Source organism: Streptomyces nymphaeiformis (assembly GCF_014203895.1).
In the GTDB taxonomy this organism is placed as follows: Bacteria; Actinomycetota; Actinomycetes; order Streptomycetales; family Streptomycetaceae; genus Streptomyces; species Streptomyces nymphaeiformis.
In genome coordinates this window covers 115344-171955 of the sequence record NZ_JACHJY010000001.1, presented here as the reverse complement: position 1 = coordinate 171955, position 56612 = coordinate 115344, and the positions used below count along the sequence as shown (strand labels likewise).

General features: G+C 70.2%; 50 protein-coding genes, 1 tRNA gene, 1 pseudogene and 1 riboswitch (2 of these 53 cut by a window edge). Of the genes and pseudogenes, 21 read left to right on the top strand and 31 right to left on the bottom strand.

Annotated features, from left to right (window positions below; translation table 11 throughout):
• The 4 genes from GGE06_RS00745 to GGE06_RS00730 all read right to left on the bottom strand — a co-directional run.
• On the bottom strand, positions 1-682 hold the 5' portion of the coding sequence (locus GGE06_RS00745) for a TIGR03364 family FAD-dependent oxidoreductase (RefSeq protein ID WP_116160807.1). The gene continues 440 nt to the left of window position 1, outside the view; 682 of the gene's 1122 nt are visible here — the first part of the coding sequence; the start codon lies at positions 680-682; its stop codon lies off the left edge, out of view.
• A 125-nt stretch (positions 683-807) separates the two neighbouring features.
• Entirely contained in the window at positions 808-1566 is a 759-nt protein-coding gene (locus GGE06_RS00740) for a GntR family transcriptional regulator (RefSeq protein ID WP_116160806.1), read from the bottom strand.
• 110 nt (positions 1567-1676) lie between these two features.
• Positions 1677-2591, bottom strand: a complete 915-nt coding sequence (locus tag GGE06_RS00735; protein WP_184929807.1) for a hypothetical protein — start codon at positions 2589-2591, stop codon at positions 1677-1679.
• A 157-nt stretch (positions 2592-2748) separates the two neighbouring features.
• Positions 2749-3822 (bottom strand): ROK family transcriptional regulator, encoded by a 1074-nt coding sequence (locus tag GGE06_RS00730; RefSeq protein ID WP_312882987.1) that lies wholly within the window; start codon positions 3820-3822, stop codon positions 2749-2751.
• A 71-nt stretch (positions 3823-3893) separates the two neighbouring features.
• Between GGE06_RS00730 and GGE06_RS00725 the strand changes: the two genes are divergently transcribed.
• Positions 3894-5045 (top strand): Gfo/Idh/MocA family oxidoreductase, encoded by a 1152-nt coding sequence (locus GGE06_RS00725; RefSeq protein WP_116160803.1) that lies wholly within the window; start codon positions 3894-3896, stop codon positions 5043-5045.
• On the opposite strand, the gene GGE06_RS00720 is transcribed toward GGE06_RS00725, so the two are convergent.
• From GGE06_RS00720 to GGE06_RS00700, 5 genes are all read right to left on the bottom strand, one after another.
• Positions 5017-6630 (bottom strand): choice-of-anchor A family protein, encoded by a 1614-nt coding sequence (locus GGE06_RS00720; protein WP_184929806.1) that lies wholly within the window; start codon positions 6628-6630, stop codon positions 5017-5019. The two genes, GGE06_RS00725 and GGE06_RS00720, sit on opposite strands and share 29 nt — an antisense overlap.
• Before the next feature lie 94 nt (positions 6631-6724).
• Positions 6725-7582, bottom strand: a complete 858-nt coding sequence (locus GGE06_RS00715; RefSeq protein ID WP_116160801.1) for a fumarylacetoacetate hydrolase family protein — start codon at positions 7580-7582, stop codon at positions 6725-6727.
• A 137-nt stretch (positions 7583-7719) separates the two neighbouring features.
• Positions 7720-8478, bottom strand: a complete 759-nt coding sequence (locus tag GGE06_RS00710; protein WP_116160800.1) for a YidC/Oxa1 family membrane protein insertase — start codon at positions 8476-8478, stop codon at positions 7720-7722.
• 60 nt (positions 8479-8538) lie between these two features.
• On the bottom strand, positions 8539-8835 hold the full coding sequence (locus tag GGE06_RS00705) for a DUF6412 domain-containing protein (protein WP_116160799.1): 297 nt from the start codon (positions 8833-8835) through the stop codon (positions 8539-8541).
• Between the two features lie 90 nt (positions 8836-8925).
• Entirely contained in the window at positions 8926-9456 is a 531-nt protein-coding gene (locus tag GGE06_RS00700) for a winged helix-turn-helix transcriptional regulator (RefSeq protein ID WP_116160798.1), read from the bottom strand.
• 92 nt (positions 9457-9548) lie between these two features.
• Between GGE06_RS00700 and GGE06_RS00695 the strand changes: the two genes are divergently transcribed.
• Complete coding sequence (locus tag GGE06_RS00695) at positions 9549-10913, top strand: MFS transporter (RefSeq protein ID WP_184929805.1); 1365 nt, start codon at positions 9549-9551, stop codon at positions 10911-10913.
• Between the two features lie 103 nt (positions 10914-11016).
• Here the strand turns inward: GGE06_RS00695 and GGE06_RS00690 are convergent, their stop codons facing one another.
• The 3 genes from GGE06_RS00690 to GGE06_RS00680 form a co-directional block, all read right to left on the bottom strand.
• Positions 11017-11742, bottom strand: a complete 726-nt coding sequence (locus tag GGE06_RS00690) for a hypothetical protein (RefSeq protein WP_184929804.1) — start codon at positions 11740-11742, stop codon at positions 11017-11019.
• Between the two features lie 244 nt (positions 11743-11986).
• Positions 11987-12412: a hypothetical protein gene (locus tag GGE06_RS00685; protein WP_116160795.1), complete on the bottom strand. Its 426-nt coding sequence runs from the start codon at positions 12410-12412 to the stop codon at positions 11987-11989.
• Positions 12413-12575: 163 nt separating this feature from the next.
• Positions 12576-13388, bottom strand: coding sequence for a class E sortase (locus tag GGE06_RS00680; protein WP_184929803.1), 813 nt, complete (start codon positions 13386-13388; stop codon positions 12576-12578).
• A 63-nt stretch (positions 13389-13451) separates the two neighbouring features.
• On the opposite strand from GGE06_RS00680, the gene GGE06_RS00675 reads away from it, so the two are divergent.
• From GGE06_RS00675 to GGE06_RS00660, 4 genes are all read left to right on the top strand, one after another.
• Positions 13452-14456, top strand: coding sequence for an SEC-C domain-containing protein (locus GGE06_RS00675; RefSeq protein ID WP_184929802.1), 1005 nt, complete (start codon positions 13452-13454; stop codon positions 14454-14456).
• A 70-nt stretch (positions 14457-14526) separates the two neighbouring features.
• Positions 14527-14928 carry a very short patch repair endonuclease gene (locus tag GGE06_RS00670; RefSeq protein WP_184930155.1) on the top strand — a complete coding sequence of 134 codons (402 nt, stop codon included), beginning with the start codon at positions 14527-14529 and terminating at the stop codon, positions 14926-14928.
• Positions 14925-15896 carry a DNA cytosine methyltransferase gene (locus GGE06_RS00665; protein WP_184929801.1) on the top strand — a complete coding sequence of 324 codons (972 nt, stop codon included), beginning with the start codon at positions 14925-14927 and terminating at the stop codon, positions 15894-15896. The genes GGE06_RS00670 and GGE06_RS00665 overlap by 4 nt, the downstream gene beginning before the upstream one ends.
• Positions 15897-15963: 67 nt before the next feature.
• The gene (locus GGE06_RS00660; protein ID WP_221517621.1) at positions 15964-17190 is read left to right on the top strand and encodes a DNA cytosine methyltransferase; all 1227 of its coding nucleotides are present in this window, start codon (positions 15964-15966) and stop codon (positions 17188-17190) included.
• A gap of 12 nt (positions 17191-17202) precedes the next feature.
• Here GGE06_RS00660 and GGE06_RS00655 read toward each other — a convergent pair whose 3' ends face one another.
• Genes GGE06_RS00655 through GGE06_RS00645 form a run of 3 tightly spaced genes read right to left on the bottom strand, consistent with a single transcriptional unit; the run spans position 17203 to position 21187 of the window.
• Positions 17203-18078, bottom strand: a complete 876-nt coding sequence (locus GGE06_RS00655; RefSeq protein WP_221517620.1) for a DUF6339 family protein — start codon at positions 18076-18078, stop codon at positions 17203-17205.
• Positions 18075-19067, bottom strand: a complete 993-nt coding sequence (locus GGE06_RS00650; RefSeq protein ID WP_184929800.1) for a hypothetical protein — start codon at positions 19065-19067, stop codon at positions 18075-18077. Before GGE06_RS00650 ends, GGE06_RS00655 begins: the two co-directional genes overlap by 4 nt.
• The gene (locus GGE06_RS00645) at positions 19064-21187 is read right to left on the bottom strand and encodes a helix-turn-helix transcriptional regulator (protein ID WP_184930154.1); all 2124 of its coding nucleotides are present in this window, start codon (positions 21185-21187) and stop codon (positions 19064-19066) included. The genes GGE06_RS00650 and GGE06_RS00645 overlap by 4 nt, the downstream gene beginning before the upstream one ends.
• 544 nt (positions 21188-21731) lie before the next feature.
• Here GGE06_RS00645 and GGE06_RS00640 point away from each other — a divergent pair.
• From GGE06_RS00640 to drmB, 4 genes are read left to right on the top strand one after another with little or no spacing between them, the layout of a single operon-like run.
• Complete coding sequence (locus tag GGE06_RS00640; RefSeq protein ID WP_184929799.1) at positions 21732-26492, top strand: DEAD/DEAH box helicase; 4761 nt, start codon at positions 21732-21734, stop codon at positions 26490-26492.
• Entirely contained in the window at positions 26489-28396 is a 1908-nt protein-coding gene (locus GGE06_RS00635) for a UvrD-helicase domain-containing protein (RefSeq protein ID WP_184929798.1), read from the top strand. The genes GGE06_RS00640 and GGE06_RS00635 overlap by 4 nt, the downstream gene beginning before the upstream one ends.
• Complete coding sequence (locus tag GGE06_RS00630; RefSeq protein WP_184929797.1) at positions 28393-31638, top strand: helicase-related protein; 3246 nt, start codon at positions 28393-28395, stop codon at positions 31636-31638. The genes GGE06_RS00635 and GGE06_RS00630 overlap by 4 nt, the downstream gene beginning before the upstream one ends.
• Positions 31635-33500 carry an MrfA Zn-binding domain-containing protein gene (drmB, locus tag GGE06_RS00625; protein WP_184929796.1) on the top strand — a complete coding sequence of 622 codons (1866 nt, stop codon included), beginning with the start codon at positions 31635-31637 and terminating at the stop codon, positions 33498-33500. Before GGE06_RS00630 ends, drmB begins: the two co-directional genes overlap by 4 nt.
• Positions 33501-33793: 293 nt before the next feature.
• On the opposite strand, the gene GGE06_RS00620 is transcribed toward drmB, so the two are convergent.
• Positions 33794-34261, bottom strand: a complete 468-nt coding sequence (locus GGE06_RS00620) for an NUDIX hydrolase (RefSeq protein ID WP_184930153.1) — start codon at positions 34259-34261, stop codon at positions 33794-33796.
• A 230-nt stretch (positions 34262-34491) separates the two neighbouring features.
• Positions 34492-34980: an ATP-binding protein gene (locus GGE06_RS43955; protein WP_376773503.1), complete on the bottom strand. Its 489-nt coding sequence runs from the start codon at positions 34978-34980 to the stop codon at positions 34492-34494.
• Positions 34981-35213: 233 nt separating this feature from the next.
• Between GGE06_RS43955 and GGE06_RS00610 the strand changes: the two genes are divergently transcribed.
• Both GGE06_RS00610 and GGE06_RS00605 read left to right on the top strand, forming a co-directional pair.
• Entirely contained in the window at positions 35214-36602 is a 1389-nt protein-coding gene (locus GGE06_RS00610; protein ID WP_184929795.1) for an NsdA family TPR-like regulatory protein, read from the top strand.
• A 60-nt stretch (positions 36603-36662) separates the two neighbouring features.
• Complete coding sequence (locus tag GGE06_RS00605; protein ID WP_184929794.1) at positions 36663-37148, top strand: TrmO family methyltransferase domain-containing protein; 486 nt, start codon at positions 36663-36665, stop codon at positions 37146-37148.
• A gap of 800 nt (positions 37149-37948) precedes the next feature.
• On the opposite strand, the gene GGE06_RS00600 is transcribed toward GGE06_RS00605, so the two are convergent.
• A complete protein-coding gene (locus tag GGE06_RS00600) occupies positions 37949-38641 on the bottom strand; it encodes an aspartate/glutamate racemase family protein (protein WP_184930151.1) in 693 nt (230 codons plus the stop codon).
• Between the two features lie 467 nt (positions 38642-39108).
• Between GGE06_RS00600 and GGE06_RS00595 the strand changes: the two genes are divergently transcribed.
• Together GGE06_RS00595 and GGE06_RS00590 are read left to right on the top strand one after the other, a co-directional pair.
• Positions 39109-39699, top strand: a complete 591-nt coding sequence (locus GGE06_RS00595; protein ID WP_246532280.1) for a hypothetical protein — start codon at positions 39109-39111, stop codon at positions 39697-39699.
• A gap of 64 nt (positions 39700-39763) precedes the next feature.
• A complete protein-coding gene (locus GGE06_RS00590; RefSeq protein WP_116160788.1) occupies positions 39764-40066 on the top strand; it encodes a hypothetical protein in 303 nt (100 codons plus the stop codon).
• Positions 40067-40098: 32 nt separating this feature from the next.
• On the opposite strand, the pseudogene GGE06_RS00585 reads toward GGE06_RS00590, so the two are convergent.
• The 4 genes and pseudogenes from GGE06_RS00585 to GGE06_RS00570 all read right to left on the bottom strand — a co-directional run.
• Positions 40099-41367 (bottom strand): annotated as a pseudogene (locus GGE06_RS00585) (DUF445 domain-containing protein); the annotation flags it as partial.
• A 12-nt stretch (positions 41368-41379) separates the two neighbouring features.
• Entirely contained in the window at positions 41380-42360 is a 981-nt protein-coding gene (locus GGE06_RS00580; RefSeq protein WP_184929793.1) for an ABC transporter ATP-binding protein, read from the bottom strand.
• Positions 42361-42366: 6 nt separating this feature from the next.
• Positions 42367-43206 (bottom strand): ABC transporter permease, encoded by an 840-nt coding sequence (locus GGE06_RS00575; protein ID WP_116160785.1) that lies wholly within the window; start codon positions 43204-43206, stop codon positions 42367-42369.
• A gap of 22 nt (positions 43207-43228) precedes the next feature.
• Positions 43229-44029: an ABC transporter permease gene (locus GGE06_RS00570; protein WP_181924887.1), complete on the bottom strand. Its 801-nt coding sequence runs from the start codon at positions 44027-44029 to the stop codon at positions 43229-43231.
• Positions 44030-44166: 137 nt separating this feature from the next.
• Between GGE06_RS00570 and GGE06_RS00565 the strand changes: the two genes are divergently transcribed.
• Positions 44167-46323, top strand: a complete 2157-nt coding sequence (locus GGE06_RS00565) for a transglycosylase domain-containing protein (protein ID WP_184929792.1) — start codon at positions 44167-44169, stop codon at positions 46321-46323.
• Here the strand turns inward: GGE06_RS00565 and GGE06_RS00560 are convergent.
• From GGE06_RS00560 to GGE06_RS00550, 3 genes are all read right to left on the bottom strand, one after another.
• Positions 46317-46637, bottom strand: coding sequence for a DMT family transporter (locus GGE06_RS00560; protein ID WP_116160782.1), 321 nt, complete (start codon positions 46635-46637; stop codon positions 46317-46319). The genes GGE06_RS00565 and GGE06_RS00560 overlap by 7 nt on opposite strands.
• Before the next feature lie 32 nt (positions 46638-46669).
• A riboswitch (guanidine-III (ykkC-III) riboswitch) is annotated at positions 46670-46732 on the bottom strand.
• A 57-nt stretch (positions 46733-46789) separates the two neighbouring features.
• Positions 46790-47128, bottom strand: a complete 339-nt coding sequence (locus GGE06_RS00555; protein ID WP_116160781.1) for a GroES family chaperonin — start codon at positions 47126-47128, stop codon at positions 46790-46792.
• A 46-nt stretch (positions 47129-47174) separates the two neighbouring features.
• Positions 47175-47495, bottom strand: coding sequence for a DUF3618 domain-containing protein (locus GGE06_RS00550; protein ID WP_116160780.1), 321 nt, complete (start codon positions 47493-47495; stop codon positions 47175-47177).
• Positions 47496-47630: 135 nt separating this feature from the next.
• Between GGE06_RS00550 and bcp the strand changes: the two genes are divergently transcribed.
• The 3 genes from bcp (at position 47631) to GGE06_RS00535 (ending at position 49383) form a co-directional block, all read left to right on the top strand.
• On the top strand, positions 47631-48098 hold the full coding sequence (gene bcp, locus GGE06_RS00545) for a thioredoxin-dependent thiol peroxidase (RefSeq protein ID WP_116160779.1): 468 nt from the start codon (positions 47631-47633) through the stop codon (positions 48096-48098).
• A 154-nt stretch (positions 48099-48252) separates the two neighbouring features.
• Entirely contained in the window at positions 48253-49251 is a 999-nt protein-coding gene (locus GGE06_RS00540) for an HNH endonuclease (protein ID WP_116160778.1), read from the top strand.
• 49 nt (positions 49252-49300) lie between these two features.
• Positions 49301-49383: transfer RNA gene (locus GGE06_RS00535), tRNA-Leu, on the top strand.
• A 60-nt stretch (positions 49384-49443) separates the two neighbouring features.
• Here the strand turns inward: GGE06_RS00535 and rdgB are convergent.
• From rdgB to GGE06_RS00515, 4 genes are all read right to left on the bottom strand, one after another.
• Entirely contained in the window at positions 49444-50052 is a 609-nt protein-coding gene (rdgB, locus tag GGE06_RS00530; protein WP_184929791.1) for an RdgB/HAM1 family non-canonical purine NTP pyrophosphatase, read from the bottom strand.
• Positions 50053-50082: 30 nt separating this feature from the next.
• Positions 50083-50469, bottom strand: a complete 387-nt coding sequence (locus GGE06_RS00525) for a hypothetical protein (protein ID WP_116160776.1) — start codon at positions 50467-50469, stop codon at positions 50083-50085.
• A gap of 91 nt (positions 50470-50560) precedes the next feature.
• On the bottom strand, positions 50561-51292 hold the full coding sequence (rph, locus tag GGE06_RS00520; protein WP_184929790.1) for a ribonuclease PH: 732 nt from the start codon (positions 51290-51292) through the stop codon (positions 50561-50563).
• Between the two features lie 168 nt (positions 51293-51460).
• Complete coding sequence (locus GGE06_RS00515) at positions 51461-51694, bottom strand: PTS sugar transporter subunit IIB (RefSeq protein ID WP_086831905.1); 234 nt, start codon at positions 51692-51694, stop codon at positions 51461-51463.
• A gap of 235 nt (positions 51695-51929) precedes the next feature.
• Here GGE06_RS00515 and GGE06_RS00510 point away from each other — a divergent pair, with 235 nt between their 5' ends.
• Both GGE06_RS00510 and GGE06_RS00505 read left to right on the top strand, forming a co-directional pair.
• Positions 51930-53255, top strand: coding sequence for a PTS transporter subunit EIIC (locus GGE06_RS00510; protein ID WP_221517619.1), 1326 nt, complete (start codon positions 51930-51932; stop codon positions 53253-53255).
• 332 nt (positions 53256-53587) lie between these two features.
• On the top strand, positions 53588-54853 hold the full coding sequence (locus GGE06_RS00505) for a PTS transporter subunit EIIC (RefSeq protein WP_116160774.1): 1266 nt from the start codon (positions 53588-53590) through the stop codon (positions 54851-54853).
• A 73-nt stretch (positions 54854-54926) separates the two neighbouring features.
• Here GGE06_RS00505 and GGE06_RS00500 read toward each other — a convergent pair whose 3' ends face one another.
• Positions 54927-55682, bottom strand: a complete 756-nt coding sequence (locus GGE06_RS00500) for an MBL fold metallo-hydrolase (protein ID WP_116160773.1) — start codon at positions 55680-55682, stop codon at positions 54927-54929.
• 202 nt (positions 55683-55884) lie between these two features.
• Here GGE06_RS00500 and GGE06_RS00495 point away from each other — a divergent pair, with 202 nt between their 5' ends.
• The gene (locus GGE06_RS00495; protein WP_116160772.1) at positions 55885-56361 is read left to right on the top strand and encodes a type II toxin-antitoxin system PemK/MazF family toxin; all 477 of its coding nucleotides are present in this window, start codon (positions 55885-55887) and stop codon (positions 56359-56361) included.
• Positions 56362-56502: 141 nt separating this feature from the next.
• Here GGE06_RS00495 and GGE06_RS00490 read toward each other — a convergent pair whose 3' ends face one another.
• On the bottom strand, positions 56503-56612 hold the 3' end of the coding sequence (locus GGE06_RS00490) for a PLP-dependent cysteine synthase family protein (protein WP_116160771.1). The gene runs 841 nt beyond the window's last position; 110 of the gene's 951 nt are visible here — the last part of the coding sequence; the start codon falls outside the window, past its right edge; it ends in the stop codon at positions 56503-56505.

The following is a 56612-nucleotide window of genomic DNA, read 5'->3' as shown; positions in this document are numbered from 1 at the left end:
GCTCGCCGAGGGGCGCGGTCTGCATCATCTGGAGCCGGACGCGGCGGACCGGTATCTCGCCGGCGACCTCGCGGACGAGGCCGGAGAGCCAGGCGCCGGTGCACAGGACGACGGCGTCGCCGGTGTGGACCTCACCCCGGTCGTCGCGGACGGCGTTCTCTCCGACGACGTCCCGGACCTCGCGGTTCGGGAGGAACGTGTAGCGGCCGGTGGCGAGGAGGGCCTCGCGGAGGGCGAGCTGGGCGAGGCGCGGCTCGACGGCCGCGTCCCGCTCGCACCAGAGCGCCGCTTCGAACGCCCCGCGCAGGGCCGGGTTGACGGCGCGCGCCTCGTCGGCCGTGAGCAGCTTGTAGCCGCGGGCGGCGGCGTCGGGGCGGGCCACGGCGGCCTCGGCGACGGCGAGTTCGAGCTCGTTCCGTACGGGGGTGAGGGAGCCGATGGCCCGGAAGCCGAGGCCCGGGACGCGGGCGCCGATGCCCTCCCACAGCTCGCGGGCGCGGAGGGCCGTGTCGAGCTCCTCCCCGCCGGCCCGTCCGCTCACCCAGATCTGGCCGAAATTGCGGAGGGAAGCTCCGCGCGCCTCGGCCTCGCGCTCGATGTGTACGACCTCGTGGCCGCGTTCCACTGCGTGCCAGGCGTGCATGGTTCCCACCACGCCGGCTCCTACGACGATCACCTTCATGACGTCGACGGTCGCGGGGGCGGGTGGACCGGACGGATCCGGTGGACGACGGGACGGTGAACGGACCGACAAGCTTGGACCAGACCCGTTACCATTCCGTTATTCGCCATGAATGAGTCCCGGTGTCAGTTCTGCTGCCCCAGGTGGGCGGTGAAGCTGAACCGGTCCCCCCGGTACAGCGTCCGCACCCGCTCCAGGGGCCGCCCCGCCGTGTCCCGGGAGACGCGGTGGATCAGCAGCATCGGCAGGGCGGGCGGCGTGCCGATGAGCAGGGCCTCGCGTGGGGTCGCGAGGACGGTCTCGATGCGCTCGTCGGCGTCGCCGAACGAGATGCCGAGCCGGTCGTGGAGATAGGCGTAGAAGGAGGAGTCCGGGTCGAACTCGGTGTCCAGACGCGGGGCGCGGGCCTCGGAGACGTACGTGCTCTCCAGGCCGACCCGCTCGTCGTCGGCGAGCAGCACCCGCTCCATGTGCCAGACGGGCTCGCCGCGTTCGGCGCCGACCTCGGGGGCGAGCGCCTCCGGGCAGGGGAAACGGTCGAGCGAGATCAGGCTGCGGCCGGGACGGCGGCCCTGGCGGCGCACGCCCTCCGTGTAGCTGGCGAGCGAGAGGGGCTGCTCCAGCTTGGGTCCGGCGACGACCGTCCCCCGGCCCTGGCGGCGCAGCCGCCCCTCCAGGAGGAGTTCGCGCAGCGCCTGCCGGACGGTCTCGCGGGACACCTCGTACCGGACGGCGAGATCGCGCTCGGTCGGCAGCAGCCCGCCCTCCCCCAACTCGTCGACCATCAGGGCGATCTTCGCCTTGACGGCGTAGTACTTGGGGACGCGGCCGTGCTCGGGGATGCCGGAGCGGACGGGGGCGCCGGGGCTGGTCTGGTAGTTCATCCGGGGATGGTCGCAGACCGGGATGAACGGGAAGGTGTACGGAGCATGACTCGGAGGTGCCGCACTTCCCGGGACGGCGGCCCGGCGGGGGCGGGGACGGGAACGGCTGCTCAGCGGTGCCGGGGGCGGCGGGCCACCCAGACGAGGGCCGCGCCGAGCAGGAGCAGGCCGGCGGCGACCGGGGCGAGGGCACGCGCGTGCGCCTCGGACTCCCGTCCGGTGCTGGCCAGTTCACGCGCCTCTTCGGCGTCCTCTGCGCCCTCGGCGGCCTCGGCGGCCTCGGCGACGTCCGGTCTGACGGTCGCGGGCGCGGTGGGGGCCGGCGGGCGGGGCTCCTTGCCGGGCGGCGCCGACGGGCCGGGCGGGCGGGGCGTGTCGGGTGCGGTGGGGGTGACGGGCGCGGCGGGTGCGGCGGGTGCGGCGGGGCCCACGGTGAGGAGGTAGTCGCCGGACTCGCCGACCCAGTCCCCGTCCTCGCCCCGGCGCTGCACGACCGCCGCGTTGACGACGACCTCGTCGGGCGCCGTCTCCACCTCGAACGTCAGGCGTACGGGGACGGTGAGGGTCCGGCCCGCCGGCACCGAGAAGCCACCGAAGCCGCCGGGGCCGTCCGGGCCGGTGAACACGCCCACGTTCTCGGCGTCCTCGGTCGGTTCGAAGGCCACCGGGTGCCAGCGCGCCGACCCGGCGTCGTAGAACTCGAACCGGATCTGCTCCGGGCGCAGGGCCCGGTCGCGGTCGGTGAGGACGAGCACCGGGTGGACGCCCGAGCAGGGGGCGTCGGTGGTGTTGGTGAGGTCGAGCTTCAACTCCTGGAAGGGACCGCCCGCCGGAAAGCCGGCCGGCCCGCCGTGGATCCGGGTGTCCAGCGGGAAGCCGCCGCCGTCGGGGGTGCCGCAGGCGGGGGCGGGCGGGTCGGGGGCGGGGGCGGCGGGGGCCGGCGCCGCGATCACGAAGGGGGCCGCAGCGGCGGCGGCCACGGTCACGGCGCGGACGGCGTGCAGACGCAGGGGGGCGGGTGCCATGGGCGTGCCTTCACTGCTCGCGGGCATGGGGACGGCGGCGACGCTGCCATGCGGGAGCGGGCGGGCGGGGCAGCGACACCGGGGGCGCCCCCGGCGGGCCCATGACTTCAACCCGATCGGCGCACTTTCCGATGATCGGAAGATCGGACCTCCATGATCAGAGTTCCGCCTGCTTCCCGAACACCGGCGCAAGGGTCAGCCACGCCGCGCCCTCCGCCACGGCGTCCCGCCCGGTCGCGAGGCCCACCGGGGCCGACAGGCCGAGGCCGGCCAGCACCCCCCGCACCCCCTCCGCGAACACGGACGGCGCGGCGAGCACCACCCGGCCGCCCAGGAGGACCTGGTCGATGTCGAGGAGCCGGACGAGGTTGGCCGCGCCCGTGCCCAGGATCCGCGCGGCCTCGGGGAGTTCGCCGCGCGCGACGGCCGCCAGGCACAGGACCTCCAGGCAGCCTCGCCCGCCGCAGCCGCACGGCGGCCCGTCGAGCTGGACGGTCTGGTGGCCCAGCTCGCCCGCCCCGGTCCTGTCCCCGCGCAGCGGCGCGCCGCCGAGGACGAGGCCGGCACCGAGACCCGTACCGAGGTGGACGTAGGCGAAGGAGCCGGGGGCGGTGGGGCGCAGGGCGAGGCCGAGGGCGGCGGCGTTGGTGTCCTTGTCGAGGACGACGGGCAGCCCGAGGCGCGCCGCCAGCTCGTCCCGTACGGGATGACCGGCCCATTCGGGGAAGCCGGTCACCCGGCCGGGCACCCCGGCGCGGTGGTCCAGGGGGCCGGGCATGGCGAGGCCGACACCGAGGACGGACCCGGGAGGATCGGCGAGCAGCGCCCGTACCTCCTCCGTCACCGCGTCCAGGACCGGTCCCGCCCCCGCGCCCAGGTCCACGGGGCGGCGGCGCAGTGCCACGACCGCTCCCGCGAGGTCGGTCAGGAGGGCCGTCAGCTCGTCGCGGTCGAGGTGGACGCCGACGGCGTACGCGGCGGAGGGCACCATGCGCAGGACCGTACGGGGCTTGCCGCCGGTCGAGGCGCGGTGGCCGGCCTCCGTGGCGAGGCCCTCGGCCCGGAGCCGCGCGGTGATCTTGCTGACGGCCTGCGGGGTGAGCCCGGTCCGCTCGGCCAGCTCCAGACGGCTGATCCCGGTCTCGCCCGCCGTGCGCAGCAGGTCGAGCACGAGCGCGGCGTTGTGGCTGCGCAGTGCCGGCACGTTCACTCCCACGGCTTCCCTCTTCACTCCCCCATTGTCGCTGTCGCTTGCACTTTGGCAACAGCGTTGCTTAAGTGGAATCCATGACTGGCATTGGCATGACCGGCACCGGCATGACGGACACCGGCTCCGGCACGGGTGGCGCCGCCCCCCGCACCCCGCTCCGCGTCGGACTCGTCGGCTACGGCCTCGCGGGCTCCGTCTTCCACGCCCCGCTGATCGCCGCCTCCGAGGACCTCGCCCTCGCCGCCGTCACCACCGGCAACCCCGAGCGGGCCGCCGAGGCGCGTGCCGCCCACCCCGGCGTCCGGGTCGTCGCCCGCCCCGAGGAACTGTGGGAGCAGGACGCCGACGACCTCGACCTGATCGTCGTCGCCTCCCCCAACAAGACGCACGTCGCCGTCGCCACCGCCGCCCTGGAGGCCGGCCTGCCGGTCGTCGTCGACAAGCCGCTCGCAGGGACCGCCGCCGAGGCCCGCGCGCTCGCCGCCCTCGCCGAGGAGCGCGGCCTGCTGCTCTCGGTCTTCCAGAACCGCCGCTGGGACGCCGACTTCCTCACCCTCCGCCGACTCCTCGACGAGAAGGCGCTCGGCGAGGTCCAGCGCTTCGAGTCCCGCTTCGAGCGGTGGCGCCCGGCGTTGAAGGGCGGGTGGCGGGAGTCCGGCGCGCCCGAGGAGATCGGCGGACTGCTCTACGACCTGGGCAGCCACGTCGTCGACCAGGCCCTCGTGCTCTTCGGCCCGGTCGTCTCGGTGTACGCCGAGTCGGACGTGCGCCGGCCGGGCGCCGAGGCCGACGACGACACGTTCCTCGCGCTCACCCACACGAACGGCGTCCGCTCCCACCTGTACGTGAGCGCCACCACCGCCCAGCTCGGCCCCCGCTTCCGGGTGCTCGGGCAGCGCGCGGGCTTCGTGAAGTACGGACTCGACCCCCAGGAGGCCGCCCTCCGCGAGGGACTGCGGCCGGAACCCGGCACCGTCTGGGGCACCGAGCCCGAGGAGCTGTGGGGCCGGCTCGGCTCCGGGGAGTCACCGCCGAGCGGCGGCGGCACGCCCGTGGAGTCGCTGCCGGGCGACTACCCGGCGTACTACGCGGCCGTCGCCGCCGCCGTGCGCGGCACCGGCGAGAACCCGGTCACCGCGCACGAGGCGGCCGCAGCCCTCGACGTCCTGGAGGCGGCGCGACGCTCGGCCCGAGAGGGAATCCTGGTGAAGCTCCCTAGCTCGTACGCCTCCGCCGACGACTGACGATCACCAGGGCGCCGCCGCCGAGGGCGAGACCGACCGCGGTGGCACCCATGACGATCTCCCCGGTGCCGGCGCCGGTGCCGGGCAGCTCACCGTGGGGGCCGTCGGGCCCGTGGTTGCCGCCGGAGTCACCGTGACCACCGGGGTCACCACCACCGTCGGCCGATCCGCCACTGGTCCATCCGCCACCGTCCGCCCCGCCGCTCGACCAGCCACCGGTGGTGTGGTCGGTGGGCGTGGGCGTGGGGGTCGGGGTGGGGTAGGTCGGGGTGGGAGTGGGCTCGGTCGGGGTCGGGGTCGGGGTCGGCTCGGTCGGCGTGGGAGTCGGCTCCGTCGGCGTAGGAGTGGGATCGGTCGGGGTAGGCGTCGGCTCCGTAGGAGTCGGGGTCGGATCGGTCGGGGTCGGGGTCGGATCGGTCGGCGTCGAGGTCGGGGTCGGGGTCGGATCGGTCGGCGTCGGCGTCGGCGTCGGTTCCGTAGCCGTGGGAGTCGGCGTGGGCGTGGGCGTCGCGTCCGTACACGACGGCAGGTCACCGTTGAACGGATAGGCGTGGATCTCCTGGCCGCCGCCCCCGTTGGCCTCCGAGGTGTGCGTCAGGTTGCCGGTGGTGAAGAAGCGGCCGTTCATGCCGGGCATCGTCACCGTCGTCGTACTGTCCTGGTTGCCGATGAGCACGCTGCCCGCGAACTGGGCCCCGCCCTCGAACGTGACCGTCGTGGCGTCGGGGAAGTTCCACAGGACCCGCTCGCGCAGACCGTCCGGCAGCTGGTTGATGTACGAGTCGACGGTGCGGTCGACGCCGAGGACGTTGACGAGGACCGTCGCGGAGGCGGGGATCTTGTCGAAGCGGATGCCCTGCTGGCCGCCGTTGGCCGACTCCAGGTCGAAGTCGGCGTTGAAGACCTGGAGCGCAGAGGTGCCGTCGCCCGTGAAGAGGGTCTCGTAGTCCCTGTTGACGGCGGTGCCGGTGGGGGTGCGGGAGGCGCCGTTCACGTACGCGTAGCACTGGCTGGCGTCGGTGAGCTGGTCCCGGAGCGGCCGGTACGGGTGGGCGGCCGTGGCTTGGTGGACCGGGGTCGGGCTCACCGTGCCGGAGACGGTGGTCCCGTACTTCACGAGGCCGTGGACCGTGCCCTCCTCGGCGAGCAGGCGCTGCTGGTCGGCGACCTTGACGCTCGTGCCGACGGTGAGGAAGTCGGTGCCGTCGTCGGGCGGGACGCGCGAGCCGACGCCGGCGACGCCCACGTTGTAGACGGCGGAGACGCCCGCCTTCTTCTTCTGGTCGAAGGCACCGAGGACGACGACCTTGCCCTCGGCCTCGGCCGCGGCCTCGCGGACGAGGAAGTCGCCGCCGACGAAGACGTTGATGTTGTCGTCGCGGTGCACGACGGGGCCGTTGCCGTTGTCGTCGGGGTACTTCGGGGGACAGTTGCCCGGCTTGCAGGGGCCGAGGCCGCCGGGCAGCGGGTCGGCGTGGCCGGTGACGGCGAGCACGCCGACGAGGGCGGTGGCTCCGACGGTGGAGGCGGCGATGAGGGCGAGACGGCGCCGGTCACGCCGACGCTCGTACACAGTGCGATCCATGTCGGAAAATATGCAAAACAGGTGCGAAAACGGCGACGCTCCACGCGGAGCGCCGCCGCTTTCACACCCGTACGGTCACGCACATCGCGCGACTTCAGGCGCCCTTGAGCTCCTGCCGCTGTCGGCCGAGGCCCTCGACCTCCAGCTCGACGACGTCACCGGGGCGCAGGTACGGCTTGGGCTCGGGCTGGCCCATGGCTACGCCGGCGGGCGTGCCGGTGTTGATGACGTCGCCCGGGTACAGGGTCATGAACCGGCTGACGTACCGGACGACCTCCGCGACGGGGAAGATCTGGTCCGAGGTGTGGCCGTCCTGCTTGAGCTCGCCGTTGACCCACAGTTTCAGGCCGAGGTCCTGCGGGTCCGGGACCTCGTCGGCGGTGACGAGCCAGGGGCCGAGCGGGTTGAAGGTCTCGCAGTTCTTGCCCTTGTCCCAGGTGCCGCCGCGCTCGATCTGGAACTCGCGCTCGGAGACGTCGTGCGCCACCGCGTATCCGGCGACGTGGGCGAGGGCCTCCTCGTCGGTCTCCAGGTAGCGGGCGGTGCGGCCGATGACGATCGCGAGCTCGACCTCCCAGTCGGTCTTCACGGAGCCGCGCGGTACGAGCACGGTGTCGTCCGGCCCGACGACGGTGTCGGCGGCTTTGAGGAAGACGACGGGCTCGGCGGGGGTGGCCTGGCCGGTCTCGGCGGCGTGGCCGTGGTAGTTCAGCCCGATGCACACGACCTTGCCGATGCGGCCGACCGGCGGGCCGACGCGCAGCCCGGTCGCGTCGAGCGCGGGCAGCACGCCGGCGGCTGCGGCGCCCCGGACGCGGTCGAGGGCGGAGGCGTCGGCGAGCAGACTGCCGTCGATGTCGTCGACGAGGGCGGACAGATCGCGGAGGGTTCCGTCCTGGTCGAGCAGGGCGGGACGCTCCGCTCCCGGCGGGCCGACACGCAGCAGCTTCATGGTCTTCTCCCTGTGGTCGAGGTGGGCCCGGACGGGCCCTGAGGGTGCCCCGGCCGATGGAGTGCGGCCATCGGAGGATTGGTCGATCCTCCAAGAGAACGGGTCAGCCTGCAAGACCCCGTTCACGGACTGGACCCTTACGCGGGAGTAACCAGGGCGGCCTGCGGCATGTCCCGGTAGAGGAAGGCCCGCTCGACGGCGGTCCACGCGGTGCTCGTGACGATGTAGAGCGCGGCGGCGAGCGGCACGACCGCGACGGAGATCAGGGTCGCGAAGGAGAGCAGCGGCAGGTACCGGGCCATGCCCGCGGCCACGGCGGCACCCGGCTGGCCGGGCTCGACGGCCGGAGCGAGGGCCTGCTGCCGCTTGGCCCGCATGTAGTTGTACGTGGCGACGGCGGCGACGATCGCGAAGAGCGCGAGGTAGACGAGACCGGCCGGACCGAAGACGCCGCCGTCGGCGAGGGCGTCGGCGTAGTGATCACCGAGCGGGGCGGCGAAGAGACTGTGCCCGGCCATCCGCCCGCTGGAGAACAGATGGAACATCAGGAAGAACGCGGGCGCCTGGAGCAGGCTCGGCAGGCAGCCGGCGAGCGGCGACACCTTCTCCTCGGCGTGCAGCTCCATGATCGCCTTCTGCATCCGCTCGGGGTTCTTGGCGTGCTTCTTCCTCAGCTCGGCGAGCTGCGGGGCGAGCCGGGTGCGGGCCTTCTGGCCGCGGGCGGCGGCGCGGGAGAGCGGGTGGATCGCGGCCCGTACGAGCAGGGTGAAGAGGACGATCGCGGCGGCCGTGGCGGTGGTGGCGAAGATCGGCTGAAGCAGGTCGGCGAGCCGCTCGACCAGGGATGCGAAGACGTTCAAGGGAGCCCTCCGTGGGGTCTCGTCGTGCCGGGGCATGGAAATTCGGCATGACGGATCCGCGAAGGGGCTTACTGCTGCACGTGCTGTACGAGCTCTCTACGCGGCCGTCGGGAGGGGACGGCCGGGAGCGCGGGGTCTGCGACGGCCTGCGGCGTCGGGGTCGCGCTGGGGCAGGAAGGCGGTGCGCCGCTCGCGGTCGCGTATGGCGGTGCGGACGGCGTGGGGCGGCACGGCGGGGGCCGTGCGGGCGCCGAAGAGGGCGAGGACGATGCCGGTCGCGGCGAGGGCGAAGGCGGCGGAGAGACCACCGCCGTCGGAGAGGAGCAGGTCGGCGAGGGCGAGCAGGAAGAACAGCGGCGCGACGACGCGCAGAACCAGATCCCTGGCGGACATCCCGACACCACCTCCTCTCGACCGTTCGACTGTCTCAGGGGCAAGACGCACGGGAAGAAGGGAAAGTTCCCGCTCCAGCACCTCGCTCCCTCACGAGTTCGCGTACTCCAGGGGGACGAGGAGGCGGCGGGGCCGGAGGAGGGCGCGGCTGACGGGATCGGCGGGGTCCGGGTCGACGCCGGCGCCGGGCCGCATCTCGATGTCGGCGGGGGGCACGGGGACCCGGCAGGCCGGGCACTCGCCGTACGGTCCGAGCTCCGTGCCGCAGTCGACGTGGTGGAAGTGGCGCACGGGCACGGCACCGGGCAGCTCCTCTCGCCCCCACCGCCCCAGCGAGCGCAGGACGGGCCAGAGGGCGAGGCCGCGCTCGGTGAGCACGTACTCGTCGCGCGGGGGCGACTCCTGGTAGCGCCGCTTGTCGAGGACGCCGGCGTCGACGAGGGCCTGGAGGCGGGCGGCGAGGACGGCGCGGGGGATGCCGAGGTGCACGAGGAAGTCGTTGTAGCGCCGGACGCCGTAGAAGACGTCGCGGACGACGAGCAGGGTCCAGCGTTCGCCGACGACCTCCAGGGCGCGGGCGATGGAGCACTGCTGCTGGGAGTAGTCCTTGCCGAGAGCCATGGGACCCATCGTACCCACCACAGGTTCGGTCAACGAACCTAGCTGCTACCGTAAGGTTCATTCACCGAACCTATGGGGTGGAGGTCCCTGCCATGCCCCCGCTAGCCACCACGACCCACACCACGCCGGACACCCTCACGACCCGCCCACGGGCCACCCTCGCCGTCACGGCGGCCGCCACGGCGATCGCGCTGATGAACTACACGGCCCCGATGCTGACCCTCCCCGACATGGCCGCCGCCTTCGGGACCCCGGCCTCGGCGCAGGCCTGGCTGCTCAACGGCACCCCGCTCGGCCTGGCCGTCCTCCTCCTGGTGGCGGGCAGCCTCGCGGACGCGCACGGAAGGCGCCGGATCTTCCTCCTGGGCACCCTCGCCCTGGGCCTGACGACGGCGCTCGGCGCCTTCGCCGACTCCACCCTCACCTTCACCCTGGCCCGGATCGCGCAGGGAGCGGCGAGCGCGGCCGTCCTGGCGGGCAGCCTGGGCCTCCTCGCACACGCGTACCCGGCGGGCCGGGACCGGATCAGGGCCACCGGGATCTGGGGCGCGTCCGTCAGCGCGGGCATCGCCCTCGGCCCGCTCCTGGCGGGCGCGCTGAGCCTGGTCGACTGGCGGCTGGCGTACGGGACGCTGGGCGCGGCGGCGCTGGTGATCGCGGCGACGGGGACGAGGACGCTGGCGCGGGACGGGGCGCCGACGGGAAAGGGCCGCCCCGACATCGCCGGAGCCCTGACCCTCGGCCTGGCCCTGGCGGCACTGCTCACCGCACTCACCCTCGGCCGGGACGGCTGGCTGCGCCCCCCGGTGGGACTCCTGCTGCTGGCCTCCGCCGCCCTGACGGCGCTGTTCGCGACGGTCGAGCACCGGAGCCGTAAGCCCATGATCGACCTGGCGCTGCTGCGCCGGCCGGCGTTCCTGGCGTCGACGCTGGGGGCGCTGTTCACGGGCCTGGCGGTGATCGGCCTGTTCAGCGTGGTGCCGGCGCTGCTCCAGAGCGGGGCGGGGATGTCACCGCTGGCCTCGGCGTGGCTGTTCCTCCTCTGGTCGGGCACGGCGTTCGTGGCAGCGCTGCAGGCCCGCCGCCTGGCGGGCCGACTGTCCGCGGCACACCAACTGGCCGTCGGCTTCACCCTCTCCGCGGCGGGGATCCTCGCCCTCCTGGGCGGCCTGGAAGGCCCCTGGCAGCGCCTCCTCCCCGGCCTCCTGGTGGCGGGCACGGGCAGCGGCCTCCTGAACGCGGCGCTGCCCCGCCTCGCGGTCGACTCGGTACCGCCCGAGCAGGCGGCGATGGGCTCGGGCGCCAACAACACCGCCCGCTACATCGGCTCCTCGGCCGGGGTGGCCCTGACCCTGGCCCTGGTGACGACGGGCCCGGACACGGCACTGCTGGTCACGGCGGGCCTGGCGCTCACGGGCGCGGCGCTGACGCTCGCGCTGGGGAGAGGGCGCGGATGAGATCCGGAGCTACGCGTGCGCGTGGAACCCGCTTGGAGCGGGCCGGTGGATCGGCTCCTGGAAACGCCCACGGAATCGGTCACGGAAACGCTCACGGAATCGGTCACGGAACGGGCTGGGCGAACGTGACCCCGTAGCGCCGCTCGAACTCACGGATGCGGGAGGGCAGCGTCCGCCGCAGAGCGGCGATCTCGTCGCGGTGAGATGCCTGGAAGGCCGTTCGGCGACGGATGAGCAGCGGCTCCCGAACAGCCTCCACGGGAGCCATGCACACGGAGTACGCCGCCCCGAGCCCCCGGTCGGCGCGGGCGGCCCCGGCCGAGTCCTCGATGCCCTGGACCGTGCGGTCGACCAGGGCGAAGAAGCCCTCCTGGCCGTCGACGTGGATGCCGTACCGGTCGAGACAGCCGGGGAGCCCCCGCAGGGCCTCGCGGGACCGCGGGTCGTCACGGACAGCGGAGACCTCGGGCCACCACTGCGACTGGAGCGGGCCGTAGAGGTCCTTGAACTCCTTGGCGACGACGCGGGCGTCCTGCTCGCAGCGCCGCTGCGCCTCCGGGTCCTTCCGGCCGGCCGGAACCGGTGAGTCCGCCTGCGGCACCGGGACGTTCAGGGTGAGACCGTGGCGCCCGATGAATTCCAGGTCGGGGAGGTCGGACCAGCCGATGTACGCCGGCGGGGGAACGTCCGGGAAGCTCACCCCCTGCCGCTGGACACACTCGCGGAGCCGCGCATGACCGAGCGTCTGCGCGAAGCCGTCGAGCCCCCGGGTCAGCCGGGTGTCGGCACCGGTCGCGGGCAGGACCATGGCCGTGATGTCCCGCGGCACCCCCTCCCGGACACCGGGCGGCCGCGCATCACCCGACGGCAGGGAACGGGCAGGTGCGGAGGGACCGGGTGCGGAAGCCCCGCAGGCCGTGAGAACGGTCGACATGACGACAGCACCGAGGACCGCGGCGACGACCCGCACCTTCAGCACCACAACACCCCACACCTTCACGCTCGCTCCAGGGAGAGTGGGGCCGCCCCGCAAGCAGCCCCACGGCACATCCGACCATCCGACAACCGACGGATCAGTGGGTGATCTGCACGTTGTCGCCGCCGTCCATGTAGCTGGCCACGCTGAACTGCGTACCGGCGGAGAGGTCGGTGACCAGCGTCATCGTCGAGTCGTTGATGCTGTGGTAGCCGTCCCACGCCTGGACGTACCCCTTGGAACCGGTGACCCAGGTCCCGTCGGCCTTCTTGTAGCGGCCGCCGTAGTAGTCGTACGTGCGGCTGTTGGTGTTGTACGAGTAGGTCAGATTGAGGTCGAGGCAGCCGCTGGACGCCTTGGTGGCGATCGTGCCCTGCTGTGCGAACCCGCCGGTGGTGATGCTGGTGACGACGCAGCCCTGGGCCGAGGCCGAGGCGGCCGGCGCGAGCGCGACGGAGGTGGCGGCGAGACCGGCCAGAGCGAGGGCGCCCGAGGTCAGCGTGATCGTACGGATACGACGCATGTCGTCACTCCTTGTGATTCGACGAAGGGATCCACGTCCGCCCGGCAGTGATCAGGACCCTGCCGGGCCGGGTCGAATCCTTGCCGGAGGAATCCGGGATTCCGCCGTCCCGGCACCCGCCCGGGACACCCGGGACGCCCGGGACAGGTGGAACGGGCGCTCCCTAGCCCCGTGTCGGGACGAGCTTGGCCCAGACGACGAGCCGGTAGGTGCTGCTGAACTCGGGGGTGCAGGTGGTGAGGGTGAGATAGGCGCCGGGGGCCTCATACCCGTAGGACGGCTTGACGAGAGACCGGGGAACGGCCCGAATGACCCCCACATCACGGGGAGAGGTGGAGGAGAGGACGAGATCAACGCGATAGACATAGGTACGCGCGCGCGTACGCACGGAAATCTGATCACCGGCCTCAAGCCGGTTGATGTACCGAAAAGGCTCGCCGTGAGTGTTCCGATGCCCGGCGAGAGCGAAGTTCCCCACCGCTCCGGCCCCGCCGGTACCGGGGTAGTGCCCGACGTACCCCTTGTCGAGCACGGACCGCTTGGAGACGCCTTCGGCGACGGGGACGGTGAGCCCGAGCCGGGGGATACGGAGGACGGCGAAGGCGGAGGAGGGGGCGGGGGTGGGGCGGGACCGGGAGCCGCCCTCGACGGCAGACCCGGGCGAGGAGGGGGACTCCGGCTCACCGAACGAATCGGCGTCACCGAGCGCCCCGGGATCCGCGGACTCCCCAGGATCCCCGGCAGGATCCCCGGGGGGAGAGATGTCCCACTCCCGCTCAAGAACACGCACCTGGTCGCGGGCCTCGGCGCGGGCCTCCCGATTGGTCCACCAGAGTTGGTGGACGACGAGAAGCAGGAGGAGAACTCCGCAGGTGACGAAGGCCTCGGCGCCCAGCCACAACGCGCGGACGCCCGTACCAGATCGTCCTCGTCCCTGGACGACGACCGGCACCCGCTCCCGCACCCTGGCCCGCACGCGGGGCACGATAAGCGCTGAGGCGCCAACTCTCCAGGCCCGTACAGCAGTACGGTGAAGGGCATGCGCCCTGACACGCCTGCTGCCCACACGACCGAAGCCGAGCGTCTGCTGCGCACGGCAGCGCAGTACCCGGGAGACCGGGAGCCCCTCTACCTCCAGGCCGCGGCCCACCGGGAACTGGCGGGAGACCGCCCGGGCGCGACGGCCCTGTACGACGAGCTGCTGGCCGGGGAGCCGGCGGACCCGCACCTGATCAGGGCGCTGAAGGCGGCGAACCTGTGGGAGTACGGGCACGAGGCGGAGGCCCGGGCGATCATCGACGGCATCAGGCGGACGAAGCCGACGGACGCGACGGCCTGGGAGATCACAGCGGAAACGCTGGAGGCGCACGACGAACTGGAGGAGGCCGAGTCCACCCTCACAGAAGCGGCGACACTCCTCCTGGCCACGCTCCCGCCGGAGGACCTCCCCCACCCCACCCGGTCGCTGATCACCACGCGCCACCGAATCCGCCGGATGCTGGCGCGGGATCACGACAACTGGGACGACTGGGCCGACCGCCTGCACACGGGCACGGTCGGGCTGGACGAACTGCACGACCCGAAGCGCCTGTGGTCGCTCGGCTCCTCGGACCCGACGGAGCTCCAGGCGGAGATCACCCGCCTCCGCTCGGAACTGGGCACGTACCGCACGGCCCTCTCCCGCCCGTTCCCGGTCGCGGTCCTGCACTGGCCGGAACGGGAACTGGACGAGCTCCTGGCGGCGTACCCGGAACTGGAGGCGGAGTACCCCACGTACCGAGCCCACCTGACGGACATCGAGGCGTCCCTCCGCGAACTCGCCGCGGCCGGCACCCCGAACCTCGGCATCGTCCGAGCCACGGTCCCCTCCTACGAAGCCTTCGCCGCCTCAGAATCCACCTCCCCCGCGAACGCGGACCTCCTCCCCCAGTACGCGACGACCCTGGCGGCCCGCGGCCGAGCGACGGCCTGGCCACCGGCCAGGGGGGCGGAGTGCTGGTGCGGGTCGGGACGGACGTATGGGGAGTGCCACGGGGCGGAGTGACACACCGGACCGCCGGCAGAATGCAGGTGTGTCCGAAGCCGTTCCTTCCTCCCCCGCCGTCTCGGCCCGCATGAGCAGGCAGGCCAGCAAGGACACCGCCGCCGAGCTCGCGGTCCGCCGCCTGCTCCACGCGGCCGGCCTGCGCTACCGCGTCGAGTTCCCGGTGCCGGGCATGGTCCGACGACGGATCGACGTCGCTTTCACCTCCGTCAAGGTGGCCGTAATGATCGACGGCTGCTTCTGGCACGGCTGCCCCGAGCACGCCACGCAGCCGAAGGCGAACGCCGAGTGGTGGCGGCAGAAGCTCGACCGCAACATGGCCCGCGACAGGGAGACGACCGAGCACCTCACAGCGTCCGGCTGGGAAGTCCTCCGTTTCTGGGAGCATGAGGCACCGGAGGAGGTGGCCCTGCGCATCGCCGCGGCGGTGGAGCGCCGAAGGGCCTCCACAAGAGGGGGAGAAGATCGATGAGTGGGCTGACGTTCGTCGATGTCTGCGCGGGAGCGGGCGGGCTCGCGCTGGGGCTGGAGCGGGCCGGATTCGAGCCGACTCTTCTGCTCGACGAGGATGCGGACGCCTGCCGGACCCTTCGGGCCAACCGACCGCACTGGAAGGTCCTCCAGGCAGATCTTCTGGACCTCGACCCCAGCGAGCATCCGGAGAGCTACGACGTGGATCTGCTGTCCGCGGGGCTGCCGCGGGTGAAGTCCAGCGCCACTTCCGCCCGAGCCGGGTCGAGCGAGGAAGAGAAGCTGCTGAGGGCCTCCATCTACCTCGCTCACGCGGTACGGCCTCGGGCGCTGGTCATCGAGAACGTGCCGACCCTGGTCGACCCGAATGGATTCCGCGACTTCCACGATTTCGCCCGTGCGGAACTCGAGCATCTCGGTTATGAGTTCAGCTGGTTCCTCCTCAACGCCGCCGACTTCGGTGTACCGCAGGACCGTAAGCAGGGGGTCCTCGTGGCGATCAAGAAGCAGTGGTTCCAGGCGTTCCGGCCACCGTCCCCGATCGTGACGGAGCACATGCCCGTCGGCGAGGCGCTCGCGCCGTCCATGCGTTCGCGAGGCTGGAAGGACGCCGACCGCTGGGCGGCACAGGCCATCACCGTGGCCCCCACCCTGGTCGGCGGTTCGAAGAACCGAGGCGGTGCGGACCTCGGACCGACCGGATCCAAGCGGAAGTGGGAGAAGCTGGGAGTGAACGCCCACTCACTGGGCGACGAGATCCCGGGTGCCGATTTCACCTGGGACCCAGAGATCGGAAGAGAGGGCCTGGTGAAAATCACCGTGGATCAGACGGCCCTGCTCCAGGGCTTCCCGGAGAGCTGGGAGATCACCGGCAGAAAGACGGCCCGCTATCGGCAGATCGGCCACGCCTCGCCACCGCCGGTCGGTGAGGCCATCGGTCGAGCCGTCGCCCGGGCGCTCCGTTCCTGAACGGCGACGACAGGTCCTCTCCCGCCGAGCAGGTGATCTTGCTCGGCCGGCTACACTGCCCCCTATCATGACCTCAGCACCCCATTCCAGCGAAAATCAGGACAAGCCGCCACTTATTGTCGATCTTTTCGCGGGTCCGGGCGGCCTGGACATCGCAGCCGAAATGCTCGATCTGCCCACGATCGGGGTGGAGTGGGAGAAGTCGACCCGCGAGACCCGGCAGGCCGCCAACCTCCGCACCACGACGATCCATGACGTGGCGAAGGTGAGTCCGCTCGACCCCGAGGTGGCCTCGGCCCGCGTCCTCACCGGAGGACCGCCGTGCCAGACCTACTCCGTGGCCGGCAACCGCGAGGGCCACAAGGCTCTCGACGAGGTGAAGGACCTCGCCAAGCTCGTCGGACTGAGCAAGACCGTCGAGGAGCTGGAGAAGGCCTGGGCGATGGTCGAGGAGCGGGCACGCATCCTGGAGTGGACCGACGAGCGCACGGGGCTCGTGCTGCAGCCGCTCCGGTGGATTGTCGAAAAGCGACTCAAGAGCGACCCTTACAGCGCGGTGGTACTGGAACAGGTGCCGACGGTCCTGCCTGTCTGGGAGACGTACCGCACCATCCTTCGCGAGCTCGACTACGACGCGGAGTGCGGCATCCTGCACACCGAGGAGTACGGCGTCCCGCAGACACGACGCAGAGCGGTACTGATCGCCCGCTATCGAGGCAGCACGGGGCAGAGCCTCAAGCTCCCGGGCACGACTCACCAGCGCTACCACAAGGGAGCAGAGCGTCTCCCCGTGCAGGATTCCGAGGCTTCGAACCACGAGGCCCCGCAGAATCCGCTCTTCGAGGTCGAGGAGGAACAACCGAGGCAGCCATGGGGATGGGTCTCCATGCACGACGTGCTCAAGGAAACCCGCCCCACCCCCTTCCTCGTTCGTTCCAACTACGGATCGGGCGGCGACCCCACGAAGCGGGGCATCCGCACCTCCGACATGCCGTCCGCCACCGTCACCGGCAAGGTGCGCCGGAACAAGGTGTTCGAACTCAAGCGCGCCCAGAACGGTGATCTCGAACTGGGCCCCGAGCAAGACCGCTTCACCCCGCAGGAGGCCGGCCTGCTGCAGACCTTCCCTGCCGAATATCCCTGGCAGGGCACCGACATCGCGCAGCAGATCGGCAACGCGATCCCGCCCCTCCTGGCCATCCACATCCTGTGCACGGCATTGGAGCTGGACGAGGACAGGAAGCAGCAGGCCATCAAAGCCCTGAAGGCCTGGGTCCCTCCTCGCCGCCCGTAGGGAGGAGGACGGTCAGCCGCCCTCTTCCTCGTCCGCTCTCCTGCCTCGAACCGGAGCATCGGCGAACAGCTCCGCGAAGTTGTTCGCCAAGAGTTCCACCGAGCTCTCGGGGGCGGGTTCTTCGGCAGGACCTGTGGGAAGAGGGCGGTGATGAACGGTGAGCCCGCCCTCTCCCTCGTCGATCCACATCCGCACGGCATCGCCGTCCCGTGGCACGTCCTGTGCGATCACGTCGTACATCACGGTCACGGCCGCCGTGTTGACGACCTTGGCCAGGGCGTTCGCGTCCCGCCCCGTCCGTATGACCCCCCTCTGCAGCAGTCTGACCATGGCCTGGGCCGTGGGACGGTGGTCGACGACGTCCAGCCTCAAACCCGTGTTGAGCATGTCCTGGTTACCGCAGGCGATGACGACCGGCTCGTAGTCAGGTCCGTTCCGGAAGAGTTCGGCGGACCACCAGAGCCGAGCGAATGCCTGCTTGTAGTGAGGACCCTTGAAGTACTGGGCGTTGACGACCTTGGCCGTCTCGGACAGGTGACGCCAGACCACGAAGTCGGGGGCGACGCCCAGAGCCAGGTAATTCCACAGTGCGGAGTCTGCCGCCTCGGCACGTGTCAGACGAAGGATCGCGTGCAGACGCGGGGCGAGCCAGGCGTCCGCCTGCGTCGGTCGCTCGTCCCGGTGGATGTACATCGCGTCGTCGATCAGGTCCCTGATCGCACGAAGACGTCGGCGCGGACTCTCGGGCAGCGGCTCGGTCGCCTGGTTGAGGGCGATGGAGGGGACGCTGTCCTTCCCGGACAGCAGACCGTCCGTGATGAACCGGGCGGCCTCCTCGTCGGCGAGCCGAGCCAGGTACTCCGGCAGGTGATCGGGCTTCTCCGTCATGCCTCGTCCTCACGGTTGAGCTTGTCCAGGCCGCGTACGGTCTCCGAGAGCACCCGCGGCACCTCTGCCCTGCGCATCGCCGCGTACTGGATCCGCGGTTGCAGCTCGGTCCATCCTGTGGCACCCACCCGCCGACGGTGCACCTCGCGCAACGCGTCCTCGAGGGTCCGCTCGGGCACCACGTCCGGCAGCATCTCGCGGAGCACCTCGCCCTGCCAGCCGTGAGGGAAGAGAGGGGTGCCGTCGTCCTCGATCTCAAGGTCGCCGATGGCCGAGTGGAACACGGCAGTCCACACCTCGGCAGCCATCTGGGAGACCAGCATGGCGTTGACCAGACCTTCGGGCCCTCGTCCCTCGGCGCCGAGGACATCGGCCATGCCTTCGAAATCGGTGTTGATGTGCACGGTGGGCACCGTTCCCGAGGCGTTCACGATCCACGGGGCCTCGCTGAAGCCCTGCAGCCACCGTGGTCCCTTGGTGAACCCGACTTCCTTGATGTCGAAGCTCTGTTCCCGGGTCGGGACATCGCTGCGCACGTCGACGATCCAGTCCTCGGCGGCTTCCCCGACGATACGGCCGGGAACCCCGTCGACCGTCGCGATCACCTGCACCGTCAGCACGGCACGGTCGTGGATGTCGGAGCGCAGCACCTGGAGCTCACCACACCAGTCCCGACCGTCCTCCGTCTCCCGCGCCAATGTCGACGTGACACGGGTGTTGGTCGTCCGGTCCGTCAGCACCGCCACCACCACGACCTCGGACCACGGACCTGTCGGATCGGTGGCTTTCGAAGGAATCGTCGCCGAGACGGTCAGTACGGCGGTCTCCCAGTCCTCCGTCTCCGCGGCGCCGAGCGCCACGGCCCGTTCGATCACGGATCGCGCGCGCGAGTCGAGCTGTTCACGAGGCTGGGCCGGTGCCTTCACACGCGCCGAGTCGACGCGCAGGGAAACAGTGCCTCGCAGGCGCGGGTAGGGGAAAACCTTCACGACAACTCCCCTGCTCCGGTGCGCAGTTCGACGACGAGGCCGCTCAGACTGGCTCTGACGGCGTGTGTGGTGGGATCGGTCACTCCGCGGAACGCCGCCGAGCGCGCACCGTCGGAGAAGCGCAACACACCGTCCACCACCTGACAGTTGTTCACGCCGGCGACCTCGGCCCATTCGATCGTGGGGCGAGGGCCGGACCGCACATCGAACTTGGCGACCGGGACGAGTCTCCATTCATGGCCGCCGGGAGGAATCCTGATCTCGCCGATCACCTGCCAGGCTCCCCCTTCGAGGACCTGCGCGTCGAGCTCTTCGAGGACCGGCATGCTGACCGCCGACAGCCGGCGCCTCTTCCCCGAGCCGATGGTCAGCTTCGGAGCCAGCCGCCCGCCTCCCTGCTTGGTCCCCTTCTTGGGGCGGGCCACCAACGTCTTGATCGCCGCATTGGTCTCCCGGGTGAGCCCGTTGATCCTTCGATACGCCGAGGTCGAGTAGGTGAGCGTCAGCTCCTCGGTCTGCCCCCACTTGTTGTGCTCGGGAGGTTCAGCGGCACGCAGGAACTCCTCGGCCTCGGCTGCGAACGGGGCCTGCGGACCGGCGGCAGTACCGGCGAGCAGCACGGCCTGGAAGGGATTGACGACCAACGGCAACCCGGGAACTGCGGTGTCGCGCACCGTCATGCGGTTGCCTCGCATCGTCACGACGCGATTGGGCTTCCCGTCCGCGTCCTCGGCGTGCGTCACCAGGAGCACCGCACGGTGTTCTCCGAAGGATGTGCGCCCACCGCCCTGGACGGGCAGACTGAGGGGCACCTCGACGGCGGCGACCTGTCCGGTCTCGGTGAGCCGCTCCACGGTCGTTCCGTCGAGGAACGCCTTCAGCGCGCGCGTACGGGAAGGCTGGGCGACGGTGGGGTCCACGCGCTCCTCAGGGACGACCACGACACCGTTGCGCAGGGTGCGCACGGATGCCTCCAGAAGCGGCAGTCGATCACCGCCTCCGGTCATGGCAGCCCAGAAGTTCTTGCCGAGGGCCCGTACGAGCCGGTGGTGCATCCGCTGGATGCTGTCGTCGTCCTCCCCCTCGTCGCCGTCGGGCACGGCGGTTTCTTCCGCGAGACTCGCCACGTCATGCGCGCCCACGATGAGGAACGACGTTCCCGGCTCGGCGCTCTCTCGCGTCAGGTGGAGGGATTCGACCGTCTCCTCGTCCGCCCACCACGAGCGCGCCACGCCGGCGCCCGGCGAGTCGGGGTCGGGGCGCCCCAGCCATGCCGGTCCCGCGCACGCCTCGCCGTTCACCCGGCGCCACGGCAGGTCGAGACGTCCGACGAGACGACGCTCGGTCCGCCCTTCGTGCGGTTCGGACAGCGTGGAGTTGATGAGGACGAGCCCGAGCCGACTGGTCGCCCAGAGGGTCGCCTTTCCCAGGCCGTACGAACCACCGGCCGTGCTACCGGACTTGTGGCTGTCGAGCTGGCGTCTCACGACCGCCGCGAACCGGCCGTCGTCGTAGTCGTCGCCGGTGAGACCTGCGGCGTTGTAGTCGTCCACCCGCAGCAGCACCAGACGGTCACGCTCGTACATGTCGCGCAGCCCCGCGTCGACGACCCTGCCGACCTTCTGCTTCTGCTCCCGCACCGCCTCGTAGTGCGGGTAGAGGTCGTCCCACTGGATGACCTCGCGAAAGCGGGCGAGGTCCTCCCCGGTCAACTCGTGCAGGGTGTAACGCACCCTCACGGGCTGCCCGTTGGCGGTGAGCCGCTCGTCGAGGCTGTTCTGGCAGGTCTCACGAGCCAGGACCGACACGTCGGCGTCGAAGGCGAACGCCGCGGCGTTGCCCAACTCCCGGCCTCCGTCCGCGTGTCCGGGGCGGTGGTACCACCCCACGGGAAGGCCGGCCTGGGTGTCGGTGGTGCGGGTGTGCACCGTGGCCAAATCCGTGTTCAAGGCCCGCGCGATGCGCTCGATCGCCTCGGGGCGTGGGGTCGCCCTGCCGGTGATCCAGGCCGACACGGCCGCACGCGTCACGTCCACGGCCAGGGCCAGCTCGGTCTGGGTCATGTCGGCGAGCTTCAACTGCCGCGCCAGCCATGGACCGAAGTCCTCGCCTGCTTCCACGGTCACCTGCTCTCGAATCCTGCTCCACGCGTCTCGTACAGCACTCCCAGCCTACTCGCCCGTTTGACAGAGCACCCCCTGTCAAACGACCTTTGACAGAGCCAGCAAGGCCGGAATCCGCCCATCGGCGACACCCTTTGCCCCGAATTCTACGATTCGCCACGATTTCCCCTATTCATACAGAAGAAAGGATGCGGCGATCACTCTTGCGCGCCCTCGACAAGGCCGAGTACATTCACCTCAGCGGCCCCACCCGCCTCGGAAGAAACGTATTTCCGACGCCCTGGTAGAAGTGTGCCGCCTTCCTTTTCGCTCCTTCGGTGGCCGCACATGCGATGACGCCCAGGAACATTCCGCACAGCGTCAGAACTCCCTCCTCTTTTCGCAATCGCCACCGCCCCCGAAAATACTCGACATGCGGCCAGGAACCACCCTCGTCGACACAACGTCTACGACACCACCCGTGCAATAAAGCACTATTGACGACCCATCACCCCAAACCCTTTCCTCTGCTATCAGGTCGCCACTCCAGAATCGGAGCCCCGTGTCCCTCGAACCGACTCCTGTGCTCGCAACCGTGATCGAGCAGTCCTCTCGCGTCCTCCAGACGTACGCCGTCGACCCTGGCCTCATTCCGGAGCACGCGAACGGAGAAAGGCGCATCACCCAGGGCGGATACGGCGACCGACAGCTCTTCGAACTGGTGCAGAACGCCGCGGACGAGATCGCCGCCGAGCCCGGCGGATCCGTCCACGTCGTCCTCACGGACACCCATCTCTACTGCGCGAACGAGGGCACCCCCGTCACCCCCGAGGGCGCCGAGACGATTCTCCGGATGAGCATGTCGCGCAAGCGCGGAGGTCAGATCGGGCGCTTCGGCGTAGGCGTGAAGTCCGTACTCGTCGTGACCGACGCCCCTCAGTTCTTCAGCCGTACCGGTTCCTTCGGTTTCGACCGCGAGTGGGCCTACGCACAGATCCGTTCCGTCGCCGGAGTCACGGCCCGTCTGGGCGAGGAGTTCGAGGCTCCTGTGCTCCGGATGGCCCGCCCGTTGGACGACGCAGCCGAGCGTGCCTCCGATCCCGTGCTCGACGAACTCCTCGGCTGGGCCACCACCGTCGTACGTCTCCCGCTCCTCCACGGGGCCGCCGAGCGGCTCGGGAAGGACATGCACGGAGGCTCCTCGGCCGGTGACCGGGAGGAGTTCCCCGTCGGCTTCCAGTTCTTCTCCCCGCACGTCGCCAAGGTGGTCCTGGAGGACCGCCGCCCGCGCCCCGTCGTGCGACGGACCCTCACTGTCGAGCGCGACCGGGAACTGCACACCGTGCGGGAGGAACGCTCCGGCAACCCGCCCTCGGCCAACAGGTGGCGGGTGTTCACGCTCGCCCATGAGCCCACGGCGGCCGCTCGTTCCAGTGCGGGTGAACTGCATGACCGGGTCGCCCTCGACATCTCGTGGGCCGTGCGCGAGTACGAGAAGGACGCTGGCGGGCTCCTCTCCTCTCCCAAGGGCCGGGGACGCTTCTGGTCCTTCTTTCCCACCAAGTACGAGACGACGTTGAGCGGCATCCTCAACGGTGCCTGGAAAACCAACGAGGACCGTCAGAACCTGTTGGACTCCTCGCCGTTCAACCAGGAGATGATCCGTGTGGCGGCCCGGCTGGTGGTCGAGTCGCTGCCCCAGCTGGCTCCCGCCGAGGATCCTGCCGCGTATCTCCCGCTCCTCCCCGGCCGGCCCCGGGAGTCCGAGACGGTCAGCTGGGCGGACCGCTACCTCACCGAGCAGATCTGGGAGGCCACCGCCCACCGCCCCTCCCTGCCGGACCAGGACGGCCGGCTGCAGGTGCCGCGCGACCTGAACATCCACCCGTCCCTGGGCAAGGACAACAAGACGGTGGCCGGCTGGCTGACCCTGTGGAACTCCTACCCCGGCCGGCCCACGAACTGGCTGCACCCGTCGGCGGAGGCCGACACCCTCCGCGCCGGCAAGACGGATCACATCCTCAAGGCCGCCAAGCGCGAGCGTGCTTCGGTGCGGGAATGGCTGGAGGCCCTGGTCACCGACGGCACCGCCGCGGCGTCCGCCACCGCCATCCGCATCGTCGCGAGCATGATCCAGTCGTCCTCGCCGTACGCCGACGAGGCCCGGAACTCGCGGATCGTGCTGACCGAGGAAAACGGCATGGTCGCTCCGGTCGTCGGCAAGGTTTTCCGCCGCACCGATCAGGACGGACTGCGCGAGTCCCTCGTCTACGTCGACAGCGCCCTGTCCGACGACCTGTCGCTCGCGAGCGCCCTCACCGCCCTCGGCATCCGTGAGGCCGATGTCCGGGGGCGCTTCGTCAGCGTCCTGGAACAGGGATTCGGCACGTACGGACCTCAGGAATGGACGCGGTTCTGGGAGCTGTTCCACCAGGCCGGCAGCAGCCATCTGTCGCACGAGGTGATCCAGCGGGTGCCCGACCCGCGAGCCACCCTGCACGTGCGTACCTCGGGCGGACGCTTCCACCCGATGCGGAACTGCCTGCTGCCCGGTCCGGTCGTGACCCCGGAGTCGGATCCCGGCATCGCCGTGGACGCCCGCTTCCACTCCGACGACATGACCTTCTTCCGCGAGGTGGGACTGCGTGACCGACCCACGGGGGGACACCGCCCCGAGGAGGAGGCCTGGTTCGAGCAGTACCGGGAGTCCCTGCACAAGGCGTACTGCGCGTCCCTGCCCTCCGACCAGCCCAACCGCCCGACCCTCGCCAGGATCAGGCTGGAGGGCGCGGCGGTCGGCGGCCCTCTGCATCTGCTTCCTGGCCTCTCCGACGAGGCCCGTGCCCTCTTCCTGAAGACCTTGCCCGAGGACTCCCTCGTCGACAACTGGACCCTCCAGGTCGGAGCCCAGGTCAGCACCCGACGAGCCGTGACCTCCCCGATCCGGTGGATGCTCATGCGGCACGGTCTCGTCCCGACCTCCCACGGCCTCCGCCGTGTCACCGAGGCGGTCGGTCCCCAGCTCTCCGCGTACAGCGATGTCCTGCCGGTGGCGGACATCAGCTCCGAGAAAGCCCGCAAACTGCGGCTTCCCACCAGCGTCGAGAACGTGCCCGGCTCTTTCTGGGACCATCTCCAGGAGAAGCTCCAGCAGAGCGAGGACGACGCCTTCGTCGGGAACACGTACGTGCTGCTGACCCGTCTGGAGGTGCCCTTCTCCGAGGACACGCTGACCCGATGCCGCATCGGCGACGAATGGGGAACGCGCCCCGACAGCGAGATCGCCGTGGCCTCCTCGCAGGGCGAGTACCAGGCTCTGCGGGCCGAGCGACTCCCCGCCCTGTTGACCGCGTCTGCCGAGGATGCCGCGCTCCTCGTCAAGCAGTGGGGAATGCTGCCGTACGCCGACGTGATCAGCCGCGAGACGCGGAGCGAGGACATCGGTGACCCGATCCCGCTCAAGGAGTTGTACCCCACGCTGCGCCAGATGCGTGGCTCGCAGGTGGACCCGTACACCCTGCAACGGTGCAAGGTCCTGGAAGAGGTGACCCGCACCCCCAACGGCATGCAGCCCCGGACCCTGAACAGCAGCCTGCGAGGATCCACGATCCTCGTGCTGGAGCCCTCCGACGCGCTCGAGACCCTGATGGCCGTGGACCGTGAACTGCGCTGGCACATGGGCGAATCCGGCTGCCGGCAGGTCCTGGAGGCACAGCGGCGCCAGGAGGAGGACCAGAAGGTCAAGGCCACCTTGAAGGCCGTGCGCGAGGCCACCGACGTGGAGACGAAGCTGCTGCTGCTCCTGGGTGCCGAAGCCCTGCGGGACCGTCTTCCCCCGGGTCTCATGGACAGCGAGCGGGCGGAGAACGGCGGAGTGGAGCCCGACGGCCACCGCATCGCGCGGATGGCCTTCAACGCCCATGAGGACGGCATCCTCCAGGTCCACGTCCGCGACCTGCAGAACCTCTACCCGAGCCACGCCCCGTCGTCCTTCACCGGTGCCTCCACCGCGGTGTCCTTCGTGGCGGAACTCCGCTTCCCTGGTTCCTTCGCCGGTTTCCGGACCCCGTCCCTGGCTCCGCAGATCGAAGTGGACGGACCTCGGGACTTCCCCCGCCTGCACGACTACCAGGAGCGGCTCGCCGCCAATGTCTTCACCATGCTGGACCGCATCGTTCCGCAGCGCGGCATGCTGTCCCTGCCGACCGGCGCGGGCAAGACCCGGGTCACGGCGGAGGCGGTGATCCGTTGGGTGAAGCAGGCGGGCGAACTCGACGGACCGATCCTGTGGATCGCCCAGACCGAGGAGCTGTGCGAGCAGGCCGTGCAGAGCTGGAAGTTCGTCTGGGAGAAGGTCGGTGCGAACAAGCCGCTCGTCATCAACAGGTTGTGGGCGTCGCACGAGGCCGGACCGGTCACCGATCGGCCGCACCTGGTGGTCGCCACGGACGCCAAGCTCCAGCAGTCGAACTGCATCGAAGCCGATTCCTACGAGTGGCTGCGGAACGCCGCCCTCGTCATCGTCGACGAGGCTCACACCGCCATCACCCCCCGCTACACAAAGATCCTGGCGCACCTGGGCCTGACAGCCTCCCGCACGGACCGTCACCTCCTGGGGCTCACGGCGACGCCCTTCCGCAACACCAACCAGGAGGAGACCCGCCGCCTGATCAACCGCTTCGGCGGCCGGCGCCTGGACAAGGGTGTCTTCACGAACGACGACGCGTACGCCGAACTCCAGGAACTCGGTGTGCTGGCCCAGGTCGAGCATCGTCTCCTCCAGGGCGGCACGATCACCCTGGACCGGGACGAGAAGCAGTACGCCGAACAGATGAGCATCCTGTCCCGGACGGCCGAGCAGAGGCTCGCCAACGACCACGACCGGAACGCCCGCATCCTGGACGAGATCGCGGACATGCCGGACGACTGGCCGGTGCTGGTGTTCGCCACCTCGGTCGACCACGCCAAGTCCCTGGCGGCCAGGCTCCGCGACCGGAACATCACCGCCTCCTCCGTCGACTCCACCACCTCGCCCGGCGACCGTCGCCGGCGCATCGACGACTTCCGTGAGCGCCGCACCCGGGTCCTGACCAACTACGGCGTCCTCACCCAGGGATTCGACGCCCCCGCGACTCGGGCCGTGATCGTCGCCCGCCCGGTGTACAGCCCCAACGTGTACCAGCAGATGATCGGGCGCGGCCTGCGCGGGCCGCTCAACGGCGGCAAGGAGACCTGCCTGATCCTCAACGTCCGCGACACCGTCGAAAACTTCGACACCGCTCTCGCCTTCACCCAGTTCGAGCACCTGTGGAGCAGCAAGTGACCGACCCGTACGACGCCAGTCCTCCGCTCACCGTCGAGCAGCGGGCCGTCGTCGACCTCCCCTGGGACACGCGCCTCCTGGTCACCGCGGGCGCGGGCTCGGGCAAGACCCACACGGTCGTGCGGCGTCTCGACGCCCTCGTCGGGCACGAGGATCCCGACGAGGCCCTGGAGGCCGGGGAGATCCTCGTCCTGAGCTTCTCCCGGGCCGCCGTCCGGGAACTGCGGGACCGGATCGCCCGGCACGGCGACCGGGCGGAGCGGGTCCGTGTCCAGACCTTCGACTCGTGGGCGTACCAGCTGCTCGCCGGGGCGTACCCGGACGAGGAGTGGAAGACCCGCAGCTTCGACGAGCGCATCCGTGCCGCCACCGCGGCGATCGAGAAGGGCGCGGTGGAGGCCGGGCAGCTCGGGGCGCCCTCCCACGTGGTCATCGACGAGGCGCAGGATCTGGTGGGCGACCGCCGTGAGCTGGTGGAGGCCCTGCTCGACCGCTTCCAGCGTTCGTGCGGCTTCACCGTGGTCGGCGACTCCGCACAGGGCATCTACGGCTTCCAGATCGAGGACCCGAAGGAACGTGCCAAGGAGACCGACCTCTTCTTCACCTGGCTCCGGACCTCGTACGACGACCTCGTCGAACTCCATCTGACCGAGAACTTCCGGGCGACGACCCCTGAAGCCCGCACAGCGCTCACGCTGGGGCCCCGCCTGCAGAACCTGGCCGCCTCGCCGGACGGCGCGGAGAACACGGCCGCCGCGCTCCACGCCGAACTGCGCGAGCGCCTCCTCGACCTGCCGGACCTCGGGAAGCCGACCAGTGACTTCGCGCTGGGCACCTTGAGAGCCTTCCCGGGCCGGTGCGCGATCCTGACCCGCGACAACCGTCAGTCGCTCGCCATGTCGGAGCTGCTGCACGAGCACGGGGTGGAGCACGCGTTGAAGCGGTCGTTGCAGGACCGTCCCGTGCCGTACTGGGTGGCCGAGCTGCTGCGCCGTGCGGAGTCCCTGACGCTCACCGAGTCGCGTTTCCTGCAACTGCTCACGGGGATACCGCTCCCGGCCGGGGTGGAACCCGAACGTTGCTGGCGACTCTCGCGGGCCGCGACCCGTCGCACCGGACGCGGCCAGGTCGATGTCACCGCCCTGGGACGTCTGGTGGCCGAGGGGCGCTTCCCCGACGAACTGGCGGATCCGGAGACGGCCCGACTGATCGTCTCGACGGTGCACCGGGCCAAGGGCCTGGAGTACGACCGGGTACTGCTGCTGTCGCCCCCGTCCCTCGACGAGCTGCGCAAAGCCCATGAGGACCTCGACGTGCCCGCGGAGGCGAGGGCCCTCTACGTCGCCATGACCCGGGCCCGCGAGGACCTCTACCACGTCACCGGCCCCGACACCTCCCGCATAAGGCGTCACCGTCCCACCGGGCGCTGGTACCTGGGCGGCTGGAAGAATTACGAGCGGTACGGCATCCAGGCCGTGGCGGGTGACGTGCACCGGGACACGCCCCCCTGCTCGGCCAGCATGGACGCGACCACAACACAGACCTACCTGCTGGAGCACGTCCGCGCCGGGGACGCGGTGACGCTTCGTATGCGTCACCCCGTACCGGCGGGACCCGAGCAGAGTCCGCCGTACGACCTGCTCCATCGCGACCAGGTCGTCGGCGAGGCCTCCGAGCGTTTCCGTCGAGACCTGTACGCCGTGGAGAAGGTCTCACGGTCCTGGGAGATCACCTGGCCGGGCGAGATCGTCGGCCTGCGGGTGGACACTCTGGAGACGGTCGCAGGCGGCACAGCCGCCGGCACCAACGCCGGGCTCGGCGGGAACGGGGTGTGGATCGCCCCTCGGATCACCGGAATCGGAAGGTATCGACGCGGCGAGCGCGCCGGGGAGGAACAGGGATGACGCACGGGACCAGTCCGCACACCGAGCATTACCGGGTCCGCGAGGAGCTGGTGGCCCGGCTGCGGCGGGAGCTCCTCGGGCCGGACGCCGACGCCGGGGACGACCCGGACGAGACCCTCACGCAGGACGCCCCGATCACCCGCTACCCGATCGGCGTGCTGTTCCCCCGGGCCGCCGGCCGCGAGGCCCGGGCGGAACAGCTGGAGGACATCGCCGAGGAGGACGGTCTGGACGAGGCCCCCCTGCTCGGCACCAACCGCCCGGACGACACCGACACCTCCGTCGACCCTCCGGTGTCGGGCGACCGCCGCCCCTCGACGATGGGCCTCACCTTCGCCGTCGCACCCAAGATCGCCTCCGAGATCGTGATCCGCGCACGAGCCGCCGTCTACGATCCGGTCGACGCAGAGGGACGACCCCTGTCGGCTCGGCGGGCGGAGGCCAGGACCACGAGCGACCAGCGTGAGCACTGGCGGCGCCGGGAGCTGGAGCTGCCTGAGAAGACGATCGACATCACGCGACCGGGGGTCGTAACAGAGGATCTCGTACCTGACGAGGTCCAGCTGCACGTCCTCGTACGGCCGATCGACTCCCCTTCCGGCACCGTCACCGTCACCGTCACTCTGATCAACGCCCACGTCGTGGGTGAGAAGGAGCTCCAGGACGCCTTCGCCCTCTTCCAGCCGAGCCTGCGGGTGCGGGCCGCCGGCGGAGCGTCCGCCTTCGTCGAGCGTCCCGCCGCGCTGTCCGCCGTCGACTCGGAGACGGCCACCAGCCGCCTGCTCCATCGTCATGCCCCCACCTTCGCCATGGGCCACGGATGCTCCGCCCATTGGGAGTGGACGCCGCCGCCGATCGGTCTGACCGACGTCGTACGTGCCGCGATCGACGAGATTCGCTCCGAGTTCGTGCCCACGCACGAGGTGCTGCTGACCGACTCCAACCCGGAGATCGACAGCTCTGCGCTGGACATGCTCGGCCTCGCCGAGCGTCCCGACGCCAAGGTCCTCGAAACGCTGCGCGGACTGGCCGACGGCTACGAGCAGTGGATCGAGGCCAAGGCCGCAGAGGCCACCGCCCTTGCCGGGACACCGCACGAGGACGCCGCGCAGGAGAGACTCGAAGCCTGTCGCGAGGCCCTCGGACGGATCCGCGAGGGAATCGGGCTCCTGAGTGACAAGCCGGACGTCATGGAGGCGTTCCGGCTCGCCAACCGGGCCATGGCCGAGCAGCGCGCCCGGAGCGCCTGGGTGAAGGAAGGACGTCAGGGCGAGCCCGACCTGGCGACGCAGCGCTGGTATCCGTTCCAGATCGCGTTCATGCTGCTGTGCCTGCGCGGCATCGACGACCCCAACCACCCCGACCGCCGGGTATCGGATCTGCTGTGGTTCCCCACCGGTGGTGGCAAGACCGAGGCCTACCTCGGCCTGATCGCGTTCACCACGTTCCTGCGCCGGCTGCGCCTCGAAGGGAATGGCGGAGGTGTCACCGTGTTGATGCGGTACACCCTGCGTCTGCTCACCCTCCAGCAGTTCGAGCGCGCCACGATCCTCATCTGCGCGATGGAACGGATGCGCGCGGCGGATCCCGCTCTTCTGGGCGACGAGACCATCTCGATCGGCATGTGGGTCGGGAAGTCGGCCACGCCGAACGACCTGGACACGGCCGACAAGCAGCTGGACAAGCTCCGGGGCGGCCAGAGCCTGCAGAAGGAGAACCCGGTACAGCTCCACGCCTGTCCGTGGTGCGGGACAGCACTGGACGCCCACCACTACTCGGTGGACGTGGACGACGTCCGCATGGACGTACGCTGCCCCGGCCCCGACTGCGACTTCGCCTCCGGGCTCCCGGTACACCTGGTGGACCAGACCGTCTACAAGGCCCGCCCCACCCTCGTCATCGCCACGGTCGACAAGTTCGCGTCCATGCCGTGGCGTGAGAAGACGGCGACGTTGTTCAACCGAGACCGCCCCGGCGACACGACGCCGCCTCCCGAGCTGATCGTCCAGGACGAGCTCCATCTCATCTCGGGTCCTCTCGGCACCCTGACCGGCCTGTACGAGACGGCTGTCGACGCTCTCGCTGACGAGCCGAAGGTGATCGCCTCCACGGCGACCATCCGTCGCGCGGCGGACCAGGGACGGAACCTCTTCGATCGGAACGTGCACCAGTTCCCCCCGGCCGGTCTGGACGCCCGGGACTCCTGGTTCGCTGTCGAGACCAACCGCGCGCGCAAGGCCAGCCGCCGCTACGTAGGCCTGCTCGCCCCCGGCACCAGCCAGTCGACCCTCCTCATCCGTACCTATGCGGCCCTCCTCCACCAGGCCATGCGCGCGGAGACGAGCGACGAGGTCCGGGACACCTACTGGACGCTGGTCGGCTACTTCAACAGTCTCCGTCTGCTGTCCGCCGCCGAACTCCAGGTGAACGACGACGTCGAGGACTATCTGCGGCTTCTCGCCGATCGCGACGGCACCGACGTACGGATCTCCGACCGCTACTCGGAGCTGACGAGCCGCGTCGACGCGAGCCTGATCCCCGCCCGTCTCAAGGAGATCGAAAAGCGCTACCCGGATCCCGATGTCCGTGACGTCCTCCTGGCGACCAACATGATCGCCGTCGGCGTCGACGTCAACCGCCTCGGCCTGATGGCGGTGATGGGGCAACCCCAGACCACGGCCGAGTACATCCAGGCGACCAGCCGCGTGGGCCGAGCTCACCCGGGTCTGGTCGCCGTGATGCTCAACTCGGTCCGTTCCCGTGACCGTTCGCACTACGAGAACTTCCTGCACTTCCATTCGGCGCTCTACCGCGAGGTCGAGTCGACGTCGGTCACACCGTTCTCCGCCCGGTCCCGCGACCGCGGCCTACACGCCGTGGTCGTGGCTCTGGCCCGCATCCTCATCCCCGAGGCCCGCGAGAACGCCGACGCCGGCCGGATCGACACGTATGTGGATCGCCTGCGTTCCGAGATCAAGCCACTGCTGACGAGCCGCGTCTCCAAGGTGGCACCCGAAGAACTGCAGGACACCTCGGACGCGTTCGACGAGTTCGTCGATTGGTGGCAGCGGAAGGCCGCGGCACACGGCGGACTCCTGTACGAGCCCAAGCACGGCAATCCCACCCCCGCCCTCCTCCGACCGTTCGACGACGAATCGGAGGGCGCCGACGCCTGGTCCACCCTGTGGAGCCTGCGCGACGTCGACGCCGAGTCCGCTCTCTTCATGGAGGCTTCCCGATGACCCCGCCCCGCGAGCGTCGGCGCCGCGGCGCCGACGGCCTCCCGGCCGCTCCCCGCTTCGACCTGCCCCGTCGTGGGTCGGTCCGCCGCGCCCAGATGATCACCACGTACGGCGTGGGATCCCTGGTCGCCGTCGACAACGAGTCCTTCATCGTCTCCGGCATCGACAAGGCCCACCACAGTTGGCAGCTCGACGAGGCGCCGATCATCCACGAACACCGGCTCGCCCGGGTCCTGGGCGTGCGCCACTTCCGACTGCCACCGGCCTCCGACGACGGGAGCAAGGACGGGGTACGCGTCCGGCGCTTCCCCCTGTGGCACTCATGTCCGCAGTGCCGGTCCTTGCAGCACGTCAAGGGCTTCAACCCTCCTCCGGGCAAGAACATCTGCACGAAATGCGACGACGAGCCGCTCGTGCCGTCCCGATTCGTCGTGGCGTGCGAGGACGGGCACCTCGACGACTTCCCCTACTGGAAGTGGCTGCACCGCGGCAACCGCGAGGAAGGCGCGACCGGACACTGCGGCGGACAGATGAGCCTGGCGTTCTCCGGTCGCAGCGCCTCGCTGCGCTCCATCGTCGTCTCGTGCACCTGCGGCGTGCCTGCGGTCTCCATGGAAGGCGCCTTCCGCCGCTCCGCCCTGGGAGACCTCAAGGTCCGCTGCGAGGGCAAGCGTCCCTGGCTCGAAGGCGCTCCCGCCGAGTTCTGCTCGAAGTCGCCCCGCACCCTCCAGCGTGGTTCGTCGGCGGTCTGGCAGCCGGTGCTGAAGTCCGCCCTGTCCATCCCTCCGTGGAGCGACGGTCTCGCCGACAAGCTCGCGGAACACTGGGAGGACCTGCGCGGCTATTCCTCACGCATGGAGATCGAGATCTACCTCAAGGGAGCGTTCCGCGGGGACGACTCGGTCTCGGTCGACGCGGTCATGGACCTGCTGGCGGCCGAACAAGAGGAGGATCCGACCCCCGAGGGCGGCGCGGACGTCGGCGCGGCCAACCGCCACCAGGCACTGCGTCGACAGGAGTACGAACAGCTGTCGGCCGGCAACGCCCTGCGGGACAAGGGGCGCGAGGAACAGTTCGTCTGCGAGCCGCCCGTCTCCGACATCTCGGTCCTCTCCCCCTATGGCGTCGACAGGACCATGTTGGTGAAGCGCCTGCGCGAGGTACGGGCGCTCAAGGCGTTCACCCGCATCGCGGACCCGGAGACGAGCTCCGAGGGCCACGAGGCCGCCCTCTCGCTGAGTCCGACCGACTGGCTCCCCGCGATGGAGGTGCATGGCGAAGGCGTCTTCGTGCGCCTCGACGAGCACCGGCTGGACAACTGGGCGGAGTCGGTCGCGGTGGCCGCCCGGGTGGAGCGCATGCGCGCCAACCACGACCGCCTTCTGAGAGAACGGGCCACCGACCCCGCGGAGGTGCCTCCCTCTCCTGCCACCCCCCGGATGGTGCTGCTGCACACACTGGCGCACGCGCTGATCAACGAATGGAGTCTGGAGGCCGGATACCCGGCCGGAGCACTGCGTGAGCGCCTGTACACGGACGACACCATGGCCGGTTTCCTCGTCTACACGGCGACCAGCGACTCCGCAGGCAGTCTCGGCGGCGTGGTCGCCCAGGGCGAGCCCACCCGACTCGCGAAGGCGCTTCACTCGGCCCTGCAGCGTGCCACCTGGTGCTCCGCCGACCCCCTGTGCATCGAGACACGCTCCTCCGGAGCGGGGGGCACGAACCTGGCGGCATGCCACGCTTGCGCGATGCTGCCCGAGACGAGCTGCGAATACAACAACATCCTGCTCGATCGCGCGCTGCTGATCGGTACCCCGGACGACCGTCAGGTGGGATTCTTCGCACACGTGCTGGAGTGACGCACCGCGGCGGGCCGTCACCCCGGGGCGGCGCCCGCCGACCGACCGGCACCGCCCTCCAAGTGGCCGACGCAACGTAGGAGCGCCCTTGACGCGGTGGTGGAGGTCGCCACACTCAGAAAGAGGGCAGCCTGACCAGAGGCACACCTGCGCCCCAACCCCGAGCAACCCCTCGTTAGGCCGGCGGCGTCGGCGCCTGACCGAACGAGAGGCGTCACGCTCCGCGCCCTCCGGCTCGCCGTAGCTGCCACCGAACTCGTTCGGCGGGGTCCGGCCGTTGCGGCGTCGAGCGCTCAGCCGAGGTAGGGGTAGGTGCCGGCCAGGTAGTCGCCGATCTGCTGGCGCATGCTGGCGTGGATGTCGTATTGGTCGAGGTCGGCGGGGTGGACGAAGCGGACGCCGTCAGCCTCGTCGTTGATGGTGGGCTCGCCGCCGGTGGGACGGCCGATGTACGTGTTCTCGTACTGCTGGCGGATCTCGCCGTCGGTGTACGCGACGATGTGATGGGGGTTGCTGCAGACGCCGAGAAAGCCGGTGATCTCGGCGATGATCCCGATCTCCTCCAGGCATTCGCGTACCGCGCACTCGGCTGCCGTCTCGCCGATGTCCTGGGCGCCACCGGGTAGGGCCCACTGGCCGGTGTCGCGGCGGCGCTGGAGGAGGATGGCGCCGCTGTCGTCGACGACCAGGAGGTTGCTGGCGGGGATGAGGGTGTTGGCCTTGGGGGCGTGGGGGTCGTTGTAGTACTCGGTCCTGCCCATGTGCGGCGGTCCCTCCTGGTCGGGTGTCTTGAGGTTCTGAGCGTGGTGCGGCCGCTCGCCGGCCGGCGCTGTCACCGTGAGCTGCTCAGGGTCCTCGGCCTCCCAAGTGTCGCCACCGCCCCAGACATGGCGCAGGACGTACACAGATCCTCCTCTGACGTCGGTCACGATGGCCTTCCTGTTGGTGGCCTCGTCGTGTACCTGATCGCCCACCCAGGGCTTCCCGTCCTTCATGCTTCGGTCTCCTTCAGCTCGGCCCAGACCTGTTTGCCCCAGCGGTACAGCTCGGTGCCCCACTCGTCCGTGAGGGTGTCGACCAGGAGCAGACCCCGGCCCCGGAGTCGGTCGCCTTTGGAGTCCGTTCTCAGGATCGGGATGGTCCTGGAGCGGTCGACCACGCCCACGCGGACACAATTCGCGGAAGGCCGGGAGACGAGCACGCGGATCGACGGGAGTCGGCTGTGGTCGACTGCGTTGGAGACCAGTTCGGTGATCACCAGCGTGGCGTCTTCGGTCAGGGAATCCAGGCCCCAGACAGTCAGAGCCGTTCGGACCAGCTGGCGAGCGGCTGCGGCGCTCCCTGCCTCGCGTGGGAGGGTCTGCGAGTAGGCGGGGTGGCCTGTCGGGTAGGAGGTGGCAGTCGCCGTGGCGGGGGCTCCGATGGGCGGGGGTGCGGGGTGATCGCGGCCTCGGGTTCCTTTGCCTCCACGGCGCTCCATGGCAACCGGCTTGGGGCGCAAGGAAGTCGGCGGCGCCGATGGCGACAGTGCGGCCGCTTGGCCTTCCTCATCACCCACGTGGCTGAAAGTCACCAGTTGCCCTCCCGTCGTTGTCGGTTGGTGGTTTCGTGTTCTTTCAGCGAACCGTGATTCGCGATGGGTGGGCATCCCCACCGAGGCCTCGATGCCGTCAAACCCGTCAAAGATTGTTCTCTTGTGAACAGGGGCGCAGCATGGCGCGCAGGAACGACGAACTGGCCGCGGTGATCGAGGAGACGGGTTGGTCGCAGCCCGTGGTGGCTGCCGCGGTGGTACGTGTCGCAGCGGAGGCCGGGATCGATGAACTCCTCAGCGTGACGCGCTCGCACGTCGCCATGTGGGTCGCTGGAACCCAGCCTCGGGGCCGGGCAGCTGATGTCCTGCGCGAAACTCTGTCCCGACGGTTGGGGCGTCCCCTCACCCTCGCGGAGATCGGCCTCGCAGGGAACGCCTCGGATACCGTCACTGGGTCCGAGTGGGACACCGACACGCTGACGACTCTGGTCGATCTGGGGAGAAACAGCATGGACCGCGAACGCCGCCGACTCCTCACCGGCGCCGCCATCTACTCCGTCGGCGGCTTGGCCCTACCCAGGGATCCGTGGTGGGACGAGGCTCCGCAGCGGGCGCGTTCTCGAGCGGTTGGCCCGAACCGCAGAGTCGGCGAGACCGAGGTACGGGCTGTTCGCGAGATGACCGAATTCTTCGCCCGTCGCGATCAGCGGCACGGCGGCATCGACGGTAGAACTGCCCTCTACCAATACATCGTCGACGACGTCGCCCGGTACGTCAGCGGTGCCTTCCGCAGTGAGACCTCCCGTCGCTCTCTGTATTCAGCGGCAGCCGAAGTCGTATACGTGGCTGGCTGGATGAGCTTCGACGCTACCCAGCACGAGGCCGCACGGCGCTACTTCACCCTCGCGCTCAAGCTCGCCGCCGAGGCCGACGACGCTCCCCTTGCCGGGCACATCCTGCGGGCGATGGCTCATCAGGCCATAGACCTTGGGCACACCAGGGCCGCCTTGAACCTCGCTACCGCCTCCGTCGAGCGCAAAAGGTACGACTATGCCACCCCTCGCGAGCGCGCCCTGATCGGCGTTGTACGCGCTCGGGCGCTGGCCGTCGACGGCCAGCGGCGCAACGCCATCGCCGCGATCCGCCAGGCCGAATCCGACCTCGGCCAGGCCGCTGTCGGAGAGGACGAACCCCAGCGCGTGTGGTTCTTCCAAGAGGCGTCCCTCGCGCATGAGACCGCCCGCACGCTGTGGGCCCTGGGCGACCTCAGCGGTGCCCTGCGCCATTTCGGTACCAGCGTTCGACTCCGCAGGGCGGACGCCTTCAGTCGAACCCACGCTGTCACGCTCGGCTACATGGGAGCCGTCCAGGCTGGGCAGGGCAATGTCGAGGCGGCGTGCCAGACCTGGTCCCAAGCCCTGGACGCGATGGACGGTGTGCAGTCCGGCAGGGCGAGGGAAGCTGTCGTCACCATGCGGACGACCCTGTCCCCTTTCCGAGGGCGCAGAATCCCTTCTGTATCCGAGGTCGACGAGCGAGCCCGGGTGGCGCTTCGACGAGTAATCTGACGGCGCCGAGCCGCCGCTCATCTCACAAGTGGCTTTGCCAATAAGGAAGAAGGACAGACTGTGCCTGCACAGTTCATCGAGGTGCCGGTCATCGCCGACGTCGTCGGAGGTCATACGGGACGGCTCGACGACTTCAAGGGCGGCGTGGAGTCGGTCATCCGCCTGCGGCCGGAGTTCCCCGTGGAGACCCTGCAAGGCATCGAGGAGTTCTCGCACCTCCAGGTCACGTGGTTCTTCAACCTCGGATCCCCGGACGATATCGCCCTTCATGCGCGCAGCCCCCGCGACAACCCCACATGGCCGGCGACGGGCACGTTCGTTCACCACAACCATCGGCGTCCGGCCCGGCTGGCCACTTCCTTTCCGCGACTGCTCAAGGTCGACGGACGCGACCTGCACGTCGCGGACCTCGACGCCGACGACGGCACCCAGGTCGTCGACCTCGTGGCGGTCTTCCAAGAGATGCTCCCGCGCGGGCCCGTCACTCAGCCGGCGTGGCCGGGCGAGATGCTCGCGGACTACTGGCGAGACGCCTCCGAACGCTGAGGGCCGAGCCAGCGCCGTCCGCATGACCTCTGGTCCAGGGGGCGGGGTTCTCGGGGTGGGGGTGCTTCGTGGGCTTCTGGTGGGACCGCCCTCTTTCCGAGAGTCGCTCCTTCCGGCGGCGCGTCAAGGGCGCTCCTTCGTCGCGTCGCTGCGCGATGGCCTTCGGCCACCCTTGACCCGCCGCCTCCAGGAGCGAAAGACCTCTCGGAGGGCGGTCCGGGGGGACGGGTCCACGCCGGGGCGGCGGAATCCCTTCCCGCCGTAGGCGGGTGGAAGGTGCTTGGTGGGGTGGCGAGGCCGGGCATCGGCGGGCCTCGGTGTCGGCCGTGCGGCGGGGTGGGTGGGGGCTGGGTTCGTAGCCGGGGTGGGTGGGACCAGTCCTGTCCATTGGGCGCGCGGTCGTTGAATGGGGCAGCCGGGCGGCGCTTAGCGGCTGTCGGTCGTCGAATGGCGGGGCTTCAGGCGACCGCAACCCGCTAAGCCCTGCCCGGCTGCCCCATTCAACTGCCGCGCACCCCGACGAGACGGAACCGGTCCCACCCACCCCCACCGCAAACCGAGCCTCCACCCACCGGCCTGCCGGCCGCCGCTCCCGCCCCGGACACTGCCCGGACCGGAAGCGCGGCCCCGCCCCCGGCCGCCCTCCGAGTGTGAAAAGGCGGGCTCCGGCGCCGGGTCAAGGGTGGGCGAAGCCCATCGCGCAGCGACGCGACGAAGGAGCGCCCTTGACGCGGTGGTGGAGGACGCCACACTCGGAAAGAGGGCGGCCGCACCAGAAGCCCACGAAGCCGGGTACCCCGTTACGCCCTCAGTGCTGCGCGTACAGCGGCCTCAGCGTGGACTCGTGCGGTGGGGAAGACCGGGACGGGGCTGTCCTCGGAACCCGCGAGAAGCTCGATCTCGGTGCAGCCCAAGATGATGGCTTCCGCGCCGTCAGCCACCAGATCCGCGATCACCTTCCGGTAGGCGGCGCGTGACTCTTCCCGCACGATGCCCAGGCAGAGTTCCTCGTAGATCACGCGGTGAACGATCTCGCGCCCGTCTGCCTCCGGGACGCGCACATCCAGTCCGCCTGCTTCCAGACGGCCTCGGTAGAAGTCCTGCTCCATGGTGAACGCCGTGCCCAACAGGCCGACTCGGCGCACGCCCGACGCCCTTACGGCCTCCGCAGTGGCGTCGGCCAGGTGCAGCAGGGGGATCGAAACCGCCGCCTCGACCTGGTCGGCGACCTTGTGCATGGTGTTGGTGCAGATCAGCACCATGTCCGCACCGGCCGCCTCCAGAGCCTGAGCAGCCGCCGCCAGGATCTCGCCCGCCTCCACCCAGCGGCCCTGGACCTGCAACCGCTCGATCTCCGCGAAGTCCACCGAGTAGAGCACGCACCTCGCCGAATGGAGTCCACCCAGGCGGTCACGCGTGAACTCGTTCAACAGCCGGTAGTACTCCGCCGTCGACTCCCAGCTCATCCCGCCGATCAGCCCGATCGTCTTCATCGCCACACCCTTCACCCTTATAAGGCGTTGAGCATGACAGGTCGCTACGCATAAGCCCGGCTTGGAGTCAGTCACCCACACGAGCGATCTTCACTCACCGTGCCCACCCGGGCGGGTCGTCTGCGTTAGCTTCACGCAAAACGGCCCTCGCTGATGGTTGGCGCCATCTGCGAGGGCCTGAACCACTCGTGGAAAGCGACTCCACCGTGATCTATCGGCACTTTAACGCGCCCTCGCGCGGCTTCAGTCAGTTCTCGCACGAACTCATCCGACATCCCCGGCTCAGCTCCGACGCCGTTCGGCTTCTGACCTGGCAGCTCTCCCTTCCCCAGGGCGCACGCGAATCACTCTCCCGCACCGCCGAACGTGCCCGGATCGGGGCATGCGCCTTCGCACGCGCCAAGAGGCAGCTCAAGGAGGAAGGGTTCGTGCACGAGCGGCGCATGCAGGGTGCCGGGGGACGGTGGGTGACCCAACAGCTGGTCTCCAGTGTGCCGTTGACCGCCGCCCAGGCCGCCAAGCTCCTCGGACGCGAGCCCGTCGCGTCCCCGCAGGTCGTACCGAGTCCCCGGAAACCGGCCGTCGGCGAGCCGGTGACCCCGTCCACCGACCGTCATCCAAAGAAAGACCCCGAGGAAGACACCCCCAACCCTCCCCCGGCCGCCCAGGAGTCCCCTCGGATCGACGACGCTCGCGCGGTCATCGGCACCCTCCCCGCTCTCTCCCCCGCCCTCCGCCACATCCCGCCCGGCATGCGCGACGAACTCGCCCGCCTCGCCGCCCGCTGGCTCGACGCCGGCCACACCTCCAGCGACATCCACGAGCACATCCAGCGCTGCCTGCCCGGTGCCGGGACGCTCGTACAGCGGCCCGGCGGTTTCGTTCGGTACCTCCTGCGTGACGTACCCGCCAAGGAACTTCCCCGGCCCGCCAACCGGCTCTCGCCTCGCCTCGAAGGTGCTCGTGAATGTGCCGGTGACCACACCCAGCCCATGCTCTTCCGCCCTCTCGGCGACGAGACGCATTGCCCCCAGTGCGCCCTGAAGGCTCGTACATGACTCCCGGACGGACTCCCGTACGCTCGAAGGGCGATCCATCGACCAGACCAGAGAGGCCCACGCCATGCCCCGCATCCCCTCCCCCGCCATAGCCGCCGCCGGGCTCGTCGGTGGGTACGCCGTTGCCCGGTGGACCAAGAAGCGGCCCCTCGGGGGTGTCGTGCTCGCTGCCGCCGGTGGCGTGGCTGCGCGGGAGTGGCAGCAGGTGGGTGGGGCCAAGGCTGCCGTGGGGCTGACGGCCGGGTACGTCGCCGCGTTCGCCGGGTCCCATCCGCTCGCCAAGAAGATCGGGGCCTGGCCCGCCGTGTTCTCCGTCGCCGGGGCCATGGCTGCCGCCTCCTGGGCCGTGACGCGCGGGAAGGCCTGACCTCCTGGGCCGTCACCCGTGACCGGGGCTGACTAGCCCCCCACCACCCTGCTCACCGTATAGATCAGGAGCCCCGCCAGCGCGCCCACCACCGTGCCGTTGATGCGGATGAACTGGAGGTCGCGGCCGATGTTGGCCTCGATCTTGCGGGAGGTCTGGGTGGCGTCCCAGCCGGCGACCGTGTCCGTGATCAGGGACGTGATCTCGTGGCGGTAGGTCGTCACCACGTACGCCGCCGCGTCTTCCGCCCAGCCCTCCACCTTCGCCTGCAAACGCGCGTCCGTCGCCAGGCGGGTGCCCAGGGAGATCAGGGAGGCGCGGGCGCGGAGGCGGAGTTGGCTGCGGTCGTCCTCGGCCGCCGCGATGATCAGGGACCGGACCGAGGACCAGGCCGAGGCGATGATGTCCTGGACCTCCGGGCGGGCCAGGAGGTCCGACTTCAGGCGTTCCACGCGGGCGCGGGTGTCCGTGTCCGCCTGGAGGTCGGCCGCGAAGTCGCCCAGGAACCGGTCGATCGCGCCGCGCGCCGGGTGGCCCGGCATGTCCCGCATCTCCGTCACGAAGCGGAGGAGTTCCTTGTAGACGCGCTCGCCGATCCGCCGGTCCACGAAGCGCGGGGTCCAGCCCGGAGCTCCGCCCTGGACCGCGTCCATCACCGAGTCCCCGTGCGTGACCAGCCAGTCGTGCGCCCGGGTGCAGATCAGGTCCACCGCCCTGCGGTGCGCTCCGTCCGCGACGATCTTCTCCAGGGTCTTGCCCAGGCCCGGGGCGATCTCCGCCGATTCGGCGCGGCGGGTGATCGCCTCTCCCACGACCGCCTGGACGTCCGCGTCCCGCAAGACCGTCAGTGCGCCTCGTAGGGCCGTCGACGCCTCCGCCGTCACCCGGTCCGCGTGGGCCGGGTCCGCCAGCCACGTCCCCAGGCGGCGGCCGATCCCGAAGGCCTTCAGCCTGCCCCGTACCACGTCCGCCGAGAGGAAGTTCTCTCCTACGAACGTGCCAAGGGACGCTCCCAGCTGGTCCTTCTTCGTCGGGATGATCGCCGTGTGCGGGATCGGCAGGCCCAGCGGGCGCCGGAACAGCGCCGTCACCGCGAACCAGTCCGCCAGCGCGCCGACCATGCCCGCCTCCGCCGCCGCCGCGACGTAGCCCGCCCAGGCCCCCCAGCCCGCGTTCCGCGCCCACGTCGCCAGGCCGTAGATCACGGCCACGACGAGCAGCAGGCACGTGGCCAGCGTCTTCATGCGCCGGACGCCTCTGCTCTTCTCCTCGTCCGCAGCCGTGTACGAGAAACTCACCATCGACTCGACCTCCTACCTCAGGGACTCCCGGCGGTCCTCCCGAGTTCCCCCGTACATCTTCGCGATCACCGCCTCGATGTCCGGCTCCCGCACCGAGAGGTCCAGGAGGGGATGTCTCGACGCCACCGCCGCCACCAGCGGGGCCGCCGACGCCGTCGCCGGGAACGCGAGCCACTGACGCGGGCCGTCCGACCGTACGAAACGGGCCCCCGGCACGTTTGTGATCGGGGGCAGCTCCCGCTCCAGGTCCACCACCAGGAGCCGTTCGCTCTCGCCCACCGCGTGCAGGCCGGCCAGCTCGCCGTCGTACATCAGGCGTCCGTGGTCGATCACCATCACCCGGGAGCAGAGCTGCTCGATGTCCGTGAGGTCGTGGGTGGTCAGCAGGACCGTCGTGCCTCGGGTGGCGTTCAGGTCCTTCAGGAACTCGCGCACCCTCGCCTTCGACACCACGTCCAGGCCGATCGTCGGCTCGTCCAGGTACAGCACCTCCGGATCGTGCAGCAGCGCCGCCGCGATGTCGCCGCGCATCCGCTGGCCGAGGGAGAGCTGCCGTACGGGCACGTCGAGCAGGTCGCCCAGGTCGAGGAGGTCCACGCAGCGGGCGAGGTTCTCCTCGTAGCGGGCGTCGGGGATGCGGTACATGCGGTGTGTCAGCCGGTACGAGTCCTTCAGCGGCAGGTCCCACCAGAGGGTCGTGCGCTGGCCGAAGACCACTCCTATCCGTTGCGCCAGGCGGGTGCGTTCGCGCGACGGGTCGATGCCCGCGACCCGCAGGCGGCCGCCGCTGGGGGTGAGGATGCCCGTGAGCATCTTGATCGTGGTCGACTTCCCCGCGCCGTTCGGGCCGATGTAGCCGACCATCTCCCCGCGCTCGACCGCGAAGGAGATGCCGTCCACCGCCCTGACCTCCCTCTTCTCCCGGCGGAGCAGGCCCGTCCTGCGTCGGATCGTGAAGGTCTTCTCGACCCCGTCCAGTTCGATGAAGGGCATCACGCCTCAGCTTCCCGTCGATCGGTACGAGCGGATTCCCGCGCGCCACGCCAGTCCCGCGGCCCCGCAGCAGACCGCCGCCACCAGCGGCGACGTGAACGCCGCCCACTCCGGCACCCCCGCCGGCATCGGCCGGCCCAGGACGTACAGCGCGGGCAGCCAGCTCACGAACGCCAGCGGTACGACGTACACGACACCCCGCACCAGGTCCTGCGCGAAGATCGTCGGCGGGTACTGGAGGAGGGTGTTCCCGCCGTACGTGAACGAGTTCGTGACCTCCGCCGCGTCCTGGATCCAGAACAGCGTCGACGCGCCGAGCACCATCACCGCGCCGAAGATCACCGCCCCGCACACCACCGTCACCGGCAGCAGCACCGCCTTCAGCGGCGTCCACTCCACGTGGAGCAGGTACAGCCCCCAGACCAGGACCATCAGGCCCTGCGCGACCCTGCCGAACCGCCGCAGCGCGAACTTGTCCGCCGCGACCTGCGCGAGCAGCGGCGCCGGCCGCATCAGGAACGTGTCGAGCGTGCCGTCCCTGACCCGCTTCCCCATCCGCTGGAGCGAGCCCATCGTCAGGTCCGCGATCCCGAAGGAGGTGCCGGCCGTCCCGTAGAGGAGGGCGACCTCAGCGAACGAGAAGCCGCCCAGGCCCCGTACCTGACCGAACATCAGGAGGATCACGACGAAGTCGAAGAAGGTGACGCAGAAGCTGGTGACGAGGGTCAGGGCGAAGGAGGAGCGGTACGCCATCGTGGAGCGGATCCACATGCCCGCGACCATCCGGTACGTGCGCCAGGAGGCCCGTATCCCCGTCTCCCCGTATGTGCGCCACGAATCGGCCATGGCCACCTGAGGCCCATGAGACCTACCCACCCTGCACCACCACCTTCCGTGTCGCCGCCCCCTGCGCCGCCCTCCCCGCCCCCAGCAGCACCAGCGCCCAGCAGCCCTGGAAGCCGTACGCCCCCGCCAGCTCCCAGCCCTCGTACCTCCCCAGGTACACGTCGGCCGGCACCTGGAGCAGCGACGCCCACGGCAGCAGCCGGGCGAGTTCGCCCAGCGTGCCCGGGAAGACGTTCAGGGGGAGCAGCATCCCCGAGAAGAACAGGCCGGCCAGCCAGGCCACCTGCACCACTCCCTGGCCGTCGAGCAGCCAGAACGCACTCATCGCCACCAGGTACCAGAGCGCGAAGCCGACCACCGAGCCCAGTGCCACCGCGAGCAGGAACGCGAGCCAGCCGCCCGGCCCCGACGGCAGCGTGAAGTGGAAGACGAGCGCGCCGACCGCCATCGGGGCGACCCCGCGGCCGAGCAGCTGGTAGGCGGTGCGGCCGGCGTTGGCCGAGAACCACCAGGCCTGGAGGTCGGCGGGGCGGTAGAGGTCGACGGCGATGTCGCCGGTCCTGATCCGTTCGATCAGCTCGTCCTCGAAGCCGCCGCCCATCAGCCCGCAGACGGTGATGAGCGCCTGGCCGATCCACACGTAGGCGAGGGCGTCGTCCATGGAGTAGCCGCCGAGGCTCGGCCGTTCGTGCCAGAGGGCGATGTAGGTGGAGGAGAGGACGAGGCCGAAGACGGTGTTGGTGAAGACGCCCGCGGCCGTGGCCACGCGGTAGGCGGCGAAACGCCGGAATCCGCCCGCGGCCACCGTCGCGTACAGCCGCAGCATGCCTGTCCCTTCGGAGCGGTGAACGGCGAAGCGCACGACCCTAGTGGTCCCGTCCGGCGTGCCGCGAGCGGTTTTCGCGCCACCTTCGGGTCGGTTGAGGGAGTTTCCTCACGTTACGTGCAGTATGTGGTGCTATGTCCCCTTCCTCCGACACGAATGACGACGATCCCCATCCGAGCCGCTGGGAACCCAGGGACCCCACCCTCCCCGCCCCGGTTCGGCGCCGACGCCCCCGCCGGGTCCTGCGGACCCTCCTCGGGACCCTCCTGCTCGGCGCGCTGCTGCTCGCCGGCGCCTTCGCCGCCGGCTACCTCCTCGTCGAGATCCCGCCCGCCAACGCCGCCGCCGTCGCCCAGTCCAACGTCTACCTCTACCGGGACGGCACCCCCCTCGCCCGCGACGGCGAGGTCAACCGCGAGAGCGTCCGCCTCGACCAGGTCCCGCTCGCCGTCCGGCGGGCCGTCCTCGCCGCCGAGGAGCGCGACTTCCAGACCTCGCGCGCCGTCGACCCCAAGGCCATGGTCCGCGCCGCCTGGAACACCGTCACCGGCAAGGGCCGCCAGTCCGGGTCCACCATCACCCAGCAGTACGTGAAGAACTACTACCTGGGGCAGGAGCAGACCCTCAGCCGCAAGGCCAAGGAGTTCTTCATCGCGCTCAAGCTCGGCCGCGAGAAGAGCAAGGAGGAGATCCTCCAGGGCTATCTGAACACCAGTTACTTCGGCCGGAACGCGTACGGCATCCAGGCCGCCGCCCGCGCCTACTACGGCAAGGACGTCGAGCGGCTCGACACCGCCGAGGGCGCGTACCTCGCCTCCCTCCTCAAGGCCCCCAGCGCCTACGACGTCACCACCCACCCCGAGAACCGGGCCAAGGCCGTCGCCCGCTGGCACTACGTCCTCGACGGCATGGTCGGCGAGGGCTGGCTCAGCCCCGCGGCCCGCGCCGCCGCCCGCTTCCCCGCCCCCCAGACCGCCCGCGCCGCGACCGCCCTCTCCGGCCAGCGCGGCTACCTCGTCCAGGCCGTCGAGGAGTACCTCACCGACCACGGGATCGTCGACGAGAAGACCCTCGCCGGCGGCGGCTTCCGCATCACCACCACCCTGGAGCCCGCCAAGCAGGAGGCCCTCGTCGACGCCGTCGAGGACCGGGTCGTCTCCCGGCTCGACCCGGCGAGCGCCCCCGCCGACCGGTACGTACGGGTCGGGGCCGCGGCCGTCGACCCGGCGACCGGCAAGGTCCTCGCCATGTACGGCGGCGTCGACTACACCCAGCAGTACGTCAACAACGCCACCCGGCGCGACTACCAGGTCGGCTCCACCTTCAAGCCCTTCGTCTTCACGGCCGCCGTGCAGAACGGCGCCCAGACCCAGCAGGGCCTGCCCATCACCCCGTACACCCTCTACGACGGCACCAACCGGCGCCCGGTGGAAGGGTGGAGCGGCGGTTCGTACGACCCCGCCAACGAGGACGACGCGAGCTACGGCGACATCGCCGTCGGCGCCGCCACGGACCTGTCGGTGAACACCGTGTACGCCCAGATGGCGGTCGACGTCGGCCCCTCGCAGGTACGGCGGACCGCGATCGCCCTCGGCCTGCCCGGCTCCACCCCCGACCTCACCGCCTCCCCGTCCATCGCCCTCGGGCCCGCCACCGCCAGCGTCCTCGACATGGCCTCGGCGTACGCGACGCTCGCCGCGCACGGCCGGAACGGCACGTACCGCCTCGTCGAGGACATCAGCCGCGACGGCCGGCGGCTCGACCTGCCCGCCGCCCCCCGCCGGCAGGCGGTGAGCCGCGAGGCCGCCGACACGACCACGTCGATCCTGCGGAGCGTCGTCGAGACGGGCACGGGCACGGCCGCGCAGGCCGCGGGCCGCCCGGCCGCCGGCAAGACCGGCACGGCGGAGGACGACAGGGCCGCCTGGTTCGCCGGCTACACCCCGGAGCTCGCGACGGTCGTCGCGCTCATGGGCCAGGACCCCGAGTCCGGATCGCAGGAATCGCTGTACGGCGCCCTGGGACGGCCGCGGATGGACGGCGGCGGGGCGCCGGCCGAGATCTGGGGGCGGTTCACCCGCGAGGCCCTGGACGGGACACCGGCCCGGGACTTCGAGCTCCGGCTGATGCCGGGGGCGGAGGCGCCGCCCGTCCCCTCGGCGCCGGACGGGGCCGAGGGCTGGTACGAGACGGGCGAGGCGGGACCGGGCGCGGCGTCGCGCGGCCCCGACCACGGTCCCGGCCACGGCCCCGACCACGGTCCCGGCCCTTCGCGTACGACGCGTCAGTGACCGCTGGTCGCCTTGAGTCCCACCACGGCGACGAGCAGCAGGCAGACGAAGAAGATACGGGCGGCGGTCGCCGGCTCACCGAGCACCACCATGCCGAGCACCGCCGCACCGGCCGCGCCGATGCCGACCCAGACGCCGTAGGCCGTACCGATGGGGAGGGTCTTGGTGGCCTGGGCGAGCAGCACCATCGAGGCGACGATCCCGGCGACCGTGAAGACGCTCGGCCAGAGGCGGGTGAAGCCGTCGGTGTACTTCATGCCGATGGACCAGCCGACTTCGAGCAGGCCGGCGAGGAGAAGAAGGACCCAGGCCATGACGACGAACCTCCGCGAGACGGATCAACAGGGGTGCGTCGTCTTGTCGTGAAACCCGGTACGGCGCGTCTCGTCGGGGTGTCTCCAGGCTAGCAAAGAACGGGCAAAGGCCCTGGTGACTCCGGTCACCAGGGCCTTTCGCTCATTCGGTCCTACAGGTACAGCCCGGTCGAGTCCGTCGTCCCCTGGAAGCGGTCCGCGGCCACCGCGTGCAGGTCGCGCTCGCGCATCAGGACGTACGCGACGCCCCGCACCTCGACCTCGGCGCGGTCCTCGGGGTCGTAGAGCACCCGGTCGCCGATCTCGACGGTGCGGACGTTCTGACCGACCGCGACCACCTCGGCCCAGGCCAGGCGCTTGCCGACGGCGGCCGTCGCCGGGATCAGGATGCCCCCGCCGGAACGCCGCTCACCCTCCGGGGAGTCGGTGCGGACCAGGACCCGGTCGTGGAGCATCCGGATGGGCAGCTTGTCGTGCGTGTTCTCGCTCACCCTGTGAACCTACCTGCCCGCGCGTGTCGCCCGTGGCCGGGCCGGGTCACGCCTTGTGCCGGCGGGAGGACGAGACGATCAGACCGACGACGGCGAGGGCCACGACGGCCGCCGGGACGACCCGCTCCAGGCGGGGCGCGCCGTCCTCGTGGGTGAAGCGGGCCTTCACGTCGGAGAAGACCCGGTTGACGGCGACGTAGGCACGTCCGGCCGTCTGGTCGACGGACGCGGTGACCTTGGCCTTGGCGTCCCCGATGATCGTCTTCGGGTGCATCCGAATGCCGATCTCGTCGAGAGTGACGGCGAGCTGCTCGCGCCGGCGGACGATGTCCGCCTCGATCTGCGCAGGGGTCCTGGCATCCGACACCGCGCTGCCTCCGTAGTCGTAATCGGTCGTTGACGTTCAGTCTGTCAGCTCTGCCGCGATCGGGTCGCGCCAGACCCCCATGAGACCCCATTAGGCTCTGGAATGCGTACGCGAACATTCCGAGGAGAGCCAGCCATGAGCGAGCGACTGCAGCCCGGCGACACCGCCCCCGCCTTCAGCCTTCCCGACGCGGACGGCAACGAGGTCTCCCTCGCGGACCACAAGGGCCGCAAGGTCATCGTCTACTTCTACCCGGCGGCGCTCACCCCGGGCTGCACCAAGCAGGCGTGCGACTTCACCGACAACCTCGACGTCCTGGCCGCCGCCGGCTACGACGTCATCGGCGTCTCGCCCGACAAGCCGGAGAAGCTCGCGAAGTTCCGCGAGAAGGAGAACCTGAAGGTCACGCTGGTCGGCGACCCCTCCAAGGAGACCCTGGCGGCGTACGGCGCCTTCGGCGAGAAGAAGCTGTACGGCAAGGTGGTGACGGGCGTGATCCGCTCCACCGTCGTGGTCGACGAGGAGGGCAAGGTCGAGCACGCCTTCTACAACGTGAAGGCCACGGGCCATGTGGCCAAGATCATGAGGGACCTGTCCGTCTGAGCCCCTCCACCGGAACGGCCCGCACCCCGGATACGGCGGTGCGGGCCGTTCCGTTTTCCGTACGCGACACGCGACACGTACGCGATATGGCGTGACCGTCCGATATTCGGGTCGTTAGTCCGTACGAGATCCGTACTGGGGAGGGGACGACTCGATGGGGACGAGCGCGTACACGAGGGAGCGGCTCAGCGCCGCCGTGGCGGAGTCGAAGGGCTGGGCCGACCTCATGCGTCGTCTCGGAGTCGGCGAGAGCGGCGGACGGCGCCGGACGCTGCAGGCGAAGGTCGCCGCGTACGACATCGACACCAGCCATTTCAAGCAGCGCAGCCCGTGGCGCAAGTACACGGACAGAGCCATCGCCGACGCAGTCGCCTCCTCAACGACGCTGCGTGAAGTCGTACAGAAGCTCGGCGTGCCACCGGCCACAGGAACGCTCTCGCACATCCGGCGGCGAATCGCGGCGGCCGGGATCGACGTGAGCCACTTCCCCGGCCTGAACCGCTCGATCACCGACCTCCCGTTCACCACAGGTGAGCTCCGAGCGGCCGCAGCATCCACACACAGCGTCAGAGAGATGGCCCGGCTTCTGGGCGTGGCCGATGACAGCCGGTCCCGCGCCGCACTGAGGCACATGCTCGACGTGCGTGGGATCGACATCGCTCACTTCACCCACAGGCGCGTCACAGTGCCGGAGGATCGCCTACGGGCAGCGGTGACCACTGCCGCCAGCTTCGCCGATGTGATGCGCACACTCGGCCTCCCCGTGAGCGACCAGAATCATCGCCGGGTGCGGCGACGGGTGACCGAACTGGGCCTCGACACGTCGCACTTCAAACGCCGCACATGGGGCACTGTGCGAGTCGTGGCACCGAGAGCCATCGCGGATACGGTCTTCCGGGTACGCCCGGAAGGATCGTCACGCGAGAACCGCGACCGCCTCCAACGCGCCCTCGCCGAGGTGGGCGTCCCGTATCGCTGCGTCGAGTGCGGGAACGAGGGCGCATGGCGGGGCCGGACCATCACCCTGCAGATCGACCACATCGACGGGGACTGGCTCGACAACCGTCGCGAGAACCTTCGCCACCTGTGCCCCAACTGCCATTCGATGACCGAAACATGGTGTCGGGGAGGCAACCGCCGCCAATCGGTCTAGACGCCCCTGCCCCAAGCCGTCGCCCGCCCGCTACCATGACAGGCGTCCAGCGGCCTTGGCGGAACGGCAGACGCCTCGCGTTTAGGGCGCGATGGGAGCAATCCCGTGAGGGTTCGAATCCCTCAGGCCGCACGAACCATTGATTCGAAGGCCTCACTCGAAACTTCTTCGGGTGAGGCCTTCGCCATACCCCTAGCCCAGCAGCTCCTTCACCACCGGCACCAGGGCCCGGAAGGCCTTGCCGCGGTGGCTGATCGCGTTCTTTTCGGCCGGGGTCAGTTCGGCGCACGTCACCTCGTGGCCCTCCGGCTGGAGGATCGGGTCGTAGCCGAAGCCGTTCGTGCCGGTCGGGGCGTGGCGCAGGACGCCTTCCATGCGGCCCTCCACCACTCGTTCCGTGCCGTCCGGCAGCGCCAGGGCCGCCGCGCAGGCGAAGTGGGCGCCTCGGTGGGCGTCGTCGATGTCGGAGAGCTGGGCCAGGAGCAGGTTCAGGTTGGCCTTGTCGTCGCCGTGCGTGCCGGACCAGCGGGCCGAGAAGATGCCGGGGGCGCCGTTCAGGACGTCGACGCAGAGGCCGGAGTCGTCGGCGACGGCCGGGAGGCCGGTGGCCCGGGCCAGGGCGTGGGCCTTCAGGAGGGCGTTCTCGGCGAAGGTGACGCCCGTCTCCTTGGTGTCGGGGACCTCCGGGTACGCGTCCGCGCCGACGAGTTCGAGGTCGAGGCCCGCGTCGGCGAGGATCGCGTGGAGTTCGGTGATCTTGCCCGCGTTGCGGGTGGCGAGGATCAGGCGCTGTCGGGTCATGCCCCGATTATCCGGGGCGGACCACCGGGATCAGCCCGGGGTGCAGACCTTCGCCACCTCGCCCGCCGCGTCCGTGATCGGCGTGATGTCCGGGGTCGTGTCGCCGTTCTTGACCGCCGTGCGGACGGAGTCCACGCCCTTCGTCAGGTCGTCGACCGCCTTCGACAGGTCGGCGTTGTCCGTCGTGTTCTTGATGTTGCCCAGTTCCGTGGAGATCGAGTTCAGGGACTCCTCGATCTGCGTCACGTCGTTCGAGGCGTTGGAGACGGCCTGCTGGAGGTTCTGGACGGACGTGGCTATCGCGTCGGCGGTGTTGACGCAGTCCATCGCCGTGTCGAGGGCTCCGCAGCCGCTCAGGACGGTGGTCAGCGCGGCGGCCGTGGCCGTGGCGAGTGCGAGACGGCGCTTCAGCTTCAAGGCGGGTCCTCCCCCTGATACGTACAGACATGCGGACGGGCGGGCGCCCGGATCGTATCCCGGTGCCCGCCCGTCAGGACGCAGCGAGCTGTCAGAGGGTTCCTTCGAGGGCCTTGCGCTGGATCTCGGCCAGTTCGGCGCAGCCGCCGGACGCGAGGTCGAGGAGGGCGTTGAGCTCCGTGCGGTCGAAGGGCTCGGCCTCGGCGGTGCCCTGGACCTCGACGAAGCGGCCGTCGCCGGTGCAGACGACGTTCATGTCGGTGTCGGCGCGGACGTCCTCCTCGTAGCAGAGGTCGAGGAGGGGGACGCCGCCGACGATGCCGACGGAGACGGCGGAGACGGTGCCGGTGAGCGGCTTGCGGCCGGCCTTCACCAGCCTCTTGTCCTGCGCCCAGGTGATGGCGTCGGCGAGGGCGACGTAGGCGCCGGTGATCGCCGCCGTGCGGGTGCCGCCGTCGGCCTGGAGGACGTCGCAGTCGAGGACGATCGTGTTCTCGCCGAGCGCCTTGTAGTCGATGACGGCGCGCAGGGAGCGGCCGATGAGGCGGGAGATCTCGTGGGTGCGGCCGCCGATCTTGCCGCGGACGGATTCGCGGTCGCCGCGGGTGTTGGTGGCGCGGGGGAGCATGGAGTACTCACCGGTCACCCAGCCTTCGCCGCTGCCCTTGCGCCAGCGCGGGACGCCTTCGGTGACGGAGGCGGTGCAGAAGACCTTGGTGTCGCCGAAGGAGATGAGGACGGAGCCCTCGGCGTGCTTGCTCCAGGCCCGTTCGATGGTGACGGGGCGGAGCTGTTCGGGGGTACGGCCGTCGATGCGAGACATGGGACGAGCCTAGCCGGACATGGCGGAGGGGCAGTTCCGCCTGGGGCGGGGGGCCTGTTCCGCCTGGGGCGGACGGTCCGTTCCGCCTGGGGCGGAGGGCCCGTTGCCGGTATGACAGAGGGCCCGTTCCCCTGCCGGGACGGGCCCTCGTCGATGTGAGTCAGTGGCTCACATCAGGTCTTCGATCTCCGCGGCGATCGGGTCGGCGTCGGTGCCGATGACGACCTGGATGGCGGTGCCCATCTTCACGACGCCGTGGGCGCCGGCGGCCTTCAGGGCGGCCTCGTCGACGAGCGCGGCGTCGACGACCTCGGTGCGCAGGCGGGTGATGCAGCCCTCGACCTCTTCGATGTTGTCGATGCCGCCGAGCCCGGCGATGATCTTCTCAGCCTTGCTGGCCATGTGTTTCTCCCTGTCCGTTCCGTTCGCGAGAACGCGAATCTCGGCGCACCTGCGGTCCGCTTTGTCACGGTAACCCACGGTTGGCCCAACTTCGCGAGCGAGTGCCGCCGTTCTGCCGAATGATGACGATCACCGGCGGCCTGTCCTCAGCGGGCTCCCGGAGCCTACCGCAACTGGTCTACACCAGTCTGCAACGAGATGCGGGCCCGGCTTGTTCCGGGCAGGGAGGACGCCGATGAGTACCGACAGCGCCGCCTCGGCACCGAAACCGGAACCGGCACCCAAGCCGAAGAAGGCCGTGTCGTGGAGCGGGCTCTTCCAGGGCCTCCAGAAGATGGGCCGCAGCCTCCAGCTCCCCATCGCCGTCCTCCCCGCGGCCGGCATCATCAACCGCCTCGGGCAGCCGGACGTGTTCGGCGCCGACGGTCTCGGCTGGGACAACGTCGCGAAGGTGATGGCGGGCGCCGGCGGCGCGCTGCTCGACGGCAACCTCGGCCTCCCCCTGCTGTTCTGCGTCGGCGTCGCGATCGGCATGGCGAAGAAGGCGGACGGCTCGACCGCGCTCGCCGCGGTGGTCGGCTTCCTCGTCTACTACAACGTGCTGCGCCAGTTCCCCGAGACCTGCCCGAAGGGCACGGTGGACATCAACGGCGGCTGCCTCTCGCCCGAGCAGGCCTTCAGCGGGTACACGTACCAGAACCCCGGCGTCTTCGGCGGCATCGTCATGGGCCTGATGGCAGCCTGGTTCTGGCAGCGCTACCACCGCACGAAGCTGGTCGACTGGCTGGGCTTCTTCAACGGCCGCCGGCTCGTGCCGATCATCATGACGTTCGTGGCGATCGCGTTCGCCTCGATCTGCCTGTGGGTCTGGCCGCCGATCGGCGACGGCCTGGAGAACTTCAGCGACTGGCTGGTCGGACTCGGCGCCTGGGGTTCGGGCATCTTCGGCCTCGCGAACCGCGCGCTGCTCGTCATCGGCCTGCACCAGTTCCTGAACGTGCCCATCTGGTTCCAGTTCGGCACGTACACCAAGCCGGACGGCACGGTGGTCCACGGCGACATCCCCATGTTCCTCGCGGGCGACCCGAACGCCGGCCAGTTCCTGACGGGCTTCTTCCCGATCATGATGTTCGCCCTGCCCGCCGCGGCGCTCGCGATCACCCACACCGCGAAGCCGAACCGCCGCAAGGCGGTCGGCGGCATGATGCTCTCGGTCGCCCTGACCTCGTTCGTCACGGGCATCACCGAGCCGATCGAGTACTCGTTCCTCTTCATCGCACCGCTGCTGTACGTGATCCACGCCGTGCTGACCGGTGTCTCGATGGCGCTCACCTGGGCGCTCGGCGTGAAGGACGGCTTCAGCTTCTCGGCCGGCCTGATCGACTACGTGATCAACTGGAACCTCGCGACGAAGCCGTGGCTGATCATCCCGATCGGGCTCGGGTTCGCGGTCGTGTACTACGTGATCTTCCGGTTCGCGATCACCAAGTTCAACCTCCAGACGCCCGGCCGCGAGCCGGACGAGATCGAGGAGGAGATCGAGCGGGAGAACGTCAAGTAGCTCCGGTCAGAACGTCAGGTAGCGCCTCGATCACCCTGGGATCACCTTGCGATCGCGCGGCGGGGCCTGACCGTTTTCGGGGCTTTCGGCCCCCTCGTAAGGCCCATGGAAGGCCCCCGGACCTGACCGTCCGGGGGCCTTTTGTCGTGCATTTCAGGCTATGGCTGAGCGCACAGAATTCGCAGGTTCCTTATCTAAGTCTCACGTGCTACAACTGGTCTACACCACTCATTGGTGTAGACCACGCGGTCCAGACCACCGCGTTCCACGAGACGCCGCCGTCACCCCCTTTTCCCACCTCTGGCGGCGCCTTGCCTTACTGGAGGAAGTTGATGAGTACGGCCACCGCCCAGGCCGCCGCTCCCGCGAAGAAGCGCGGATCCGGCCTGTTCCAGGGCCTGCAGAAGGTCGGTCGCAGCCTGCAGCTGCCGATCGCCGTTCTGCCGGCCGCGGGTATCTTGCTCCGTCTCGGCCAGGCCGACGTCTTCGGCAAGGACGGACTCGGTTGGGACAAGGTCGCCTCCGTGTTCGCCACGGCCGGCGGCGCGGTCTTCGACAACCTGCCCCTGCTCTTCTGCATCGGCGTCGCCATCGGCTTCGCCAAGAAGGCGGACGGCTCCACCGCCCTGGCCGCGCTCGTCGGCTTCCTGGTCTACAGCAACGTGCTGAAGGCCTTCCCGATCACCGAGGCCGTCGTCAACACGACCGCCAACAAGGGTGTCGACGTCGCCGCGACGTACAACAACCCGGGTGTCCTCGGCGGCATCCTGATGGGTCTGCTCTCGGCCGTCCTGTGGCAGCGGTTCCACCGCACCAAGCTGGTCGACTGGCTCGGCTTCTTCAACGGCCGCCGTCTCGTCCCGATCATCATGGCCTTCGTCGGCACCGCCGTCGGCGTCGTCTTCGGCCTGGTCTGGGAGCCGATCGGTGAGGGCATCTCCAGCTTCGGCGAGTGGATGACCGGCCTCGGCGCCGGTGGCGCCGGCCTCTTCGGCCTCATCAACCGCGCGCTGATCCCGGTCGGCATGCACCAGTTCGTGAACACCGTCTCCTGGTTCCAGATCGGTGACTTCACCAACGCCGCCGGCGAGGTCGTCCACGGTGACCTCAACCGCTTCTTCGCCGGTGACCCGAGCGCCGGAATCTTCATGTCGGGCTTCTTCCCGATCATGATGTTCGGCCTCCCGGCCGCCGCGATCGCCATCGCCCACGCCGCCCGCCCCGAGCGCCGCAAGGCCGTCATGGGCATGATGGTCTCCCTCGCGCTGACCTCCTTCGTCACCGGTATCACCGAGCCGATCGAGTTCACGTTCATGTTCATCGCGCCGGTCCTGTACGCGATCCACGCGGTCCTGACCGCCGTCTCCATGGCCGTCACCTGGGCCTTCGGCGTCCACGCGGGCTTCACCTTCTCCGCCGGCGGCATCGACTACCTGCTGAACTGGAACCTCGCGACCAAGCCGTGGATGATCATCCCGATCGGCCTCGTCTTCGCGGCGATCTACTACGTGGTCTTCCGCTTCGCGATCACCAAGTTCAACCTCCCGACCCCGGGCCGCGAGCCCGACGAGGAGATCGAGGACCTCACCAAGGCGTGAGCCTCGCCCGTACGCGGGAAGGGCCCCGGAACCTGGATGGTTCCGGGGCCCTTCCCGTTGCTCGGACCGCTTCTCAGATCTCGTAGACCGCGCCCGGCCGCGCCAGCTCCGACGGGCCCTCGTAGACCTCGCGCGCGTCCCGCAGGTTCTGCTCGGCGTCCGTCCACGGCGGGATGTGGGTCAGCACCAGGCGTCCCACCCGCGCGCGGGCCGCGTGCGCGCCGGCCTCCCGGCCGTTGAGGTGGAGGTCCGGGACGTCCTCCTTGCCGTGCGTGAAGGAGGCCTCGCAGAGGAAGAGGTCGGCGCCGTCGGCGAGGTCGTGCAGCGCGTCGCAGACGCCGGTGTCCCCGGAGTACGTGAGGGCACGGCCGCCGTGCTCGACCCGGATGCCGTACGCCTCGACCGGGTGGCACACCTTCTCCGTACGGATCGAGAAGGGGCCGACCTCGAAGCTGCTGCCCGACTTCAGCGTGTGGAAGTCGAAGACCTCGCTCATCGAGCTGTCCGAGGGCGTGTCGGCGTACGCCGTGGTCAGCCGCTGCTCGGCACCCTCCGGCGCGTACACGGGGATCGCGTCGCAGCGTCCGCCCTCGTGCCGGTAGTAGCGGGCGACGAAGTACCCGCACATGTCGATGCAGTGGTCCGCGTGCAGGTGGCTGAGGAAGATCGCGTCGAGGTCGTACAGACCGATGTGGCGCTGCAGCTCGCCCAGGGCGCCGTTGCCCATGTCGAGGAGCAGCCGGAAGCCGTCGGCCTCGACGAGGTAGCTCGAACAGGCCGAGTCCGCGGACGGGAACGACCCGGAGCAGCCGACGACGGTGAGCTTCATGGAGCGAGAACCTCCGTGGACGGGTGCGGAAAGCGCGCTGAGGGAGGGGAGGCTGTGCGGTCTGTCGAGCGTAAGGCGCACCCGGGCCCGCCGCTCCTTCGTGGTGGCCCGTTGTGGGCGAACTCACGGGCTCTGTCACCGGTTCGGATGGATGGCGGGGCGCGGCGGCGGGGTGGGGCGCGCGCCGGTACCTTCTTGAGGTATGGACACGTCGTGGTGGCCCGCGCTGGTCGCGGTCGTGGTGATCGCGTTGGTGGTGGCGCTCGCCGATGGGCGGAGGCGGTCGTCGCGGCGTCCGGCGTCGCGGGGGCCGTCGGGGCGGACCCGGCCGCCGGGCCGTCCCGCGCCACGGGGGCGGGTGCCGGAGCGGCTTCCGCGGGCCGGGGAGATCTGGTGGGCGGACGTGCCGTACGAGGACGGACCGGGGTCGAAGGACCGGCCGTGTCTGGTGCTCGTGGTACGGGAGGACAGCGCGCTCGTCGCCAAGATCACCAGCAAGTACCACGACGAGCGGCCCGGGGTGATCGCGCTGCCGCCCGGGTCCGTGGGTGACGCGCAGGGGCGGCCGAGCTTCCTGGAGACGGACGAGCTGCGGGACGTGCCGGTGTGGGAGTTCCGGCGGAGGGTGGGAATGGCGGACCCGGTCGTGTGGGACCAGGTCCGCCACTTGGCTCGTTAGCCGGGTGCGGTGCGTTCAGGTGCGGGTCCAGGCGACGGAAGCCCAGGCCCGGCAAGGGGCGCCGTTCCGTTGTGCCCACCCGTTCCGCCCTGCGGAACGATTGCCCACAACGGGGCGGAACGATCGCCCGCAACGGAGGTCCTACGCCCAGAGCTGGCCCTGGACCGTGGCGATCGCTTCCTCTGTCGTCTTGGCCGTGTAGAGGCCCGTCGAGAGGTACTTCCAGCCGCCGTCGGCCACGACGAAGGCGA

Bases quoted from the DNA above. Each gene is read 5' to 3' on its own strand.
- GGE06_RS00740 (WP_116160806.1), bottom strand. From the start codon at position 1,566: ATGAACTACCAGACCAGCCCCGGCGCCCCCGTCCGCTCCGGCATCCCC.
- GGE06_RS00735 (WP_184929807.1), bottom strand. From the start codon at position 2,591: ATGGCACCCGCCCCCCTGCGTCTGCACGCCGTCCGCGCCGTGACCGTG.
- GGE06_RS00725 (WP_116160803.1), top strand. From the start codon at position 3,894: ATGACCGGCACCGGCATGACGGACACCGGCTCCGGCACGGGTGGCGCC.
- GGE06_RS00720 (WP_184929806.1), bottom strand. From the start codon at position 6,630: ATGGATCGCACTGTGTACGAGCGTCGGCGTGACCGGCGCCGTCTCGCC.
- GGE06_RS00715 (WP_116160801.1), bottom strand. From the start codon at position 7,582: ATGAAGCTGCTGCGTGTCGGCCCGCCGGGAGCGGAGCGTCCCGCCCTG.
- GGE06_RS00710 (WP_116160800.1), bottom strand. From the start codon at position 8,478: ATGCCCCGGCACGACGAGACCCCACGGAGGGCTCCCTTGAACGTCTTC.
- GGE06_RS00705 (WP_116160799.1), bottom strand. From the start codon at position 8,835: ATGTCCGCCAGGGATCTGGTTCTGCGCGTCGTCGCGCCGCTGTTCTTC.
- GGE06_RS00700 (WP_116160798.1), bottom strand. From the start codon at position 9,456: ATGGCTCTCGGCAAGGACTACTCCCAGCAGCAGTGCTCCATCGCCCGC.
- GGE06_RS00695 (WP_184929805.1), top strand. From the start codon at position 9,549: ATGCCCCCGCTAGCCACCACGACCCACACCACGCCGGACACCCTCACG.
- GGE06_RS00685 (WP_116160795.1), bottom strand. From the start codon at position 12,412: ATGCGTCGTATCCGTACGATCACGCTGACCTCGGGCGCCCTCGCTCTG.
- GGE06_RS00675 (WP_184929802.1), top strand. From the start codon at position 13,452: ATGCGCCCTGACACGCCTGCTGCCCACACGACCGAAGCCGAGCGTCTG.
- GGE06_RS00670 (WP_184930155.1), top strand. From the start codon at position 14,527: ATGAGCAGGCAGGCCAGCAAGGACACCGCCGCCGAGCTCGCGGTCCGC.
- GGE06_RS00665 (WP_184929801.1), top strand. From the start codon at position 14,925: ATGAGTGGGCTGACGTTCGTCGATGTCTGCGCGGGAGCGGGCGGGCTC.
- GGE06_RS00660 (WP_221517621.1), top strand. From the start codon at position 15,964: ATGACCTCAGCACCCCATTCCAGCGAAAATCAGGACAAGCCGCCACTT.
- GGE06_RS00655 (WP_221517620.1), bottom strand. From the start codon at position 18,078: ATGACGGAGAAGCCCGATCACCTGCCGGAGTACCTGGCTCGGCTCGCC.
- GGE06_RS00630 (WP_184929797.1), top strand. From the start codon at position 28,393: ATGACGCACGGGACCAGTCCGCACACCGAGCATTACCGGGTCCGCGAG.
- drmB (WP_184929796.1), top strand. From the start codon at position 31,635: ATGACCCCGCCCCGCGAGCGTCGGCGCCGCGGCGCCGACGGCCTCCCG.
- GGE06_RS00620 (WP_184930153.1), bottom strand. From the start codon at position 34,261: ATGGGCAGGACCGAGTACTACAACGACCCCCACGCCCCCAAGGCCAAC.
- GGE06_RS43955 (WP_376773503.1), bottom strand. From the start codon at position 34,980: ATGGAGCGCCGTGGAGGCAAAGGAACCCGAGGCCGCGATCACCCCGCA.
- GGE06_RS00610 (WP_184929795.1), top strand. From the start codon at position 35,214: ATGGCGCGCAGGAACGACGAACTGGCCGCGGTGATCGAGGAGACGGGT.
- GGE06_RS00600 (WP_184930151.1), bottom strand. From the start codon at position 38,641: ATGAAGACGATCGGGCTGATCGGCGGGATGAGCTGGGAGTCGACGGCG.
- GGE06_RS00590 (WP_116160788.1), top strand. From the start codon at position 39,764: ATGCCCCGCATCCCCTCCCCCGCCATAGCCGCCGCCGGGCTCGTCGGT.
- GGE06_RS00580 (WP_184929793.1), bottom strand. From the start codon at position 42,360: ATGCCCTTCATCGAACTGGACGGGGTCGAGAAGACCTTCACGATCCGA.
- GGE06_RS00575 (WP_116160785.1), bottom strand. From the start codon at position 43,206: ATGGCCGATTCGTGGCGCACATACGGGGAGACGGGGATACGGGCCTCC.
- GGE06_RS00565 (WP_184929792.1), top strand. From the start codon at position 44,167: ATGTCCCCTTCCTCCGACACGAATGACGACGATCCCCATCCGAGCCGC.
- GGE06_RS00560 (WP_116160782.1), bottom strand. From the start codon at position 46,637: ATGGCCTGGGTCCTTCTTCTCCTCGCCGGCCTGCTCGAAGTCGGCTGG.
- bcp (WP_116160779.1), top strand. From the start codon at position 47,631: ATGAGCGAGCGACTGCAGCCCGGCGACACCGCCCCCGCCTTCAGCCTT.
- GGE06_RS00540 (WP_116160778.1), top strand. From the start codon at position 48,253: ATGGGGACGAGCGCGTACACGAGGGAGCGGCTCAGCGCCGCCGTGGCG.
- rdgB (WP_184929791.1), bottom strand. From the start codon at position 50,052: ATGACCCGACAGCGCCTGATCCTCGCCACCCGCAACGCGGGCAAGATC.
- rph (WP_184929790.1), bottom strand. From the start codon at position 51,292: ATGTCTCGCATCGACGGCCGTACCCCCGAACAGCTCCGCCCCGTCACC.
- GGE06_RS00515 (WP_086831905.1), bottom strand. From the start codon at position 51,694: ATGGCCAGCAAGGCTGAGAAGATCATCGCCGGGCTCGGCGGCATCGAC.
- GGE06_RS00510 (WP_221517619.1), top strand. From the start codon at position 51,930: ATGAGTACCGACAGCGCCGCCTCGGCACCGAAACCGGAACCGGCACCC.
- GGE06_RS00505 (WP_116160774.1), top strand. From the start codon at position 53,588: ATGAGTACGGCCACCGCCCAGGCCGCCGCTCCCGCGAAGAAGCGCGGA.
- GGE06_RS00500 (WP_116160773.1), bottom strand. From the start codon at position 55,682: ATGAAGCTCACCGTCGTCGGCTGCTCCGGGTCGTTCCCGTCCGCGGAC.
- GGE06_RS00495 (WP_116160772.1), top strand. From the start codon at position 55,885: ATGGACACGTCGTGGTGGCCCGCGCTGGTCGCGGTCGTGGTGATCGCG.